The 55,989-nt window shown below is 71.9% G+C and carries 51 protein-coding genes (2 of these 51 running past the window's edge); 25 read left to right on the top strand and 26 right to left on the bottom strand.

Annotation, left to right across the window (positions count from 1 at the left end):
• Positions 1-1,522, top strand: partial view of a DNA helicase RecQ gene (recQ, locus tag A4R43_RS42350; RefSeq protein WP_113697231.1) — the 3' portion only. 308 nt of this gene lie to the left of the window's left edge; only the last 1,522 of its 1,830 coding nucleotides appear in the window; the start codon falls outside the window, past its left edge; it ends in the stop codon at positions 1,520-1,522.
• Positions 1,523-1,913: 391 nt separating this feature from the next.
• Here recQ and A4R43_RS42345 read toward each other — a convergent pair whose 3' ends face one another.
• The 4 genes from A4R43_RS42345 to A4R43_RS42330 form a co-directional block, all read right to left on the bottom strand.
• The gene (locus A4R43_RS42345; RefSeq protein WP_113697230.1) at positions 1,914-2,348 is read right to left on the bottom strand and encodes a VOC family protein; all 435 of its coding nucleotides are present in this window, start codon (positions 2,346-2,348) and stop codon (positions 1,914-1,916) included.
• Positions 2,349-2,365: 17 nt separating this feature from the next.
• Entirely contained in the window at positions 2,366-5,635 is a 3,270-nt protein-coding gene (locus A4R43_RS42340) for a GH92 family glycosyl hydrolase (RefSeq protein ID WP_113697229.1), read from the bottom strand.
• A 69-nt stretch (positions 5,636-5,704) separates the two neighbouring features.
• On the bottom strand, positions 5,705-6,391 hold the full coding sequence (locus A4R43_RS42335) for a fibronectin type III domain-containing protein (RefSeq protein WP_113697228.1): 687 nt from the start codon (positions 6,389-6,391) through the stop codon (positions 5,705-5,707).
• Positions 6,392-6,454: 63 nt separating this feature from the next.
• Positions 6,455-7,054: a hypothetical protein gene (locus A4R43_RS42330; RefSeq protein WP_113697227.1), complete on the bottom strand. Its 600-nt coding sequence runs from the start codon at positions 7,052-7,054 to the stop codon at positions 6,455-6,457.
• A gap of 121 nt (positions 7,055-7,175) precedes the next feature.
• Between A4R43_RS42330 and A4R43_RS42325 the strand changes: the two genes are divergently transcribed.
• From A4R43_RS42325 to A4R43_RS42315, 3 genes are read left to right on the top strand one after another with little or no spacing between them, the layout of a single operon-like run.
• Complete coding sequence (locus A4R43_RS42325; protein ID WP_113697226.1) at positions 7,176-7,739, top strand: GNAT family N-acetyltransferase; 564 nt, start codon at positions 7,176-7,178, stop codon at positions 7,737-7,739.
• The gene (locus A4R43_RS42320; RefSeq protein WP_113697225.1) at positions 7,727-9,430 is read left to right on the top strand and encodes an ABC transporter transmembrane domain-containing protein; all 1,704 of its coding nucleotides are present in this window, start codon (positions 7,727-7,729) and stop codon (positions 9,428-9,430) included. Before A4R43_RS42325 ends, A4R43_RS42320 begins: the two co-directional genes overlap by 13 nt.
• Positions 9,427-11,151: an ABC transporter ATP-binding protein gene (locus A4R43_RS42315; RefSeq protein WP_113697224.1), complete on the top strand. Its 1,725-nt coding sequence runs from the start codon at positions 9,427-9,429 to the stop codon at positions 11,149-11,151. The genes A4R43_RS42320 and A4R43_RS42315 overlap by 4 nt, the downstream gene beginning before the upstream one ends.
• Before the next feature lie 270 nt (positions 11,152-11,421).
• Here the strand turns inward: A4R43_RS42315 and A4R43_RS42310 are convergent, their stop codons facing one another.
• The 7 genes from A4R43_RS42310 to A4R43_RS42280 form a co-directional block, all read right to left on the bottom strand.
• The gene (locus A4R43_RS42310) at positions 11,422-12,591 is read right to left on the bottom strand and encodes an ATP-grasp domain-containing protein (RefSeq protein WP_113697223.1); all 1,170 of its coding nucleotides are present in this window, start codon (positions 12,589-12,591) and stop codon (positions 11,422-11,424) included.
• A complete protein-coding gene (locus A4R43_RS42305; RefSeq protein WP_113697222.1) occupies positions 12,588-13,628 on the bottom strand; it encodes a pyridoxal-phosphate dependent enzyme in 1,041 nt (346 codons plus the stop codon). Before A4R43_RS42305 ends, A4R43_RS42310 begins: the two co-directional genes overlap by 4 nt.
• Positions 13,625-14,620, bottom strand: a complete 996-nt coding sequence (locus tag A4R43_RS42300) for an ABC transporter substrate-binding protein (protein WP_113697221.1) — start codon at positions 14,618-14,620, stop codon at positions 13,625-13,627. The genes A4R43_RS42305 and A4R43_RS42300 overlap by 4 nt, the downstream gene beginning before the upstream one ends.
• Complete coding sequence (locus A4R43_RS42295) at positions 14,617-15,411, bottom strand: ABC transporter ATP-binding protein (protein WP_113697220.1); 795 nt, start codon at positions 15,409-15,411, stop codon at positions 14,617-14,619. The genes A4R43_RS42300 and A4R43_RS42295 overlap by 4 nt, the downstream gene beginning before the upstream one ends.
• Positions 15,411-16,514 (bottom strand): FecCD family ABC transporter permease, encoded by a 1,104-nt coding sequence (locus A4R43_RS42290; RefSeq protein WP_418190794.1) that lies wholly within the window; start codon positions 16,512-16,514, stop codon positions 15,411-15,413. The genes A4R43_RS42295 and A4R43_RS42290 overlap by 1 nt, the downstream gene beginning before the upstream one ends.
• The gene (locus tag A4R43_RS42285; RefSeq protein WP_113697219.1) at positions 16,504-17,241 is read right to left on the bottom strand and encodes a class I SAM-dependent methyltransferase; all 738 of its coding nucleotides are present in this window, start codon (positions 17,239-17,241) and stop codon (positions 16,504-16,506) included. The genes A4R43_RS42290 and A4R43_RS42285 overlap by 11 nt, the downstream gene beginning before the upstream one ends.
• A gap of 86 nt (positions 17,242-17,327) precedes the next feature.
• A complete protein-coding gene (locus tag A4R43_RS42280) occupies positions 17,328-18,545 on the bottom strand; it encodes a M14 family zinc carboxypeptidase (RefSeq protein ID WP_113697218.1) in 1,218 nt (405 codons plus the stop codon).
• 58 nt (positions 18,546-18,603) lie between these two features.
• Between A4R43_RS42280 and A4R43_RS42275 the strand changes: the two genes are divergently transcribed.
• Both A4R43_RS42275 and A4R43_RS42270 read left to right on the top strand, forming a co-directional pair.
• Positions 18,604-19,182: a TetR/AcrR family transcriptional regulator gene (locus A4R43_RS42275; RefSeq protein WP_162788794.1), complete on the top strand. Its 579-nt coding sequence runs from the start codon at positions 18,604-18,606 to the stop codon at positions 19,180-19,182.
• A 47-nt stretch (positions 19,183-19,229) separates the two neighbouring features.
• Positions 19,230-19,643 carry a helix-turn-helix domain-containing protein gene (locus A4R43_RS42270; protein ID WP_113697216.1) on the top strand — a complete coding sequence of 138 codons (414 nt, stop codon included), beginning with the start codon at positions 19,230-19,232 and terminating at the stop codon, positions 19,641-19,643.
• Here A4R43_RS42270 and A4R43_RS42265 read toward each other — a convergent pair.
• Genes A4R43_RS42265 through pdhA form a run of 3 tightly spaced genes read right to left on the bottom strand, consistent with a single transcriptional unit; the run spans position 19,640 to position 22,903 of the window.
• On the bottom strand, positions 19,640-20,830 hold the full coding sequence (locus A4R43_RS42265; protein ID WP_113697215.1) for a dihydrolipoamide acetyltransferase family protein: 1,191 nt from the start codon (positions 20,828-20,830) through the stop codon (positions 19,640-19,642). The two genes, A4R43_RS42270 and A4R43_RS42265, sit on opposite strands and share 4 nt — an antisense overlap.
• The gene (locus A4R43_RS42260) at positions 20,823-21,821 is read right to left on the bottom strand and encodes an alpha-ketoacid dehydrogenase subunit beta (RefSeq protein ID WP_113697214.1); all 999 of its coding nucleotides are present in this window, start codon (positions 21,819-21,821) and stop codon (positions 20,823-20,825) included. The genes A4R43_RS42265 and A4R43_RS42260 overlap by 8 nt, the downstream gene beginning before the upstream one ends.
• On the bottom strand, positions 21,818-22,903 hold the full coding sequence (gene pdhA, locus A4R43_RS42255; RefSeq protein WP_113697213.1) for a pyruvate dehydrogenase (acetyl-transferring) E1 component subunit alpha: 1,086 nt from the start codon (positions 22,901-22,903) through the stop codon (positions 21,818-21,820). Before pdhA ends, A4R43_RS42260 begins: the two co-directional genes overlap by 4 nt.
• A 93-nt stretch (positions 22,904-22,996) precedes the next feature.
• On the opposite strand from pdhA, the gene A4R43_RS42250 reads away from it, so the two are divergent.
• Genes A4R43_RS42250 through A4R43_RS42235 form a run of 4 tightly spaced genes read left to right on the top strand, consistent with a single transcriptional unit; the run spans position 22,997 to position 26,568 of the window.
• Positions 22,997-23,452, top strand: a complete 456-nt coding sequence (locus A4R43_RS42250; protein ID WP_113697212.1) for an Lrp/AsnC family transcriptional regulator — start codon at positions 22,997-22,999, stop codon at positions 23,450-23,452.
• A 21-nt stretch (positions 23,453-23,473) separates the two neighbouring features.
• Positions 23,474-24,640 (top strand): hypothetical protein, encoded by a 1,167-nt coding sequence (locus A4R43_RS42245; protein ID WP_113697211.1) that lies wholly within the window; start codon positions 23,474-23,476, stop codon positions 24,638-24,640.
• Positions 24,637-25,422: an SDR family oxidoreductase gene (locus A4R43_RS42240; RefSeq protein WP_113697210.1), complete on the top strand. Its 786-nt coding sequence runs from the start codon at positions 24,637-24,639 to the stop codon at positions 25,420-25,422. Before A4R43_RS42245 ends, A4R43_RS42240 begins: the two co-directional genes overlap by 4 nt.
• Before the next feature lie 12 nt (positions 25,423-25,434).
• A complete protein-coding gene (locus A4R43_RS42235) occupies positions 25,435-26,568 on the top strand; it encodes a sulfotransferase family protein (protein WP_113697209.1) in 1,134 nt (377 codons plus the stop codon).
• 2 nt (positions 26,569-26,570) lie between these two features.
• Here A4R43_RS42235 and A4R43_RS42230 read toward each other — a convergent pair whose 3' ends face one another.
• Together A4R43_RS42230 and folP are read right to left on the bottom strand one after the other, a co-directional pair.
• Positions 26,571-27,713 carry a DUF222 domain-containing protein gene (locus tag A4R43_RS42230; protein WP_113697208.1) on the bottom strand — a complete coding sequence of 381 codons (1,143 nt, stop codon included), beginning with the start codon at positions 27,711-27,713 and terminating at the stop codon, positions 26,571-26,573.
• Between the two features lie 94 nt (positions 27,714-27,807).
• Positions 27,808-28,620 carry a dihydropteroate synthase gene (gene folP / locus A4R43_RS42225; RefSeq protein ID WP_113698254.1) on the bottom strand — a complete coding sequence of 271 codons (813 nt, stop codon included), beginning with the start codon at positions 28,618-28,620 and terminating at the stop codon, positions 27,808-27,810.
• A gap of 130 nt (positions 28,621-28,750) precedes the next feature.
• On the opposite strand from folP, the gene A4R43_RS42220 reads away from it, so the two are divergent.
• The 4 genes from A4R43_RS42220 to A4R43_RS42205 all read left to right on the top strand — a co-directional run bounded on the left by A4R43_RS42220 (position 28,751) and on the right by A4R43_RS42205 (position 32,229).
• Positions 28,751-30,223: a WS/DGAT/MGAT family O-acyltransferase gene (locus tag A4R43_RS42220; RefSeq protein ID WP_113697207.1), complete on the top strand. Its 1,473-nt coding sequence runs from the start codon at positions 28,751-28,753 to the stop codon at positions 30,221-30,223.
• Entirely contained in the window at positions 30,220-31,110 is an 891-nt protein-coding gene (locus A4R43_RS42215) for an alpha/beta fold hydrolase (protein WP_113697206.1), read from the top strand. The genes A4R43_RS42220 and A4R43_RS42215 overlap by 4 nt, the downstream gene beginning before the upstream one ends.
• A 149-nt stretch (positions 31,111-31,259) precedes the next feature.
• The gene (locus A4R43_RS42210; protein WP_113697205.1) at positions 31,260-31,472 is read left to right on the top strand and encodes a CbtB domain-containing protein; all 213 of its coding nucleotides are present in this window, start codon (positions 31,260-31,262) and stop codon (positions 31,470-31,472) included.
• 10 nt (positions 31,473-31,482) lie between these two features.
• A complete protein-coding gene (locus A4R43_RS42205) occupies positions 31,483-32,229 on the top strand; it encodes a CbtA family protein (protein ID WP_113697204.1) in 747 nt (248 codons plus the stop codon).
• Here the strand turns inward: A4R43_RS42205 and A4R43_RS42200 are convergent.
• Positions 32,198-33,667: a cobyric acid synthase gene (locus A4R43_RS42200; protein ID WP_113697203.1), complete on the bottom strand. Its 1,470-nt coding sequence runs from the start codon at positions 33,665-33,667 to the stop codon at positions 32,198-32,200. The two genes, A4R43_RS42205 and A4R43_RS42200, sit on opposite strands and share 32 nt — an antisense overlap.
• Positions 33,664-34,596, bottom strand: a complete 933-nt coding sequence (locus A4R43_RS42195; RefSeq protein ID WP_113698253.1) for a cobalamin biosynthesis protein — start codon at positions 34,594-34,596, stop codon at positions 33,664-33,666. Before A4R43_RS42195 ends, A4R43_RS42200 begins: the two co-directional genes overlap by 4 nt.
• 47 nt (positions 34,597-34,643) lie before the next feature.
• Between A4R43_RS42195 and A4R43_RS42190 the strand changes: the two genes are divergently transcribed.
• From A4R43_RS42190 to A4R43_RS42180, 3 genes are read left to right on the top strand one after another with little or no spacing between them, the layout of a single operon-like run.
• Positions 34,644-35,288 (top strand): bifunctional adenosylcobinamide kinase/adenosylcobinamide-phosphate guanylyltransferase, encoded by a 645-nt coding sequence (locus A4R43_RS42190; protein ID WP_418190793.1) that lies wholly within the window; start codon positions 34,644-34,646, stop codon positions 35,286-35,288.
• Entirely contained in the window at positions 35,285-36,301 is a 1,017-nt protein-coding gene (gene cobT, locus A4R43_RS42185) for a nicotinate-nucleotide--dimethylbenzimidazole phosphoribosyltransferase (RefSeq protein ID WP_113697201.1), read from the top strand. Before A4R43_RS42190 ends, cobT begins: the two co-directional genes overlap by 4 nt.
• The gene (locus A4R43_RS42180) at positions 36,301-37,047 is read left to right on the top strand and encodes an adenosylcobinamide-GDP ribazoletransferase (RefSeq protein WP_236808649.1); all 747 of its coding nucleotides are present in this window, start codon (positions 36,301-36,303) and stop codon (positions 37,045-37,047) included. Before cobT ends, A4R43_RS42180 begins: the two co-directional genes overlap by 1 nt.
• Here the strand turns inward: A4R43_RS42180 and cobC are convergent.
• Genes cobC through A4R43_RS42160 form a run of 4 tightly spaced genes read right to left on the bottom strand, consistent with a single transcriptional unit; the run spans position 37,039 to position 41,936 of the window.
• The gene (gene cobC / locus A4R43_RS42175; RefSeq protein WP_113697200.1) at positions 37,039-38,046 is read right to left on the bottom strand and encodes an Rv2231c family pyridoxal phosphate-dependent protein CobC; all 1,008 of its coding nucleotides are present in this window, start codon (positions 38,044-38,046) and stop codon (positions 37,039-37,041) included. The two genes, A4R43_RS42180 and cobC, sit on opposite strands and share 9 nt — an antisense overlap.
• Positions 38,039-39,376, bottom strand: coding sequence for a cobyrinate a,c-diamide synthase (locus A4R43_RS42170; RefSeq protein ID WP_113697199.1), 1,338 nt, complete (start codon positions 39,374-39,376; stop codon positions 38,039-38,041). The genes cobC and A4R43_RS42170 overlap by 8 nt, the downstream gene beginning before the upstream one ends.
• On the bottom strand, positions 39,370-39,984 hold the full coding sequence (gene cobO, locus A4R43_RS42165) for a cob(I)yrinic acid a,c-diamide adenosyltransferase (protein ID WP_113697198.1): 615 nt from the start codon (positions 39,982-39,984) through the stop codon (positions 39,370-39,372). The genes A4R43_RS42170 and cobO overlap by 7 nt, the downstream gene beginning before the upstream one ends.
• Entirely contained in the window at positions 39,984-41,936 is a 1,953-nt protein-coding gene (locus A4R43_RS42160) for a putative cobaltochelatase (RefSeq protein WP_113697197.1), read from the bottom strand. The genes cobO and A4R43_RS42160 overlap by 1 nt, the downstream gene beginning before the upstream one ends.
• Positions 41,937-42,058: 122 nt before the next feature.
• Between A4R43_RS42160 and cbiE the strand changes: the two genes are divergently transcribed.
• Both cbiE and cobM read left to right on the top strand, forming a co-directional pair.
• Positions 42,059-43,228, top strand: a complete 1,170-nt coding sequence (gene cbiE / locus A4R43_RS42155) for a precorrin-6y C5,15-methyltransferase (decarboxylating) subunit CbiE (RefSeq protein WP_236808648.1) — start codon at positions 42,059-42,061, stop codon at positions 43,226-43,228.
• A complete protein-coding gene (cobM, locus tag A4R43_RS42150; protein ID WP_113697196.1) occupies positions 43,225-43,986 on the top strand; it encodes a precorrin-4 C(11)-methyltransferase in 762 nt (253 codons plus the stop codon). Before cbiE ends, cobM begins: the two co-directional genes overlap by 4 nt.
• Here cobM and A4R43_RS42145 read toward each other — a convergent pair.
• Positions 43,983-45,650: a protein-arginine deiminase family protein gene (locus A4R43_RS42145; RefSeq protein ID WP_113697195.1), complete on the bottom strand. Its 1,668-nt coding sequence runs from the start codon at positions 45,648-45,650 to the stop codon at positions 43,983-43,985. The genes cobM and A4R43_RS42145 overlap by 4 nt on opposite strands.
• Positions 45,651-45,730: 80 nt before the next feature.
• Between A4R43_RS42145 and A4R43_RS42140 the strand changes: the two genes are divergently transcribed.
• Positions 45,731-46,468, top strand: coding sequence for a cobalt-precorrin-6A reductase (locus A4R43_RS42140; RefSeq protein WP_236808646.1), 738 nt, complete (start codon positions 45,731-45,733; stop codon positions 46,466-46,468).
• Between the two features lie 55 nt (positions 46,469-46,523).
• On the top strand, positions 46,524-49,712 hold the full coding sequence (locus A4R43_RS42135; protein WP_113697194.1) for an arabinosyltransferase domain-containing protein: 3,189 nt from the start codon (positions 46,524-46,526) through the stop codon (positions 49,710-49,712).
• Positions 49,713-49,731: 19 nt separating this feature from the next.
• Here A4R43_RS42135 and A4R43_RS42130 read toward each other — a convergent pair whose 3' ends face one another.
• From A4R43_RS42130 to A4R43_RS42120, 3 genes are read right to left on the bottom strand one after another with little or no spacing between them, the layout of a single operon-like run.
• The gene (locus tag A4R43_RS42130; protein ID WP_113697193.1) at positions 49,732-51,225 is read right to left on the bottom strand and encodes a precorrin-2 C(20)-methyltransferase; all 1,494 of its coding nucleotides are present in this window, start codon (positions 51,223-51,225) and stop codon (positions 49,732-49,734) included.
• On the bottom strand, positions 51,222-51,845 hold the full coding sequence (locus A4R43_RS42125) for a precorrin-8X methylmutase (RefSeq protein WP_113697192.1): 624 nt from the start codon (positions 51,843-51,845) through the stop codon (positions 51,222-51,224). Before A4R43_RS42125 ends, A4R43_RS42130 begins: the two co-directional genes overlap by 4 nt.
• Positions 51,842-52,927: a precorrin-3B synthase gene (locus A4R43_RS42120; protein WP_236809380.1), complete on the bottom strand. Its 1,086-nt coding sequence runs from the start codon at positions 52,925-52,927 to the stop codon at positions 51,842-51,844. The genes A4R43_RS42125 and A4R43_RS42120 overlap by 4 nt, the downstream gene beginning before the upstream one ends.
• A gap of 156 nt (positions 52,928-53,083) precedes the next feature.
• On the opposite strand from A4R43_RS42120, the gene A4R43_RS42115 reads away from it, so the two are divergent.
• The 4 genes from A4R43_RS42115 to cobN form a co-directional block, all read left to right on the top strand.
• The gene (locus A4R43_RS42115; RefSeq protein ID WP_205215582.1) at positions 53,084-53,968 is read left to right on the top strand and encodes an ABC transporter ATP-binding protein; all 885 of its coding nucleotides are present in this window, start codon (positions 53,084-53,086) and stop codon (positions 53,966-53,968) included.
• Positions 53,965-54,819, top strand: coding sequence for an ABC transporter permease (locus A4R43_RS42110; RefSeq protein ID WP_113697189.1), 855 nt, complete (start codon positions 53,965-53,967; stop codon positions 54,817-54,819). Before A4R43_RS42115 ends, A4R43_RS42110 begins: the two co-directional genes overlap by 4 nt.
• Before the next feature lie 13 nt (positions 54,820-54,832).
• On the top strand, positions 54,833-55,072 hold the full coding sequence (locus tag A4R43_RS42105) for a helix-turn-helix transcriptional regulator (protein WP_113697188.1): 240 nt from the start codon (positions 54,833-54,835) through the stop codon (positions 55,070-55,072).
• A gap of 69 nt (positions 55,073-55,141) precedes the next feature.
• Positions 55,142-55,989, top strand: partial view of a cobaltochelatase subunit CobN gene (gene cobN, locus A4R43_RS42100; protein WP_113697187.1) — the 5' end (the start) only. Its footprint extends 2,737 nt past the window's final position; 848 of the gene's 3,585 nt are visible here — the first part of the coding sequence; it begins with the start codon at positions 55,142-55,144; the stop codon falls past the right edge of the window.

Genomic DNA, 55,989 nt, shown 5'->3' with positions numbered 1-55,989 from the left:
GCTGGTCGAGGCCGAGTTCGCCGCCGGTGAGCTGGACCTGCTCTACCTGGCCCCGGAGCGGCTGAAGGTCGAGTCCACCACCGCGCTGCTCAACCGCGGCAAGATCTCGCTGTTCGCCATCGACGAGGCGCACTGCGTGGCGCAGTGGGGCCACGACTTCCGCCCCGACTACCTCGCCCTTTCGCAGCTGCACGAGCGCTGGCCGGACGTGCCGCGCATCGCGCTGACCGCCACCGCCACCGAGGCCACCCACCGCGAGATCGCCACCCGGCTGAACCTCGGCGAGGCGCGGCACTTCGTGGCCAGCTTCGACCGGCCGAACATCCAGTACCGCATCGTGCCGAAGAACGAGCCGAAGCGCCAGCTGCTGGAGTTGCTGCGCACCGAGCACGCCGGCGACGCGGGCATCGTCTACTGCCTGTCCCGCAACTCGGTGGAGAAAACCGCGGAGTTCCTGTCCGCCAACGGTTTCCAGGCGGTGCCCTACCACGCCGGGCTGGACTCGCGCACCCGCGCCGAGCACCAGGCCCGCTTCCTGCGCGAGGACGGGCTGATCGTGGTCGCCACCATCGCCTTCGGCATGGGCATCGACAAGCCGGACGTGCGCTTCGTCGCCCATCTCGACCTGCCGAAGTCCGTGGAGGGCTACTACCAGGAGACCGGCCGCGCCGGGCGTGACGGCCTGCCGTCCACCGCGTGGCTGGCCTACGGGCTGCAGGACGTGGTGCAGCAGCGCAAGATGATCGACACCTCCGAGGGCGACGACGCGCACCGGCGTCGGCTCGGCTCGCATCTCGACGCGATGCTGGCCCTGTGCGAGACGGTCGAATGCCGTCGTGTGCAGCTGCTCGCCTACTTCGGCCAGAAGAGCGATCCCTGTGGCAACTGCGACACCTGCCTGACGCCGCCGGAGTCGTGGGACGGCACCATTCCCGCGCAGAAGCTGCTGTCCACCGTGTACCGGCTGCAGCACGAGCGGCGGCAGAAGTTCGGCGCCGGGCAGGTGATCGACATCCTGCTCGGGCGCAAGACGGCGAAGGTGATCCAGCACGACCACGACTCGCTGACCGTGTTCGGCATCGGCACCGAGCTGGCCGAGTCGGAATGGCGCGGCGTCGTGCGGCAGCTGCTGGCGCAGCGCCTGCTCGCGGTCGAAGGCGACTACGGCACGCTGGTGCTCACCGAGGAAAGCGGCGAGGTGCTGGGGCGGCGCCGCGAGGTACGGCTGCGGCGAGAGCCGGAACGCGTAGCGAAGGCCGCGAAGGCGGCCAAAGCGAAGCGTGAGCAGCCAGACCTCCCCGCCGAGGCGAAGCCGGTTTTCGAGCTGCTGCGCTCTTGGCGCGCGGCCACCGCGAAGGAACAGGGCGTGCCAGCCTACGTCATCTTCCACGATGCCACGCTGCGGGAGATCGCCACCATGGCCCCGTCTACTTTGGACCAGCTGGGCCAGGTGAACGGGGTCGGCGAGAACAAACTGGCCAAGTACGGGCAGCAAATCCTGGACGCCCTCAGCGACACCTGAGCCCCACCCGCCTCGCTCTATGCGCCGCACCGGTCAAACGCCGCCGGAAGCCCCCGCGACTACCGGCGGCGCACCCGACCACACCCTCCGGCGACGCGTCCGCCCGCGCCCTCCGGCGGGGTCCGGCCGGACGCACCCCCTCCACCAGCTCGGTGGAGGGCTAGCACCGTCCACGACCACGTTCCGGACACCACGCACCCGGCCACGCCACCGCCCGGGCCCGGCTGTCTGGGACAGCGCCCCCTTCCAGCGCCCCCCGCAGGCACCCCCCTCAGTCGAGGTAGCGGCCGATCCCAGCGTGGCCATCGCGAGGCAGCACCCCAGCCGAGACAGCCGCCAGTCCCGGCGCGGCCGCCGCAAAGCGGCGGCCGGGTCCAGCGTGACCCGGACCTCAGTCGAGGCAGAAGTCGTTGCCTTCGATGTCCTCCATCCAGATGCACGACTCGTTTTCCTCGTCGGCCTCCTGCAGCAGGACCGTCTTGGCCCCCAACGCGGTCAGGCGCGCGCATTCCGCCTTCAGCACGGCGAGCCGCTCTTCGCCCACCAGGCCGGTGCCGACCCGCACGTCCAGGTGCACCCGGTTCTTGACGACCTTCCCCTCCGGCACGCGCTGGAAGAACAGCCGCGGCCCCACCCCGGTGGGGTCCACACAAGCGAACCACGCACCCCGCTTCTCGGCGGGCAGCGAAGCGTTGTACTCGTCCCAGCTACCGAACCCCTCCGGCGGCGACGGCACCTCGTAACCCAGCACCTCACACCAGAAACGCGCGACACGCTCCGGTTCCGCACAGTCGAAAGTGATTTGAACCTGCCTGACAGACCCCATCCGCCCACCCTAACCGCTCAACGCAGCGTGACCGCGTAAACCTCCACCCGAGGGTCGTCCGGAAGGGACACCGAACGCACGGTCTTGGTCGCATCCAACGGCAAGGACTGCGCGAACAACCGCACCGGTGGCCCATCGACGCCCTGGCCCGCCTTGATCCGGTGCGGCATCTCGACCGCGACGGTCGTCCCGTCCGGGGCTGAGCCCGCCCAGTCGCCGACGGTCACCGGCAGCTCCGCCCCGGTGCCGTCCGTGTACTGCACACCGATCGCAACCGTCACCGGGCCGTTGTGGGAAGCGGAGACCAGCCGGAGCGTCTCGTGGGCCCCGGCTGGCAACAACAACCCCTGCCCCTGCGCCTCCACGAAATTGGCCGCCGTGCCCGACGGATCCGGTGCGGCATAACGGGTCCCAGCCCAGTCGACCGGACCCGCCGCGGGCAGCAGCGCGGCGTCGTAACTCCAACCCGAGCCGTCGAAGTTGCCTTCGCCGGGGGCCGCGACCGAGGCCGTGCCGTCGTGGTTGACCTCGCGCGAGAGATCAACCGCGCACTGCCCGTCCACCACGCTCGCGCACTGCGTACCCGGCCGCAGCTCCACCGTGGCCGTCCGCCTGACCGGCTCCACGCCACCCCCGCCGGAGACCTCGACCGCCACCGGGTACTCACCCTCCGGCGTCCCGGCCGGCACGGTCAGTGTGAGCGAAATCGTTTGCTGCGTGGGAATCCGCCCGGACCGCAACACGAACGGCGACGACGGGGACGCCGTCACCGCCCAGCCGTCCGGCGCCGTCGTCCGCACGGTCACCGGGAGCCCGCCGGGCGCCTGGCCCAGCACGTCCAGCGCCAGCACGGCCTGCTGCGGCCCGTCCGCCACCGGAGCGACCACTGTGGACTGTCGCAACGCGGCGGCGAGGTGCGTGCGCTGGTCCGGCCGCGCCTTGTTCACCGACGGCGGTTCCGCACCGGGTGCGGTCCCCCATGCCGACGGCTGGTCACCGACCACGTGCGCGAGATTCCCGCCGCGCGCGAGCGCGTCCCAGCCCAGCCAAGTCTTGTCCACCGGCGTGCCGTTGAGCAAAACGCTTTGCACGTAACGGTTCGTGTCGCTCACGCCGGGCGCGGTGACGGTCAGCGTGCCGCCCTGCCGGTCCACGTACTGTCCGATTTGGACCACCGCCGACTCGAACTGCGGACTGGACACGGCCAGGAAGTTCGCCCCGCTCATCGTCGGGTACAACCCCAGCGACGAGAACACGTACCACGCCGACATGGTGCCGAGGTCGTCGTTGCCGGTCATGCCGTCCGGTCCGGCGGTGAACAGCGTGTACGCCGCACGCACCACGGTCGCCGTTTTGGCCGGTGCCCCGGCCGAGGCGTAGACATACGGCGCCAGCAGGTCCGGCTCGTTGTTCGGGTTGTACGTCGGCTTGCCGTAGTAGTCGTACGGCTCGGTGATCCAGTCTTCGCGCGCCGTCCCGGCCGGGTCGGCCAGCAGCTGGTCGTAGGCGAAGAACTCGTCGAGCCGCTTCTCCGTCTCCTGCCTGCCGCCCATCAACGCGACCAGCCCGTTCGGATCCTGCGGCGCCAGCCACTGGTACTGGTACGCCCCGCCTTCGTGGAACTGATGCCCGGCGTCGACCGGGTTGTACGGGGAGACGAACGTGCCGCGCTCGGTGCGCGGCCGGAACTGCCGGATCGACGGGTCCCACAGGTTCCGGAACCACTGGCCGCGCTCGGCGAACATCGCCGCGTCCTCGCGATGTCCGAGCGCCTCGGCCATCAGCGCCAGCGAGGCGTCCGCCACCGCGTATTCCATGGTCGCCGACGCCGGGTGCTTGCAGTCGTTGTCACCACCCTGGTGCGCGCAGTCCACGCCCAGCTCCAAACCGGACGGTATGTACCCCCGATCGGCGTAGTACTGCTGCCCGGACCGCCCGTTGTAGGCCGATTCCGCGGGCGGCAGGCTGGTCGCGTTCTGCTTGAGCAACGCGTACGCCTCCGCCTCGTGCCCGGCCAGCAGCCCCTTCGACCAGGCCTCGACCAGGAACGGGGTGACCGGGTCGCCGGTCATGATGTTGGTTTCGCTGTTCGCCAGTGCCCAGCGCGGCAGCCAGCCGCCGTCACGCCCGGCCGCCACCACCGACAGCGCCACGTCACGGGCGACCTGCGGGCGCAGGAGTTCCAGCAACTGGTTCTGCGGCCGGTAGGTGTCCCACAGCGAGAAGTTCTGGTACGGGGTGTAACCGTCGGCGGTGTGCACCCGGCGGTCGAACCCGGCGTACCGGCCGTCCACGTCACCGCCCAGGTTCGGGTGCAGCAGCGAGTGGTAGAGCGAGGTGTAGAAGGCGGTTCGCCGCTCGGGTGAGCCGCCGCCGATCCGGATCGAGCCGAGCTGACCGGCCCAGGTGTCACGCAGCTTCGCCCGCGTCGCGTCGAAGTCGTACGACTCGCCGGTCTCGGCCGCCAGGTTCTTCCGCGCGCCGTCGAGCCCGGTGTAGGACAGGCCGACCTTGACCACCACGTCGCGGTCCTCGGTGGCGTCGAAGGTGAGCCACGCGCCGTTGCCGCCGGTGCCCGCCGCGTCCCTCGAGCCGGGGGTCTTGGTGGCTTCGCGCCAGGTGCCGAACGAGCTGAACGGCCGGTCGAAGCTGGCCGTGAAGTAGACGGTGTGGTCGTCGCGCCCGGCGCAGAAACCGCCGGCGCGGACCCGGCCCTCGACCGTGCGGTCGCCGACCACGTGCACCTCGGAGTCGTGCACGGACTGGTTGGCCTTGCCGGTGTTGAACAGCAGGTTCGCCGCGCCGGTGGCCGGGAAGGTGTGGCGCTGCCAGCCGGTGCGCTCGGTCGCGGTCAGCTCGGCGTTCACGTCGTAGGTGGACAACCCGACGCGGTAGTAACCGGGCGAGGCTTCCTCGTTGTCGTGGGAGTACTTCGAACGGTACTCGTCGGGGTTCACCGAGCCGATCGCGCCGGTGGTCGGCATGATCGGCAGCTCACCGGCCACCCCGCAGCCCACGCCGGACAGGTGGGTCTGGCTGAAGCCGTAGATCGAGTCCTGCTGGTAGTCGTACCCGCCCTGGCCGCCGGTGTCCGGGCTCAGCTGCACCATGCCGAACGGCGCGCTCGCACCGGGAAAGGTGTTGCCGAAGTTCTGCGTGCCGATGAACGGGTTGACCGACGCGACCGGATCAGCCTCCTGCGCGGCGGCGGTGCCGGTGCCGATGCCCAGCAGGGTGCCCGCGGCCAGTGCTCCGGCGATGGCGGCGGCCGCGGTCCGTCGGAACATGGGTGACCTCCCTGGCTGACATCGTTGTCAGGACGCTGTGGCGAACCTGCCACGCGTGCCGAACGGCTGTCAATCTTCCTGTCCGGTCCGGACATCGGCCACTGTGGACGGCGGTCCGCAGGTGAACGCGCGCACGCGGTAGGTCGCCGCCTTCTCTTCCGGGAGCGTGATCAGCCCGGCCGAGGTGACGTCCGGTTCGAACACGGCGGCCACGCGGTATTCGCCGGTGGTGCGTTGTTCGAGCAGGTAACCCGCCTCGTCGTTGGCGTGGTCGGTCCAGGTGAACTGGATGCCGTTGGCGTGCCGGACGGTGGCGCGGAAATCGGCCGGGGCGCCTTCGGCCGAGCGCACGGAATGCTGCTTCGACGGATCGCCCGGCGTGACCACCGGCGCCGCCCAGTCGTGGTTCGACGCCTGCGACGCTTCGTCGAATTCACCCGCCGGGAGCAGTACTTCGGCGGTTCCGGACACCGGCCCGGCATACGACCGCAGCCGGTAGTGGAAATGGGTATACGGCATGAGGTCCGGATGGGTGTACCGGGTCTGGCCGGGCGGCATGAACTGCAGCACGGTGTATTCGCCGCCCGCCTCGGTGGCGAATTCCAGGACCCGGCCCGCGGCTTCCGGTTCGGCGGCGGGCCAGTCGAGCACCACGTCGTCGGAACCGACCAGCGTCGCCCGCAGACCGGGCTCCGGCACCTCGCCGGCACAGCCCGCGAACAGCAGAACGGACAGCAGGAACAGGGGTTTGCGCATGGTGCCACTCCGAGCGGGACGGGCCGCCCCGGCGAACGGGCCGGGGCGGCAACACGATCAGGATCACTTGCGCCAGAACTTGATCCCGCTCCACACCACGGTCGCCGGACCGGATCCGCTGTTCGTGCGGTAGGCGCCGAACTTGTCGTAGAAGCTGCCGCCCGGACTGGACACGGTGTGCTTCAGCGACCCGTTGAGGTAGGTCTTGTGGCTGTTACCGGGCCGGTGCACGGTGTTGACCCGCACGGTGGTGCCGACGGTCGCGCCGGTGGCCACGGTGTCCCCGCCGTGCACGGCGTAGAGCCGGCCGCCGCGTTCCACCGCGAGCATGAAGAACGGCCCGCTCGGATCCTGGAAGGTCTGCTTCAGGCTGATCCGGGTGCCGCCGAGGCTGCTGATCCGGAAACTGCCCTCGAACTGGCGGGTGCCGCCGGTGTAGGTGGCGTAGCGGCGTTCGGCGCGCTGGTCGCCGCTCGCGGTGGAACAGGACAGCGTGAAGGTGAGATTGCTGATCTGCCCGCAGCCGCGTTCCTGCTCGTTGAACGACGGCGAATACGAGGTCCAGCCACCACCGTCGACCTGGGCTCCCGCCGCCGGGGCGAAGGTGGCGGCGAGCAGCGCGCAAGCCGCCGCGATCCCCGCCATGGCGCGTTTTCTCGACATCTGCGACTTCCCATCAGACAGGGCGGCGGTCTGGAGGACGTCTGGCGGCGGGCCTCAGCGTAACCGAGCAGCCGGATAATTCGGAAGCGTGACCGGGTCGTGATCGCTAGGTTCGGCAGACATGGGAGCTGAGGGGACCTATCTCGAGACCGACCGGCTGATCCTGCGCCGGGTCACCGAATCCGACGCCGAACTGCTCGTCGAGCTGGACTCCGACCCGGCGGTGATGCGGTACCTCACCGGCGGGGTGCCGACCTCGCGCGAGCGCGTGGCGACCCACGTCCTGCCGCGCATGCTCGAGCACGGGCGACGTGCTCCCGGTTACGGCTTCTTCATCGCGCACGAGAAGTCCTCCGGCGAGTTCCTCGGCTGGTTCCACCTGCGCCCGGCCCCCGACGGCCCGGCCGACGAGCCCGAGCTGGGGTACCGCCTGCGCCAGGCCGCCTGGGGCAAGGGATACGCCACCGAAGGCTCCCGCGCGCTGGTCGAGAAGGCGTTCACCGAACTGGACGCGAAGCGGGTCTTCGCGACCACCATGGCGGTCAACACCGGTTCGCGGCGGGTGATGGAGAAAACCGGCCTGCGGTACACGCGCACCTTCTTCGTGGACTGGGACGACCCGATCGAGGGCGCCGACCAGGGTGAGGTCGAATACTCACTGGACCGGTCCGAATGGCGGAAGTAGGGCCCGGCACGCCCGACAGCCGCGGCGCCGCGCGGTACCTCTGGTGGCTGGTGCGCAGCCAGCCGTGGCGGTCCGCGCGCGGCGCGCTCTACGGCAGCGTGTGGATGGTCAGCACGATGCTGCCGCCGTACCTCAGTTCCCGCGCGATCGACAGCGGCCTGCGCACCGGCGACTTCGCCGAGCTGGCGGGGTGGACCGGCGCGGTGCTGGCGGCCGCTTTGTTCAACGCGCTGCTCGGAATGCTGCGTCACCGCACGATGACCTTCGTCCGGGTGGACTCCGCGCTGCGCACGGTCCGGGTGGTGGTGCGGCACGTGACCCGGCTCGGGGCGACGCTGCCGCGCCGGGTGTCCGCCGGCGAGGTGGCGCACATCGGCGCGGCCGACATCACCACCATCTCCGAATGCCTGACGCTGGTCGGGCCCGGTGTGGGCGCGGTGTTCGCCTTCGCCGCGGTGACCTTGCTCCTGCTCGACGTCTCCGTGTTGCTCGCGCTGGTGGTGCTCCTCGGGGTGCCGGTGCTGGCGGTGGCCATCGCACCGCTGCTGAACCGCCTGCAGCGTCAGGAATCCGGGTACCGCGAGCGGCAGGGTGAGCTGACGTCGCAGATCGGTGACATCGTCGGCGGGCTGCGGGTGCTGCGCGGGATCGGCGGCAGCGAGCAGTTCTCGCGGCGGTTCCACAACTCGTCGCGGTTGCTGCGCGAAGACGGGTACCGCGTCGGCGCGGTGACCAGCTGGGTCAAGGCGCTCACGACCGGCATGCCGGTGGTGTTCCTGGCGGTGATCACCTGGCTCACCGCGCGGATGACCGCCGCCGGGGAGATCACCATCGGCGAGATGGTCGCCGTCTACGGTTACGTGGCGGCGCTGGTGATCCCGATGTTCTTCCTGATCCAGGGCGCCGACCAGCTGGCGAGGGGCCTGGTCGCGGCCCGCCGGGTGACCACGCTGCTGCGGATCGAGCCCGAGCAGTCCGGCGGCGACCGGCCGGGTCCGGACGGGCCCGCGAACCTCGCCGATCCGGAGTCCGGGCTGGTGGTCCCGCCCGGTGTGCTGCTGGCCGTGGTGTCGGCCGCGCCCGCCGAATCCGCCGAGTTGCTCGACCGGTTGGCCAGGTACACCGATTCGGCGGCCACCTGGGACGAGGTGCCGCTGACCGACATCCGCCTCGACGAGGTCAGGTCGCGCATTCTCTTGGCACGCAACGAGGAGCACCTGTTTGCCGGACCGGTGCGCGAAGCGGTGGCCACCCGGCCGGAGCACACCGACACGGCAATCACCGCCGCGGTCCGCGCGGCCGCCGCGGAGGACGTGATCGCCGGGCTGCCCGACGGCCTCGACGCGATGCTGGAGGCCCGCGGCGCGAACCTGTCCGGCGGGCAGCGGCAGCGGTTGCGGCTGGCCAGGGCGTTGCTGGCCGATCCGGAGGTACTGCTGCTGGTCGAACCGGCGTCCGCGGTGGACGCGCCGACCGAGGCGCTGATCGCCGCCCGGCTGCGCGAGTTCCGCGCCGGCCGGACCACCGTGGTGGCCACCACCTCACCGCTGCAGGCCGGGCAGGCCGACGTGGTCGCGTTCCTGGCCGGCGGTCGTGTGGTGGCGACCGGGACGCACGCCGGGCTGCTGGAAACCGAACCGCGGTACCGCGCGCTGGTGTACCGGGGTGCCGAAGAGGAGGTGGCGCGATGAGCCTGCCGGTGGCGGACGCGCCCGAAGTCCGGCGGGCGACCTGGCGGCTGATCCGCGCCGATCGCCGGGCGATGGCACTGGTGCTGCTGCTGAACGGGCTGGCGGCGCTGGCCGGGCTGGTCGCGCCGTGGCTGGTCGGGCGGATCGTCGACCAGGTCGGCGCCGGTACCGCCACGGTGTCCACTGTGGACACGCTGGCGCTGGCGATCGTCGGCTGCGCGGTGGCGCAGGTGCTGCTCACCCGGTTCGCGCGCAACGCCGGGCACCGGCTCGGCGAGCGCACGCTGGCACGGCTGCGCGAGGACTTCGTCGACGAGACGCTTTCGCTGCCCGCGCCGGTGGTCGAGCGGACCGGGACCGGTGACCTGATGGCCAGGGGCTCGGCGGACGTGGCCATCGTCGGTGTCACCCTGCGCGACGCGGCACCGACGCTGTTCATCTCATCGGTGCAGCTGACCTTCGTCTTCGCCGCACTCTTCGTGCTCGACCCGCTGTTCGGGGTGTGCGCGATGGTCGGGCTGCCGCTGGTCGCGGCGATCAGCCGGTGGTACCTGCGCCGCGCCAGGGACGCCTACCTGCACGAGGGGCAGACCCTCTCGGAAATGGCCGACAGCCTGGTCGAGACCGCGGAGGGCGCGCGCACGGTCGAGGCGTTCGGGCTCCAGTCGCGGCAGATCGCCGCGGCCGACGCCCGCGTGCGGCGCGCGTACACGGCACGGCGGCGGACGTTGTTCCTGCGCAGCGTGTTCTACCCGGTGGTGGACTTCGTCTACGCGCTGCCCGCCGCGGTGCTGCTGCTGGCCGGTGGTGTCTTCGTGGCGAACGACCTGGTCACGCTCGGCGCGGCGGTCTCGGCGGTGCTGTACGCGTGGCAGCTGACCGAGCCGATGGACTTCATCCTGGACTGGCTGGACCAGTTGCAGCGCAGCGGCGCGTCGTTCGCGCGGTTGAAGGGCGTGGCGAAGGCGGTGCCCGACCGGGCGCCGTCGGCCGAGGTGCCGGTGGACGACCGGCTCGTGGTCAGCGGGGTGCGGTACGCCTACGGCTCCGGTGAGGACGTGCTGCACGGGGTCGACCTGTCGGTGCGGCCGGGTGAACGGCTCGCGCTGGTCGGTCCGTCGGGGGCGGGAAAGTCCACTTTGGGCAGACTGCTGGCCGGGCTGGCGGCGCCGGGGGCCGGCTCGGTGACCGTGGGCGGGGTGCCGGTGGCGGAGCTGGCGCCGGAGGTGCTGCGGGAGCGGGTGGTGCTGGTGACGCAGGAGCACCACGTGTTCCTGGGCACCATCCGGGACAACCTGACCATCGCCGCGCCGGACGCCTCCGACTCGCGGCTGCTCGCCGCGCTCGACGTGGTGGACGCGGGCTGGGTGCGTGCGCTGCCGTCCGGTTTGGACACCCGGGACCTGCGGCTGGACGCGCCGCGGGCACAGCAGCTGGCGCTGGCGCGGGTGGTGCTGGCCGACCCGCACACCGTGGTGCTCGACGAGGCGACGGCCTTGCTGGACCCGCGGACCGCGCGGAACGTGGAACGCGCGGTCGCCGCCGTGCTCGAGGGGCGGACGGTGGTCGCCATCGCGCACCGGCTGCACACCGCGCACGACGCCGACCGGATCGCCGTGGTGGACGGCGGGCGCATCACCGAACTCGGCCCGCACGACGTTTTGGTGGCGGCGGGCGGCACCTACTCGGCGCTGTGGCACTCCTGGCACGGGGACCGCTGACGGGGATCGGTCCGGCTCGGCGAGGGCCGCGTGCGGCGTGCGGCGTGCGGCGTGCGGCGTGCGGCGTGCAATGAATGTGGCTTTCATTGCGCCAGACGCTATGAAAGCCACATTCATAGCGTTGCCGTGACCCGGGCGGGGGCCGCCGCCCGGCCGATGGAGGGGCGCTCGCCCTGACCGATGGACACGAATGTGGCTTTCGGGGCGGAATTCGCCCCGAAAGCCACATTCGTGTCCTCGGCGGGAGCGGCGGCGTCAGCTGACCGCAGGCTACGACATGATCGGGTGGATGGTCGCGGCGGCGGCGTGGGCTCGGTGTGCGGCCAGTTCCGCGGTGTCCCCCTGTACCAGGACGAGGCCGGTGCAAGCGCGCTGGTCCGCCAGTGTGGTGACGGTGTCGCCGACGGCGGCCGTCGGGTACCACTCCGGGTCGCCGGGGTGCGCGGCCAGGGCGTCCAGCCCGGACCAGCCCTCGAGCCGTCCCGGCCGCGCCGGGTAGATCAGGCTGAACGCCACGGCCGGGCCACCCGGGACCACGGCGTCCAGCAGCAACGGCCGCGTTCCCAACGCCAGCTGCACCATCGCTTCGTACACGTTCGTGCCCAGTGCGCGGCACAACGCCTCGCCGACCAGCGCGCCGCCGATGCGCGCGTTGATCTCGACCAGTTCCGGCCCCGCCCCGGTCAGCACGAACTCGACGTGCGCGAATCCCCGCGTGTGCCCGGCGACCGCCAGCACCTCCGAAACCCAGGATCGCAGCACATCGGTGTCCTTGCCCCCGAACGCGACCGGGAACGCCGCCGACTCCTCCCGGAACCGGAACTCGCGCGACAGCTGCCTGCTCGACACCCCCAGCAACCGCGTCTCCCCTTGCCACGTCAGCGTTTCCGCGCTGTAAACCGGCCCGGCGACGTACGGCTCCGCGATCAGCCGTCCCTTCAACGGCCCCGCCGACGACAGCACCGCCCGCAGCTCCGCGGCCGAGTGCACCAGCGAGACCTCCCGCGACGACGTGCCCGCCGAATCCTTGACCACCAGCGGAAACCCGATGAGCGAGGGCACCGCGTCCACGGCCGTCCCCCGGCTCAGCCCGCGTGCGTGCAGCAGCTGCCGCACGCGTGCCTTGTCCCGCAGCGTCCGGACGGCGTCCACCGACGGACCGGGCAGGCCGAACTCGGCGGCCAGCCGGGCCCCGGGAACCGCCCAGGTGTCGGTGGAGCTGATCAGCCCGGCCAGGTCCGGAAGCGCGGAAAGCACCTGGGCGCAAGCGTTTGCGTCGAAGGTGTCCACGTCGATGACCTCGAGTTCGCACCGGCTCAGCTCGTGCCGGTAGATCGACCGGTCGCCGGTGCACAGCACCAGCCGCTGCCCGGCCGCGGCCGCCGCGTCGGCGAGCCTGCCCAGCCCGAACGAAAGCGCCTCCAGCAGCACGATGGTCATCGGCCCACCCGGTACGCCCGCCGCGCCCAGTCCATTGTGGACCACGGCAGGGTCAGCGCGGCCAGCGAGCCGACCTCCACCGGGAAGAGCAGCTCCGGATCGAGCGCCTCCTGGTGCCGGGAAAACACCTTGTCGACATACCGGTGCCCGGTGTCGGCGCCGATCACCAGGAACATCCGCCCCGGTTCCGCCCGCGCCTCCCACCGCGCGGCCAGGTACGCGGCCCCGGTGGACAGCCCGGCGAACACCGCGTGCTCCCGCAGCAACCCGACGGCGCCGGCCATCGCGTACCGGAAATCCACCCAGTGCAACCGGTCGTACAGCGTGTGCCGCACGTTGCCGAACGGGATCGAGCTGCCGATCCCGGCGATGATCGCCTCCGGATCGGCCAGCCGCTCGCTGCCGAAGGTCACGCTGCCGAACGGCTGGATCCCGGTCAGCCGCACGTCCGGGTCACGCCGCCGCAGCGACCGCACCAGCCCGCCGGTGGACGCCCCGGTGCCGACCGCGCCGACCACGGTGAGCGGCCCCGCGGGCAGCGACCGCACCGCGATCTCGGCCAGTTCGGCGTACCCGGCGTAGTGCACCTCGTCGTGGTATTGCCGCATCCAGTGCATGTCCGGGTGCTCGGCCAGCAGCTCGCGCACCCGGCGCACGCGCCGCTCCTGGTCCAGTTGCAGGCTCGCCGACGGCGGCATCTGGTCCACCGTCGCGCCGAGCACCTCCAGCTGCGCGCGGATCGTCGCGTCCACCGTGGTCGACGCGACGATGTGGCAGCGCAGGCCGTAGCGGTGGCAGGCCATCGCCAGCGCGAGCGCGTAGATGCCGCTCGACGAGTCGATCAGCGTCTGGCCGGCCCGCACGATTCCGCTGTCCAGCAACGACCGGACCGCACCGAGCGCGGCATAGACCTTCATCGTCTCGAACCGGGCCAGCACCAGGTTCGGGCCCAGCCGGATCAGGCTCGGGTCCTTGATCGCGTCGGTGATGTGCTCGTGCACCCCGGCCAGCACCGGGGTCTCCGGGGTGTGCGTCATCGGCCGATCGACCGCAGGTAGCCCGCCAGGTTCTCGGCACCGGCGATGTTGCGCGGCCCGCTGACCAGCTCGCCGATCGACATCACGTGGAACCGGTTCTCGCGCACCGCCGGTGAGTTCTTCAGCCCCTCGAAGGACTTCACGAAGTCGATCTTCGCCTGGGCCGGCTGGTCGCCGTAGTCGACCACCACGATCACCTCCGGCTGCGCCTGGACCACCGGCTCCCAGCCGACCGAGCCCCAGCCGTCGGCCAGCTCACCGAAGACGTTGCGCCCGCCCGCCGCGGCGATGATGTCGGTGGGCGCGGCGTGCTTGCCCGCGGTGAACGGCTGGTCGGTGCCCGAGTCGTAGACGAAGACCCTGGGCGGTTCGGCACCGGCGGGCGCACCCTGGCGCACCGCGTCCAGCCTGCCGCGCAACTCCCCCACCAGTTCCGTCGCGCGTGCCTCGACGTGGAAGATCTTGCCCAGGTTCTCCAGGTCGGTGAACAGCGCTTCGAGCGGGGACACCGCCACCTTCGCGGTGCCGTAGTCCCAGCAGGTCTCGGTGTGCAGGTAGCTCCGGATGCCCAGCTGCTCCAGCAGTTTCGGGGTGATCCCGCGTTCCTCGCTGAACCCGGAGTTCCAGCCGGCGAACACCCAGTCGGCCTGCGCGTCCACCACGATCTCCCTGGTGATCCGCGCGGTGCCGAGCCGCGGCACCTTGGCGTAGTCCGCCTTGTACGCCGAGCCGTCGATCGACGGATCGGCCACCTTGTTCAGCACGTACCCGCGCATCCGGTCGGCCAGGCCGAGCGCGAACATCTTCTCCGTGCCGCTGATGTCGTACGACACCGCGCGCTGCGGCGTCGGGTAGGTGACCTGCTCACCGCAGTTGGTCACCGTCGCGGTGGCGGCCTGCTCACCCGCCGGGGCGGGCTCGACAGTGGCACCGCACGCCGTCACCAAGGGCAGCAAGGCCAGCAGCACCAGCAGGCGGGAACGCTTTTTCATCCGTGGTCCGTCCTTTCGGGGTCCAGGTCGTAGAGCAGCTGGGTGATCCCGGTGCGCGGGTGGGCCACCACGCTGGCGTGCACGCCGAACACGTCCAGCACCAGTTCGGGCGTGAGGATCTCGGCGGGCGGACCGCACGCGGCCAGCTCGCCGTCACGCAGCACCGCGATGCGCTGGCACACCGCGGCGGCGAGGTTCAGGTCGTGCAACGCGACCAGCACGGTCAGCCCGCACCCGGCCAGGAAGCTCAGCAGTTCCACCTGGTGGCGCACGTCGAGGTGGTTGGTCGGCTCGTCGAGAACGAGCACGCTCGGCTCCTGCACCAGCGCCCTGGCCATCAGCACCCGCTGGCGCTCGCCGCCGGACAGCGACAGCACGCTGCGCAACGCCAGGTGCGTGATGTCCATGCGCCGCAACGCGTCCCGGCACAGCTGGCGTTCGCGCGCGGTGAGCCGGGCGTTGCCGCGCTGGTGCGGAGACCGCCCGAGCGCCACCACCTCCTCCACGGTGAAGTCCAGCTCGGCGCGGCTGTCCTGGGTGAGCGCGGCGATCGAGCGCGCGCTCTCGGCCAGCGGCACACCGCTCAGGTCCTCGTCGTTGAGCAGCACGGCACCGCGGGTCGGGCGCAGCGCGCGGTAGACGCAGCGCAACGCGGTCGACTTGCCGCTGCCGTTGGGCCCGACCAGGCCGACCACTTCGCCCTCGCCCACGTCGAGGCACAGCTCGCGGACCAGCGCCTGCCCGGCGACCTCGACCGACACGTCCTGCAACGAAAGCCTTGCCTGTCCCATCAGCGATCTCCGAACAGGTAACCGCGGCGGCGCATCAACCCGATGAACACCGGCACCCCGATCAGCGCGGTGATCACGCCGAGCGGCAGTTCCTCCGGCGCGACCACCGTCCTGGCCAGCAGGTCCACCCAGACCAGGAAGATCGCGCCGGCCAGCGGCGCGATCGCGAGCACCCGGCGGTGGCTCGAGCCGACCACGATCCGGACCACGTGCGGCAGCACCAGCCCGACGAACGGGATCGCGCCGCTGACCGCCACCAGCAACCCGGTCGCGCCCGCGGTCAGCAGGAACAGCCCGCGCCGCAACGCCGCCGCGTCCACCCCGAGGCTCGCCGCGGTTTCGTCGCCGAGCGAAAGGATGTCGAGCGGCCTGCTCTTGCGCAGCAGCAGGACCACGGTCACCACCACCGCGGCCGCCGCGATCGGCAGCGACTGCCAGCTCGCCGCGCCGAGGCTGCCGAGCAGCCAGAACAACACCGTCTGCGCCGCCTGGCTGTTCGGCGCCAGGAACACGATCATGCTCATCACCGCCTGGAAGGCGTAGGCGAGCGCGACCCCGGTCAGCACGAGCCGCAGCGGGGTGAGCCCGAGCGCGCTGCGTGCGGCGAAGTAGACCAGCACGGTGGCGAGCAGCGCACCGAGGAATGCCGCCACCGACATGGCGAGCACACCGAGCGAGGCGAACAAGCCGAACACCACCACCGCGGTCGCCCCGACCGACGCCCCCGACGAAATGCCGAGCACGAACGGCTCAGCCAGTGCGTTGCGCACCAAGGCCTGAAGCGCGACACCGACCACGGCAAGTCCGGCGCCGACGACCACCGCGAGCAGCACCCGCGGCGTGCGCACCTCCCAGACGATCGAGTACCCGGTGACCTCGGTGTGGCCGATCTGGCCCCCGGTGAGCGCGGCACGCAGGTAACGCAGCACCTCGTCGAGCGGCACCACGGTCGGGCCGAGCGCGATGCCCGCGAGCACAGAAACCAGCAGCACCACCGAAAGCACCACGATGCCGCCGGTCAGCCCGCCTTTCGCGGGCGTGCCGGGGGCCGACGGTTCGGCGAGCAGGCGCCAGCGCGGCTCGCCGCGCACCTCAGTTCGCACGGCCACGCACGATCAGCCGTCGGGCGTGGTTGTCGTACGGCCTGCCGTCGAAGTCGCCGAAGCACTCGACCCCGGTGAACCCGGCCTGCTCGAACAGCGCCCGCAGTTCCGCCGCGCTGTACAGGAAACTGGTGATGGTGGCGTGGCGGGCGGTGTCACCGGCGACGAGTGTCCAATCGGTACGGAGACGTGTCCAGTCGTCGAGAATGGTGTCGCGCATGAAGACCGTGCCGTCCTCGGTGTCGATCGCCTGCGGGCGGCCGACCCAGCTCGCCAGCACTTCCTTGCCCAGCACGTCGACCAGCAGCGACCCGCCGCGGTCGAGGCTGGCGCGGGCGTTGCGCAGCACCCGCAGGTTGTCGGCGGGATCGTCGAAGTAGCCGAACGAGGTGTAGAGGTTGAGCACCACGTCGAAACCGCGTTCCTCGGTGAACTCCCGCATGTCGGCCCGCACCAGCCGGACCTCGACGCCCGCTTCGTCGCAGGCCTCGCGGGCACGCGCGAGCATGACCTCGCTCAGGTCCACCCCGGTGACCCGGTCACCGCGCTGGGCCAGCGGCACCAGGTGGATGGCCGGTCCGCAGCACAGGTCCAGCACCCTGGACCCGGCGGGAAAGGCGAGCAACGGCGATTTGGCGACCAGCTCGGCAGCTTCGGCGGCTCGGCGCTGGGAGAACATCACCCCGGCGAAACCGGCCCACAGGTCGTCATCGTCGTACCAGGCCATGCATCCCGCCCTTCCCTTCACCTGCCGTTCGAAGAGGAGGTCGTCGGCTCGGGGCGTTCAGTTCCCGCGCTACCCGGATGGAGCAGTCACACGGGCAGGCCGTCCCGCAGCCGGGTCACCGCGGTGACGATCGCGCCCGCCTGCACCCCGGCCAGCCGGTGCGGCGGCACGAGCGTGCCCGGCGCACGCTCGGCGACTTCGGCGCACCAGCGCTCGAAGACCGGCGTCAGCGTCGCGCGCGCGGCTTCGATCTCCGGTGACGCCGGTTCGTCGGCGAACAACCGCAGCAGCATCCCGGCGCACCGCAGGCGGATCACGCTCGGCCACACCTGCCCGCCGGAGAACCGGAACCAGCGCAGCGCGTCGGTGATCGCGCGTTCGAACGGGCTGCGCCCGCTCAACCGCAGCGGCCGCAGCAGCTCGGTGAAGAACTCCAGGTCCTGGCCGTGGGTGGCGTCCAGCCGGGCCGGGCCGTGGTCGATCCACAGCGGGAGTTCGCTGATCAGCACCGAACTGCCGTAGCGCGCGGAGTAGTCCATGGTGCTGCCGCCGGTGAGCAGCGGCCCGCCCATCGCCTCGGCGATCGCGCCGAACGACGGCATCTCGAACACGGCCGGCGCGAGCGCGCGGGCCCCCGGCGCGTCCGGTTCCCCGCTCTCCAGTGGAATCCCGGCCTCGTCCAGCAACGCGGTGAGCGCGGCGTAGTAGCCGGCGTCGCCACGACCGGCGACGTAGAAGAAGCCGCCGCCGAAGTCGGCGTTGTGCAGCGAGGCGATCAGCTGCGGGCGGGTGGCGTCGATCAACCGCATCAGCGCGCGGGTCTCCGGGATCGGCGCGCCGATGCGACGCCCGCGCCAGTGCACCGGGAAGGTCCACTCGACCTGCTCGTCGCTCGGCGGCCGGTAGAAGTTGCGGGCCACGTGGTCGCGGGTGAGCGGGCCGTCGAACCAGCCCTCGTTCAACCGCGTGCCGTCGGGATCGGCACACGGCACGAAGTGCCAGGTAGCGTCGAGTGCGTCGCGGAGTTCGGTGTCCTGGGCGAGCACGCGGATCAGCTGCCGGATGGTGAGCAGGCCGATCGGCTCGTTGGGGTGCGGGCTGCCGATCACCACCACCTGCCGCGCGCCGTCGCCGACCCGGACGTGGTGGATCGGGTCGCCCAGTTTCGAGCTGCCCAGCATCGACACCGAGACCGTGGCGGGGTGCTTCTCCGCGATTTCGGCGGTGAACCGGTGCATCCGGTCGACCGTCGGGAAGCCGGTGGCCTGTTCCATCGACGCGGTGATCCTGGCGACCTCGTCCACGACACACCCTCCGGTTTGATAATTTGATTACGGTAATAATGAGATTACCATCACTGGCGTGAAACGGACCGCGCTCAAGGCCCGCAATCGGGAAGCGCTGATCGACGCCTGCCTCACCGAAGTCGCCGCCCGCGGCTACCGCGACGCCCGCCTGGAGGACATCGCCGAACGGGCCGAGCTGACCACGGGCGCGATCTACTCGATCTTCGGCAGCAAGCGGAACCTGCTCGCCGCCTCGATGGACCAGCTCGCCACCGAACTGGCCGGTGAGCTGGACGAACTCGCCGACCCGGCGCTTTCGGTCACCGAAGTACTGCGTGGCGCGGCGCGGGTGTGGATGCGGATGGCCGCCGGGGACGGCGCACGCGACCGGTTCGCCTTCGAACTCGAAGCCACCGCCGCCGCGCTGCGTGAGCCGGAGCCCGCGCAGCCGATCCCCATCCAGCGCCTGCGCGAACTGCTGACCGGACGCCGCTTCCCCGGCGGCCGCACCACCGAGGAACAGGCGCGGCGGTTGAGCGTGGCCGCGCACGCCCTGCTCAGCGGACTCGCGCAACGCGCCCTGCTCGACCCGGCGGCGGTGTCCGGCTCCGAGGCCGAAGACGCCGCCGCCGCGCTGGCCCACCTGCTCTGCTAGTACCGGTTCTTACCCTCACTTGCGGAAGCATGGAGTAATTTGGGGACATGACACAGGAGTTGCTTTCGGTGGAGCAGGTGGCCGAGCGCTTGGGGCTGCACGTGCGGACCGTGCGCAACTACGTGCGGAACGGGCGGCTCAAGGCCGTCCGCATCGGCAAGCAGTACCGCATCGCCCGCGAGGACCTCCAGGAACTGACCGGCCAGCCGGCGGCGACCGGCCCGCGCCGGGTCGAGGTGTCCAGCATCGTGCAGGTCGACCCGGTGGACGCGGCCACCGCGAACCGGCTCAGCACGCTGCTGATGGCCGCGGTGAACGGCCCGCGTGAAGACCCCACGCCCCTGCGCGTGGACACCATGTACGACGAGGAACGCGGCTCGATGAAGGTGGTGGTGCTCGGCGGGGTCGCCGCGACCACCGAACTGTTGCGGCTGGTCGAAGCCATCACCAACGACGACTAGAGGTCCGCGAGCGCGGTGACCGGGGCCTCCACGCAGTCGGCCACGAAGCGGAGGAATCCGCCCGCGGTGCCGCCGTCGCACACCCGGTGGTCGAAGGCGAGCGTGAGCTGGCAGACCTTGCGGGCCACCAGCTCACCGCCGACCACCCACGGCCGGTCGATGATCCGGCCCATGCCGAGGATCGCCGCCTCCGGGTGGTTGATGATGGCGGCCGAACCGTCCACTCCGAACACTCCGTAGTTGTTCACGGTGAACGTGCCACCGGTCAGGTCGGCCGGGGTCAGTTCACCCGCCCGTGCGGCGGCGGTCTTCTCCCGCAACGCTTCCGACAGCGCGCGGGTGTTCATCTCCTGCGCGTCGCGGACCACCGGCACGACCAGGCCGCGGTCGGTCTGCGCGGCGAAGCCGAGGTGCACCTGGTCGAGCAGCACGATTTCGTCGCGTTCGACGCGCGAGTTCAGCTCGGGGAACTTCTTCAGCCCGGCCACGGTGAACCGCGCGAGCAGCGCCAGCAGGCCCACGCCGTCGAGCTGGTCGCGGGCGGCGAGCAGTCCGGTGGCATCGACGTCGACCCACACGGTCGCCTCGGGAATCTCCCGTCGCGACGTGGACAGCTTGTCGGCGACGGTTTTCCGGAGGCCCTTCAACGGGATGCGGCGGCCACCGGCGGACCGCCCGGCTATCTCACGCTCCACGTCACAGCGCCGGATCACGCCTTGCGGCCCGCTGCCGGGGACAGCGCGGAGATCGACCCCGTTCTCCTTGGCCAGCCGGCGCACGATCGGCGAAATGACCGCCACCGTGCGCGTAGAAGCGTTCGCCGGCCGCCGTGACCGGCGCCGCCGCTTGGTGGTCGCCGCCGACGTGCCGTAGCCGATCAGCACGTTGCCGCTTTCCCCGGTCTCGCCGGCAGGCTCCGGGACCACCACGCCCGGTTCGGTGAATCCCGGAGCCTGTTCGCCCACGCTGAGCAGCGGTGCCCCGACGGGCAGCGTTTCGCCCGCGGCGCCGTGCAGCGCGGTCACCTCCCCGGCGAAGGGAGAGGGCACTTCGACCGCCGCCTTGGCGGTTTCCACCTCGACCACCGGCTGGTCCACGGTGATCGTGTCGCCGACCGCGACCAGCCAGCGCACGATCTCCGCCTCGGTCAGCCCTTCGCCGAGGTCGGGGAGCTTGAACTCAGGCAACGCCAACCACTCCGTCCACCTGGTCGTCCCATTGCAGGCGCGCGATCGCGTCCAGCACGCGGTCGGTGTTCGGCAGGTGGTGCTCCTCCAGTTTCGGTGGCGGATAAGGAATGTCGTACCCGGTGACGCGCAGGATCGGCGCGTGCAGGTGGTGGAAGCAGCGCTCGGTGAGCCGCGCCGCGACCTCGGCGCCGTACCCGCAGAACCCGGACGCCTCGTGCACCACCACCGCGCGGCCGGTCTTGCGCACCGAGGCGGCGACCGTCTCGTCGTCGAACGGGGACAACGTCCGCAAATCGACCACCTCGACGTCCCAGCCTTCTTCCCTTGCCGCGTCGGCGGTTTCCAGCGCGACCGGCACCATCGGGCCGTAGGCGATCAGCGTGACGTCGGACCCGGCGCGGCGCACCACCGCGCGGTCCATCGGCACCCCGGCATCGAAGTCCACCTCGGACTTGCCCCAGTAGAGCCGCTTCGGCTCCAGGAAAATCACCGGATCCGGCGAGTCGATCGAAGCGCGCAGCAGATGGTACGCGTCCTCCGGCGTGCCCGGCGTGACCACGCGCAGCCCCGGCGTGTGCGTGTAGTACATCTCCGACGAGTCGCAGTGGTGCTCGACGCCGCCGATCCCGCCACCGTACGGAATCCGGACGACCACGGGCAGTTCGACCTTGCCGCGCGTGCGGTTGCGCAGCTTCGCCAGGTGGCTGGTGATCTGCTCGAACGCCGGGTAGGCGAAGGCGTCGAACTGCATCTCCACCACCGGGCGCAGCCCGTTCATCGCCATGCCGATCGCGGTGCCGACGATGCCCGACTCGGCCAGCGGCGTGTCGAACACCCGGCGCTCGCCGAACCGGGCGGTCAGCCCGTCGGTCACGCGGAACACGCCGCCGAGCGGGCCGACGTCCTCCCCGAAGACGAGCACCCGGTCGTCGGCTTCGAGCGCGTCGGCCAGGCCGCGGTTCAGCGCGCCCGCCATGGACAGGCTCATCGCAGTTCCTCCGCGAGCTGGGCCGCCTGCTCGCGCAGCGCGGGCGTCGGCTGGGCGTAGACGTGTTCGAACAACTCGGCCGGGTCCGGCTCCACATCGGCGTTCATGCCGTCGCGCACCTTCGCGGCGAACGCCTCGGCCTCGGCCAGCACGGCGTCGCGACGGGCGTCGTCGAGCAGGCCGCGCGAACGGAGGTAGGCCTCCAGCCGGTCGAGCGGGTCGCGGCTGAGCCAGTAGGCCACTTCGGCTGGGTCGCGGTAGCGGTTCGCGTCGTCGGCGTTGGTGTGCGCTTCGATGCGGTAGGTCCTGGCCTCGATCAACGTCGGCCCGCCGCCTTCGCGGGCGGCCTGGACCGCGTCGCGCACCGTCGCGTACACCGCGGCCGGGTCGTTGCCGTCGATCAGCTCGGACCGCACGCCGTAGCCGATTCCCTTGTGCGCCAGTGAAGGCGCCGCGTTCTGCTTGCTCATCGGCACGCTGATCGCGTAACCGTTGTTCTGCACCAGGAACACCACCGGCGCCTGCCACACCCCGGCGAAGTTCAGCGCCTCGTGGGTGTCGCCCTCACTGGTCGCGCCATCACCGAGCAGCACCAGCGCGACGCTGTCCTCACCCTGGTACCGCGCGGCGTGCGCGAGGCCCACCGCGTGCAGCGTGTTGGTCGCCAGCGGCGTGCACTGCGGGGCGACGCGGTACTCGTACGGGTCGTAACCGAGGTGCCAACCACCCTGGAGCAGCGTGAGCGTCTCGATCGGATCGACTCCGCGCGTGACCAGCGCGACCGAATCGCGGTAGGTGGGGAACAGCCAGTCGCGGTCTTCGAGCGCGAGCACGGCACCGACCTCGCAGGCCTCCTGACCCCGCGAGGACGGGTAGACCGCGAGCCTGCCCTGCTTGGTCAGCGCGGTCGCCTGCGCGTCGAACCGGCGGCCGAGCACCATCCGGCGGTGCAGGTCGAGCAGCACTTCGTCGCCGGGCATGGGCAGGGCGGGCGCCGCCACCGGCTCACCGGCGGCGGTGAGCAGGGCGAGCGGCTCCGCCGTCGGCAGCAGGCCGCGGCCGGTACTGGTGACCGTCGTCATGGCGCGAAATGCTGCGCTGTCGCCCGGCCAATATTCCAGAGGAAGGCCGATTCTGTGGACATTTGGCCGCCGAACGCCGTTAGGCTGTGCCACATGGCCGCACTGGACGAGACCGATCGCCGAATCGTCAAGGAGCTGCGCGCGGACGGCAGGCTGTCCATGCGCGCGCTCGCCGAACGCCTGCACATCTCGCGGGCGGCGGTCTACTCGCGCGTGGACCGCCTGCACCGCGACGGGGTGATCACCGGGTACAGCGCGGTGATCGACCCGGAACGCGCGGGCCTCGGCATCTCGGCGTACGTGTACCTCAAGATCAGCCAGCACTCGTGGCAGGCGGTGCGCAAGCGCGTCCTGGAGATCCCGGAGGTCTGGCACGGCGCGCTGGTCTCGGGTGAGCACGACATCGTGTTACTGGTGCGCGCGCCGGACGCGTCCAGCCTCCGCCAACTGGTGCTGCACCGGCTGCAAACCATGCCTGACGTGCTGTCCAGCCACACCGTGCTGATTCTGGACGAGCTGCACAGCCTGGAGAGCATTGACGTGAATTAGAACACGTTCTACCGTAACCGGGTGCTCACCCAGCCGTTCGCCGAAGCGATCGCCGAAGCCGAGAAGATCATCACCTCGGCCCCGCACATCCGGACCGACCAGGACCTGCTCGAGGGCTACGACTACCTCGCCGGCAGCATCCGCGCGTCACTGCAGATGGCGTGGGCCTACGAGCGGGACTTCCCGTACTTCGTCCAGTCCACCGGGCCGTACACGAAGATGGGCCTGGACAATCCCGACACCCTGTACTTCCACGCCTACCTGCGCGACAACGCGGAATACGTGGTCACCGGCCGCCGGGGCACCACCGCGGACCTGAGCTTCCAGGTGCTGGCCGGCGACTACACCCCGGTCGACGTGCCGGACAGCGTGACCGCCTTCGACGACCGGGCCATCCGCGTCGAGCCGGACGGCACCTTCGAAATCCGGTTCGGGCCGGAGAAGTCCAGCGATCCCCACTACTTCACGCTCGCCCCCGGCTCGGCGATGCTGGTCGCGCGCGAGGTCTACAGCGACTGGGCCACCGAGGAACGCGGCGTGCTGCGCATCCAGCGCGCGGACCGCGTCGGCGAAGTTCCGCCGCCCCCGTCGCGGGACAAGCTGGCCAAGCGCTACGGCGTCGCCGGGAAGCTGCTGCTCAACCGGCTGCACACGTTCCTGAAGTTCCCGGAGTGGTTCTACCTCCAGCTGCCGGTGAACACGATGACCGAGCCGCGGTCCACGCCGGGCGGGCTGACCACGCAGTTCTCCTCGGCCGGGCACTACGACCTGACCGACGACGAGGTGCTGGTGGTGACCGTGCCCGCCTCCGACGCGCCGTACCAGGGGATCCAGCTCGGCAGCCGGTGGTACGTCTCGCTCGACTACGCCAACCACCAGACCAGCCTGAACACGTCGCAGGCACGCGTCGATCCGGACGGCAAGATCCGGTTCGTGGTCAGCGAACGCGACCCGGGACTGGCGAACTGGCTGGAACGCACCGGGCACGCGCAGGGCTTCGTGCAGATCCGCTGGCAACGGCTGTCGCGTGAGCTGAAACCCGAGGACGGCCCGGAGGTGGAGGTCGTGCCGTTCGCCGAACTCCCCCGGCGGCTGCCTTACTACCAGCAGGCCAGGGTCACCCCGCGCGAATACGCGGGCCGGATCGCGGCCCGGCAGGCCGCCTTCGCCACCAGGATGCTCGGATGACGCTCGACGGCCTCAAGGACAAGGTGGTGGTGGTTTCGGGCATCGGCCCGGGACTGGGGCGCTCCATCGCGGTCCGCGCCGCGGCGGCCGGCGCGGACGTGGTGCTGGCCGCTCGCACCGAATCGCGGCTGGAGGAAGTGGCCAAGGAGGTCAGGGCGCTGGGGCGCCGGGCGCTCTGCGTCCCCACCGACATCGCCGACGAAGCCGCCGCCGAACGGCTCGCCACCCGGTCGGCCGAGGAGTTCGGCCGGGTGGACGCCTTGGTGCACAACGCTTTCGCCTTCCCGCCGATGGGTGACCTGCTCGACGCCGACCTGGCCGCGATCCGCACCGCGCTGGACACCACGGTGCTCGCGGCCCTGCGGCTGACCCGGTTGTTCACCCCGGCACTGGCCGAAGTGGACGGTGCGGTGGTGATGATCAACTCGGCGGTGATCCGGCATTCGCGGCGCACCTTCGGCGCGTACAAGATGTCGAAGACGGCGCTGCTGTCGCTGGCGCAGTCGCTGGCCACCGAACTCGGCCCGCGCGGCATCCGGGTGAACACGGTGGCGCCGGGTTACATCTGGGCCGACGCGCTGAAGTGGTACTTCGGCCACCTGGCCAAGGAACGCGGGATCACCCGCGAAGAGGTCTACGCCGAAACCGCGGCCACCACCGACCTGCGCCGGCTGCCCGAGCCGGGCGAGATCGCCGACGCCGTGGTGTTCCTGGCGTCGTCGATGGCCAGCGGGATCACCGGGCAGTGCCTCGACGTCAACTGCGGCGAATTCCACCACTGAAGGGGCGCGGGCATGGAACGGGATTCGGTCGGCACGGTCGAGGACCTGCACGCGTCGGCCACCAGGGTGACCGGCCTCGACGACTTCGGCGAGGACGACTACACCGAAGGCTTGGCCGTCCTGCTCGACGCGTACGCACGTGAAGCGGAACTGACGCCATTCGGGAAGAAGATCAAACGGGCGTTCCTGCGCAGCGCGCTGATGGCACGGCTGCTCAGCGAGGCGGGCTGGAAACAGCATCCCGGTTACGCCGACGTCCCGGTGGAGCGGCCGATCTTCGTCACGGGCCTGCCCCGGACTGGCACCACCGCCCTGCACCGCCTGCTCACCGCGGATCCGGCCCACCAGGGTCCCGAGCTGTGGCTCACCGAGGTGCCCCAGCCGCGGCCGCCTCGGGACACCTGGGAATCGAACCCGGTTTTCGCCCGCATCCAGGCCGGGTACGAGCAGCACCACCAGGAGCACCCCGAGTTCATGGGCCTGCACTACAGCTCGGCCGAGCAGGTCGAGGAGTGCTGGCAGCTGCTGCGGCAGTCGATGCGCTCGATCTCGTTCGAATGCCTGGCCCACGTACCGTCCTATTCGGACTGGTTGCGCGGGCAGGACTGGACAACGGCCTATCGCAGGCACCGCGACGTGCTCCGGCTCATCGGCCTGCACGACGCCGATCGGCGGTGGGTGCTGAAGAACCCGAGCCACCTGTTCGCGCTGGACGAGCTGCTGACGGTCTATCCGGACGCGCTGGTGATTCAGACCCACCGTTCCCCGCGCACCGCCATCGCCTCGGTGTGCAGCCTGAACGAGAACGCGGCGGCGGACTGGTCGACCGCCTTCAAGGGTGAGGTGGTCGGCCGGAGCCAGCTGGCGCTCTGGTCCCGCGGCCTCGCCGATTTCCGTGCTGCACGGGCGAAGTACGACGCCAGGCAGTTCTACGACGTGCGGTACGAGGACTTCGTCGGCGACCCGATCGGCACGGTCGAGGCGGTGTACCAACACTTCGGGCTCACCCTGACCGACGAGGCACGTGCCGCCATGACCACCCTGCACGCCGAAAGCCGCACGGGCCGCCGGGCGCCCGCCCACCGGTACCAGCTCTCGGACTTCGGCCTCACCGAAGCCGACGTGGAGGCCGCGTTCGAGGAATAACCTCACCTCCCCAACGGCTCGGGCCGACTGCGGTAGGTCTGCTTGGCGGGTGTGGTGATCGCCAACGTGCCGTCCGGCGTGACCTTGTGCTCCCAGCCGGGAACGTCTCGAAGCCGGTGATCCGCCCGGCACAACCCGACCAGCGTCGACGGCCCCGTCCGGCATCCTTTCTTCCAACCCCGGCCCCTGCTGTCGCAGTGGTCGAGGTCGGCGAACTGCGCGGGCCGCGTACACCCGGGATGACGGCATTCCCGATCACGCACCCGCACCAGCTCGGCCAGCCCGGCCTTGGGCCGGTACCGCCGCCGCCCCAGCTCCACCACTTGGCCGGTGCCGGGATCGGTGATGATCCGCTGGAACACTGTCTTCGGCCCGGCCGCGATGTCCCGCGCCAGCGACGCCGGAATGACCCCGTGCCCGGCCAGCTCGGCCGGGCGGTCACGCAAGCCTGCGTAGGTCAGCGCATCCAGATACAGGTAGACGTGTGCCTTCACTTCACCGCCGAACTGCTTGCCCACCAACATATCCATCGCCACATCCGCGCGGAGCTGATCCAGCGTGCGGGTCTCGTCGCCCGTTTTCAGCCGGCGGGCGAGGCGATCCACGCAGACATACGCCGCGGTGGCCCTGTCCACCGGTGCGTTGTCCAGTGACAGACCAGCCACCCCGGCCACGCCATGGCGGAGACGGAACCGGCGTGCTTCACATTGCCGTCTGGCACGTTCCTCGAAACCCTCGGGATCAGCACGCGCCACCGCCGCGTTTGTCGACCGGCGGGCCTGTGTCGGGTTCTTGCCCATCAATCTGCCCGCCATCACCCGATCGACCACCACTGCTTTCCCGGCGTCGAGCCAGGCGGCGGCATCGTTGACCGCCACCGCCGAAGCCAACGGCACGTGCCCTTCCTCCACCAGGCGCAACACCTGGGGAAACCGGTCGGCCAAGCCTTCGGCTCGCCCGACCAGCGCGTGTGCCTTGGATTTTGTCAGGCACAGCGCCAACGCCAGTTCCTCGGCCACTCCACGCCGGACCTTCGACGCACGGGTGAACGAGACCACCTGCCGTAGCAGCCGCCCCTCGAGGCGGGCCATCTCGGCAGCGGTGGATTTCAGCGCGAGGAGGATCTCCTCAATGTTTGTTTCCATACCTCCACGCTACCGAACACTTGTTCGACATCCGCTAAAACGGGCTCCACGAACGGGGGAACATTCCGGAGGCACGGAGAGTGACGATGGCGGGTCAGGCCAGTCCTCGGATCGCGCGTGAAGGTGGGCGGTTTCCCTTGATAGAGGCGACCATTTCCAGCACCTGCCGCGTTCGCCGCACCTCGTGGGCCCGGAAGACGCGTGCCCCGTCCGCTGCCGCCAGTGCGGTTGCCGCCAGGGTGCCGTCGACTCGTTCCTCCAGTTCCACGCCCAGGGTCTCCCCGACGAAGTCCTTGTTGGACAGTGCCATCAGCACCGGCCACCCGGTCGCCGCCAGCCGATCCGCGTAACGCAGCAAAGCCAGGCTGTGCCAGGTGTTCTTGCCGAAGTCGTGCGTCGGGTCGATCAGGATCCCGGCACGCGGCACCCCCAGCACCACCGCCGCCTCGGCGCGCAGGGTCGTTTCCTCGATCACCTCGGCGACCACGTCCGGGTACCGCACGCGGAACGGGCGTGTGCGCGGTACCGCGTTCCCAGTGTGCGAGCACACGTATCCGGTGCCGAACTCCGCCGCCACCTCGACCAGCCCCGGGTCGGCACCCGCCCAGGTGTCGTTCAGCAGGTCGGCGCCCTCCTCGCAGGCCGCCCGGCCGACCTCCGCGCGCCAGGTGTCGACACTGATCACCAGGTCCGGGTGCCGCTCGCGGACCGCCGCCACCAGCGGTACCACCCGGCGGATCTCCTCCGCCACGGTCACTTCCTCACCGGGCCCGGCCTTCACCCCGCCGATGTCCACCAGGTCCGCGCCCTCGGCCACCGCGCGGTCGACGGCGGCCAGTGCCTTCTCGTCGGTGAAGGTGGCGCCACGGTCGTAGAACGAGTCGGGTGTGCGGTTGACGATCGCCATCACCAGCGCGCGGTCGGAGACGATCCGGCGGCCGCGGAAGCACAGTCCGGCGGGCTCGCGAGTTCCCTCGTCGGCAGTCACGCGGGATACGATTCCAGACAGTGCCGAGGCAGCTACCGAGGAGGCCCGGATGCGTCAGCTGAGCGCGCTCGACGTCCAGTTCCTGAACGCCGAATCCGCCACCACCACCGGGCACGTCGGTGGCCTGTCCGTGCTCGATCCGTCCACCGCGCCCGGCGGCCTGCTCACCGTCGAGGACATCCGCGCCCTGATCGCCAAGCGCCTGCACCTGGCGGGCCCGCTGCACTGGCGGCTGCTGGAGGTGCCGCTGAACCTGGACCACCCGTACTGGGTCGAAGACGCCGACTTCGACCTCGAGTACCACGTCCGCGAGATCGCGCTGCCCGCCCCGGGCAACGAGCAGCAGCTCGCCGAGCAGGTGGCCAGGATCGCCGCCCGCCCGCTGGACCGGCGGCGCCCGCTCTGGGAGGCCTACCTCATCCAGGGCCTCGAACACGGCCGCGTGGCGCTCTACACCAAGGTCCACCACGCGGCCATCGATGGCGTGTCCGGCGCCGAACTGCTCGGCGTCCTGATGGACCTCACCCCCGAGCCGAGGCACGTCGACCCGCCCGGCAGCAGGCAGGTCGAAGGCCCGCCGCCGAGGCTATCCCTGCTGGCCACCGCGGCCCGCAGGCTCGCACTGCAACCGGTGAAGATCGCGCTCTCCGTGCCGAAAATGCTGCCGCACCTGGACGAACTCCCCGGTGTGGCGAGGATTCCGGGCGCCGCCACCCTGGCGAAGGCCACCGGCAAGCTGGCCAGGGCGGCCAGGCTCGGCCCCGGCCGCCACGAAGCCGAGCGGCCGCGGCTGGTCCCGCCGCACACCCCGTTCAACGGGCCGATTACCCAGCACCGCCGGTTCGCCTACGGCTCGCTCCCGCTCGACGAGGTCAAGCGGATCAAGAACGCCTTCGGGTACACGGTGAACGACGTGGTGATGGCGTTGTGCGCGTCGGCCCTGCACCGCTGGCTGGCCGAGCACCAGGCGATCCCGGCCACCCCGCTGGTCACGCTGGTGCCGCTGTCCGTGCGCACCCCGGAGCAGGCAGGCTCGGCGGGCAACCAGATCTCGGTGCTGGTGGCGCCGCTGCCGGTGCACATCGCCGACCCGCGTGCCCGCCTGGACGAGGTGGTGTCCGCGATGGCCGTGGCCAAGCAGCGCTACCGGCCGCTGCCCGCGTCGTGGCTGGTGGACTTCAGCGCCATGCTGCCCGCCGCGCTCGGCGCGCTGTCCGCGCGGGCGCTGATGAAGTTCGCCGGGGCCACGTCGCCGCTGGTGAACCTCGTCGTGTCGAACGTGCCGGGCGTGCAGATGCCGCTCTACACTGCGGGCGCGAAGCTGCTCGGGCACTACCCGGTCTCCGCCATCACCGACGCGAGTGGCGGGCTCAACATCACCGTCATGAGCTACGACGGCAAGCTGGACTTCGGCATCGTGGTCTGCCGGGAGCTGGTGCCGGACGTCTGGAACCTGATCGACCACCTGCGCGACGGGCTGGACGAGCTGGGCAAGCTGGCCGACGAGAAGGGAGCCGGATGAACGAGCACACGGTCGCGGTGAACGGGATCGAGCTCTGCTACGAGGTCTTCGGCGAGCCGGACGCGCGGCCGCTGCTGCTGATCATGGGTCTCGGCGGGCCGATGACCTGGTGGGACGAGGAGTTCTGCGAGCAGCTTGCCGGGCGCGGCTTCCGCGTGATCCGGTACGACAACCGCGACACCGGCCGGTCGACCTCGATGCACGGGCGTGTCGGCCTGCTGCCCGCGCTGGTGCTGCGGCGGTCCCCGTACCGGCTGACCGATCTCGCCGACGACGCCGCGGCGCTGCTGTCGGCGCTGGAGATCCCGGCGGCCCACGTGGCCGGGGTGTCGATGGGCGGCATGATCGCGCAGGAACTGGCCATCCGGCACCCGTCGCGGGTGCTCTCGCTCACCTCGATCATGTCCACCACCGGCAGCAAGCTGGTCGGCCTGCCCAGCCCGCGCGCAATGAAGGCGCTGCTGCAACCGGCCGCGAAGGACCGCGAGTCCTACATCGAGCAGATGATCCGGACCTTCCGCGTGATCGGCTCGCCCGGTTACCCCGCCGAGGAAGCCCGGCTGCGGGCGCGGGCGGCGACCACCTACGACCGCGGCACGAATCCGGCGGGCACGCTGCGGCACCTCGGCGCGATCATGGCGGCGCCGGACCGCACCGCCGGACTGCGCAAGCTCCGCATCCCGGCACTGGTGGTGCACGGCGCGGCGGATCCGCTGGTGAACCCGTCGGGCGGCCGGGCCACCGCGCGCGCCATTCCCGGCGCGGAGCTGGACATCGTGCCGGGAATGGGCCACGACACCCCGCCGGAGCTGTGGCCGCGGTTGGTCAACGGCATCGTGCGCACCGCCGATCGCGCCGAAACCGATCGCCGGATTGACACGGCTTGAGCGGCCTCCTTACGCTCGGTCGGCCATGCGACGGTGGCCGGAAGCCGGTGAAAATCCGCACGGTCGCGCCACTGTAACCGCCAACGGGAGTCAGACCCGCCGCCGTCGCGAACACCGACCGGGCCGCGAAAGCCCAAGGAGGTTCCCCCGTGACGCAAGCAGCGGTTCCCCTGCCCTCGACGCCCGAACTCCGCATCCCGATCCGCGAAATCCTGCCGTGGGCCGTTTTTGTCGGAGTGCTGGCGCTGGTGGTGCTCTACTTCGTCAGCACCGAACAGGGCGCGCTCGCCCTGTTCTCCAACGGTTACGTGCACGAGTTCGTGCACGACGGCCGTCACCTGCTCGCCTTCCCCTGCCACTGAGCGCGGCGAAATGATGAGGACCTTGCTGGTCCGCGGCTTGCTCGCGGGCCTGGCCGCCGGTGTGCTTGCGGCCGTTTTTGCCTTCTTCGCCGGTGAACCGCCGATCGACGCCGCCATCGGCATCGAGGAATCGGGCACTGCCGCGCACGCGCATTCGCCAGCGGAAGCCGGTGGGCACGCGCACGGCGAAGAGGAGGAACTGGTCAGCCGGGACGTGCAGAGCACGCTCGGGTTGCTGGTCGGCGTCGGCGCGTATGCCGTCGCCGGCGGCGGGCTCTTTGCGCTCGCCTTCGCGTTCTGCTACGGCCGCCTGGGTTCGTTGCGGCCGCGTGTGTTGTCCGCGCTGCTCGCGGTGACCGCGTTCATCGTGGTGGTCGGCGTGCCGTTCCTGAAGTACCCGGCGAACCCGCCCGCGGTCGGGCAGGGCGAAACGATCGGTGACCGGACCGCGTTGTACTTCGGTTTTGTCGCGCTGTCACTGGCTTTTGCGATCAGCGCGGCGATGCTCGGGCGCCGGGTCGGCGGGTGGAACGGCGGGCTCGCCGGCGCGGGTGCCTACCTGGTGCTGGTTTCGGTGACGGCGGCGCTGATGCCGTCGATCGACGAAGTGCCCGACGGTTTCCCGGGTTCGACGCTGTGGACGTTCCGGATCGCCTCGCTCGGCACGCAGCTGGTGCTGTGGGTCGCGCTCGGCCTGATCTTCGGCGCACTGGCCGAACGGGTGCTCACGGACCGGCGGGCGCGCCTCGCTCGATGAGTTCCAGCAGGCGGCGCGTGTCGAGGTGCTCCTCGACCGCGTCCGCCAGCCGGTCGAGCATTTCCTCCCGCAGCAACGGAAAGCTCTTCGCGCCGGCGGCGGGCGCCCAGGTGGTGCCCGCCTGCTCGGCGGCGGCCGACAGCCAGGCGCGGCGGAAGCCGTCGTTGTCGAAGGCGCCGTGCCAGGTGGTGCCCCAGACCGAACCGTGCCGCCAGCCGTCGAGGAACGGCTCGGCTGAGCCTTCCAGCACGACCTTGCCGTGGTGGATTTCGTAGGCCTGGACCGGGTGCCCGCGCCATTCACCACGCGGCCGCGCGAGCACCTTCTCCGCGTCGAACGTCACCGACGTCGGCAGCAGGCCCAGGCCGTCGACCGCACCGGCGCCCGATTCCACGTCGTCGGTGATGCGGCGCGCGAGCATCTGGTGCCCGCCGCAGATGCCGAGCACCGGACGGCCGTCGGCGGCACGCGCGCGGACCACGTCGGCCAGGCCGCGTTCGGTCAGCCAGCGCAGGTCGTCCACAGTGGCCCGGCTGCCGGGCAGCACCACCACGTCCGCGCCCGCGACCACGTCCGGATCGGCGGTGACGGTGACCTCCACGCCCGGTTCCGCGGCGAGCGCGTCCACGTCGGTCGCGTTGGAGGCACGCGGAAAGCGCACCACGGCCACGCGCAGCGGACGGCGGCCGGACACGCGCGTGCGGTCACGACGCCAGCCCGCGTCGGCCAGCGCGTCCTCCGAGTCGATCCACACGCCGTCCAGCCACGGCAGCACCCCGTAGAACGGGCGGCCGGTCCGTTCCTCCAGCATGTCCAGGCCCGGCTTGAGCAACGCCGGGTCGCCGCGGAACTTGTTGATCACCCAGCCCGCGATCAGCTCCTGGTCCTCGGGGTCGAGCAGCGCCAGCGTGCCGTACATGGCCGCGAACACCCCGCCGCGGTCGATGTCGCCGACCACCAGCACCGGCAGCCTGGCTTCCCGCGCGAGCCCCATGTTGACGTAGTCGCCCGCGCGGAGATTGATCTCCGCCGGGCTGCCCGCGCCCTCGCAGACGACCACGTCGAACCGCGTCCGCAGCTCGCGCAGCGCCTCGAAGGCGAGTTGCGCGAGACCCGTGCGGCCGGTGGCGAACTCCCCCGCTTCGAGCGTGCCGAACGGCTTGCCCAGCGCGATCACGTGGCTGCGGCGGTCGCTGCCGGGCTTGAGCAGCACCGGGTTCATCGCGGCCTCCGGCTCGACGCGGCACGCCCGCGCCTGCAGCCACTGCGCGCGGCCGATCTCCGCGCCGTCCGCGCAGACCATCGAGTTGTTGGACATGTTCTGCGCCTTGAACGGCGCCACCCGCACGCCGCGGCGCGCCAGCCAGCGCCCGAGCGCGGCGGCGACCAGGCTCTTGCCCGCGTCCGAAGTGGTCCCGGCGACCAGCAGCCCGCTCATCGGCCGACCACCGCCGCCGCGACCGCCGCCAGCGCGCCCACCGCCAGCGACAACCGGACCGCCCGGCGCAGGTCGGCCGGGCGCGGTGGGTCGCCGTCGCCGAGGTGACCGCGTTCGGACACCGCGCCGCCATAACGGTTCACACCGCCGAGCCGGACCCCGAGCGCACCGGCGAACGCGGCCTCCACCTGACCCGCGTTCGGGCTCGGGTGCACTCCGGCGTCACGCCGCCACACCCGGAGCACACGCCGGGCGTCACGGCCCGCGCAGGCCGCGGTGAACAACGCGGCGGCCCGCGACGGGACCAGGTTCGCGAGGTCGTCGGCCCGGGCGGACGCCCAGCCGAAGCGCTCGTACCGCGGTGACCGGTGGCCGACCATCGCGTCCAGCGTGTTCAGCGCGCGGTAGCCGAGCAGGCCCGGGATCCCGGCGAGCGCACCCCAGAACAGCGGCGCCACCACGGCGTCGGAGGTGTTCTCGGCAATGGACTCGGTGGCCGCGCGGGTGAGTTCGGCCAGGTCGAGCGAGGCGGCGTCACGGCCGCACAGGTGGGACAGCCGCGCGCGGGCGCCGTCCAGGTCACCGGCTTCGACCAGTTCCGCCATCGCGGTGCCTTCGGCCGCCAGGCCACGTCCGCCGAGCACGACCCAGGTCGCGGTCGCCGTGGCGAGGAAGCGCAGCGGAGCCGAGGCGGCACGCTCGGCGACCACCCCGAGCCCGGCCGCCGCCGTGGTGCACACCAGCAGGTGCACCACGCCACGCGGGCGCGAATCCGCCCAGATCCGCCGTTCCACCGCCGTGGCCAGGTTGCCGAACCAGGCCACCGGATGGGCCCGGCGCGGGTCCCCGAACAGGCGATCGGCGGCGTATCCGGCGAGCAGGCCGGCGGCCCTGGCCCGATCTCGGTCCGCGCGCGATCCATGATCCACCGGATGCAGCACTGTGCGACCCTAGCCGGTGGGCCAGAATGCCGGGCATGAGTACGCACCTGCGGCGCGTGGCCCGGTTCGCGGCCGCCCGCCTGGACGCCGGCGCGAAGGCGCTGCGCCGGTACGCCCGCGGCAAGGACGGCACAGGCGGCAAGGTCCTGGTGCTCGGCGGGGTCCGGTCGGGCAAATCGCGGCACGCCGAACTGCTGCTGGCGCGGCACCCCCACGTGGTCTACCTGGCCACCGGCCTGCCGCCCGGCGACGACGACCCGGAGTGGGCCGCGCGGGTGGCCGCGCACCGGGCACGCAGACCGGCGGGCTGGCGCACGGTGGAGACCGCGGATCTGGCCGGTGCGCTGCGCGAGGCGACCGCGCCGGTGCTGATCGACTGCTTCGGCACCTGGCTGTCGCGGGTGCTGGGTGAGGTCGGCGCGTGGGAGCAGGCCGACGGCTGGCAGCAGCGGCTCGACGACCACCTGCTGGACTTCATCGACGCGTGGCGGACCACGCCGGTGCCGGTGGTCGCGGTGAGCAACGAGGTCGGCAGCGGTGTGGTGCCCGGCACGTTCTCCGGGCGGGTGTTCCGTGATGTGCTGGGCGCGCTGAACAGCGAGGTGGCCGCGCACTCGGACCGGGTGGTGCTGGTGGTCGCCGGACGGGCATTCGAACTTCCCGGGAAGGACGGCCGATGAAGATCACGCCACCCTCGGCGGCGGCACGCGAGGAAGCGCTGGTCCGGCTGGACGGACTGGTGAAGCCGCTGGGCTCGCTGGGTCGCCTGGAGGAACTGGCGGCGTGGCTGAGCGCCGCGCACGACGCGGTGCCCCCGCGTGAACTCGACGACGTGCGGGTCGCGGTGTTCGCCGGGGACCACGGCATCACGGCTTCGGCGGTTTCGGCGTATCCGCGGGAGATCACCGCCGCGATGGTGCGGGTCTTCCTGGCCGGGACGAGCGGGGTGACCGTGCTCGCGCGGCAGGTCGGCGCGACGGTGAAGGTGTTCGACCTGGCCGTGGACGCCGACGGCCTGCCGGACGAGGTGACCGCGTACAAGATCCGCCGCGGGTCCGGCTCGATCGACCGCGAGGACGCGCTGGCGCCCGGCGAGGCGAGCCGCGCGTTCGACGCGGGCCGGCGGATCGCCGACGCGGAAATCGACGACGGTGCCAACCTGCTGATCCCCGGTGACATGGGGATCGGGAACACCACCGTGGCGGCCGCGCTGGTGGCGGCGCGGCTGGGCCTGCCAGCCGAAGAGGTCGTCGGCACCGGCACCGGCGTCGACGAGGAAGGACGCGCCCGCAAGGTCGCCGCGGTCACGGCTGCTTTGGCCCGCACCGGGGACCGCGCGGACGACCCGTTCGAACGGCTCACCGCACTCGGCAGCGCCTGCGCCGCCGCGACGGCGGGCTTCCTGGTCCAGGGCGCCGTGCGCGGGGTGCCGGTGGTGCTCGACGGGGTGTTCTCCGGGGCGGCCGCGCTGGTCGCGCAGGACGTCGCGCCGGGAGCGGTGGCGTGGTGGCTCGCCGGGCACCGGTCCACCGAGCCGTCGCAGGCGCACGCGCTCAAGGCGCTCGGCCTGGAGCCGATCCTGGACCTCGGGCTGCGCCTCGGTGAGGGCAGCGGCGCGGTGCAGGCGGTGCCGGTGCTGCGGGCGGCGCGGGCGGTGCTCGCGGAGATGAGTTCGCTGGCCGACCTGACCTGATGCGGGACGCGATCCGCATGGCCGTCGGCACGCTGACGGTGGTTCCGGTGCGCGCGCCCCGGGTGATCGACGGGCGGGTGGCGCGGGGCGCGATGCTGCTGGCGCCGCTGGCGGTGTTGCCGCTCGCGGTGGCCGGGGCACTGGTCACGCTGCTTCCGCTGCCCGCTTTGCCGGTGGCCGCGCTCGCGCTGGGCGTGGTCGCGCTGGGATGTCGCGGGCTGCACCTGGACGGCCTGTCCGACACCGCCGACGGGCTCGCCGCTTCCTATGACCGCGAGCGCGCGCTGACCATCATGCGCAAGGGCGACTCCGGGCCCAGCGGGGTGGCGACGCTGCTCCTGGTGCTGATCGTCCAATGTGGAGCGCTGGCGGGGGCGGTCGGTGCCGGGCACGGGGTGGTTGCCGTGGTGGTGGCGGTGCTGGCGGGCCGGATGCTGCTTGCCGTGTGCTGCGCGCGTGGCGTGCCGTCGGCACGGCCGGAAGGGCTGGGCGCGACGGTGGCCGGTTCGGTGCCGGTGGTCGGCGCCGCCGGTTCGGTGGTGGTGTGCGCGGCGTTGGCGTCGTGGGGCGGCACGTTCGCGGGCTTGCCGTGGTGGCAGGGACTTCTCGCGGTCGGTGCGGCGCTGGTCGCGGGCGGACTGCTGCTGTGGCGCTGCGTGCGACGACTGGGCGGCATCACCGGGGACGTGCTCGGTGCCTGCGTGGAAACCGGCGTCACCGCGGCGCTGCTGGTTGTGTCAGGTTAGCTCGTTGAGCGTAGTGAGAAACTCGGTCATGACCGGGCGTGACCGCACCGCGATGCGCAGCCAGTCCGGGCCGAGGCCGGGGAAGGTGTCGGCGCGGCGTACGGCGTAGCCCCGCTCGCGCAGCCGTTCACGCAGGCGGGCACCGTCGTGGAATTCGGCGAGGACAAACGGCGCGCGCGGTTCGCCATATACGGACACGCCCAGGTCCCGCAGGCCGGCGAGCAGGAATTCGCGGTCCGCCTCGGCGGCGACGGCGAGTTCGTCGGCCTCCTTCACCGCCTCCGGACGGCAGCAAGCGACCACGGCCACCGCCGCGAGCGCCGACACCGACCACGGCGGCTGCACCGCGCGCAACCGGTCGATCAGCGCGGACGGCCCCAGCACATACCCGGCACGCAGGCCCGCGATGCCCCAAGTCTTGGTCAGGCTCCGGATCACCAGCAACCCCGGAACGACCTCGCCAGCCAGGGATTCCGGCTCACCCGGCACCGCGTCGAGGAACGCCTCGTCCACCACGACCACCCGCCCGGGACGGCACAGCGACCGCAACCGCGAGGCCGGGTGCAGCACCGACGTCGGATTGGTCGGATTGCCGACCACCACCAGATCGGCGTCCTCCGGCACGGACCCGAGCACAAAGCCTTCCTCCGGCCGGAGAATCACCCGCGAAACCGGCACGTCCGCCGCCAGCAACGCGGCTTCCGGCTCGGTGAACTGCGGGTGCACCACACACGCCCGCCGCGCGCCCAGGCCACGCGCGATCAGCGTGAACGCCTCGGCGGCCCCCGCGGTCACCAGCACCTCGCCGGTGGACCGGCTGTGCCGCGCGGCCACCGCTTCGGTCGCCTCGGTCGTGTCGGGGTACGCCGCCAGCCGCGGCAGCTCGGCGGTGAGTTCGGCGAGCAGCCAGCCCGGCGGTTCGGCCAGGCGGACGTTGACCGCGAGATCGACCAGACCCGGCCCGACCTCCCGATCCCCGTGGTGCCAGAGGTCAACCACGGCGCACCGCGCGGGCGAAGGCGGTGGCCCGGTCCGGATGCCCGGCCCAGTGGACGTGCAGGTAGGACGCGTTCAACGTGGGCGACGCGTAACCGTGGTCGGCGTCGTCCCAGCGCCAAGCGGCGGCGAACGGGCCGTCCGGCACCACCTCGGTCCGGTGGAACTCGTGCCCGGTCACCTGCTCTCCGCGCGTGGCGAGCAGGTTGTCCGCGGCGGCCGTCGCGGTCCGGTAACCGAGCGCGCCACGGGCAGTCATCCTGGCCGTCGCCGGGAGCACGCCGGTCATCGGCAGGCCGTCCAGCTCGCGGCACAGGTACAGCAGCCCGGCGCATTCGGCCACCACCGGCAGCCCGCCCGCCACCGCCCCGGCGACCTCCGCGCGCAGGGCCTCGTTCGCGGACAAGGCTTCGGCGTGCACTTCGGGAAAACCACCGCCGAAGTACAGCCCGGCGCAGCCGTCCGGCAGGCGGGTGTCGTTGATCGGGTCGACGTCCACCAGGTCCACCCCGAGCGCGGCCAGCAGCTCGCCGGTTTCGGCGTACCGGAAGGAAAAGGCCGCACCACCGGCCGCCGCGACCACCGCGCGCGGGCCGGGCACGGGCTCCGGCGGTGACCAGGGTTCCGCCGCCACGCCAGGGGCTTCCCGCGCCGCCCGCACCACGGCTTCCAGGTCCACACCGGACTCGATCCACGACGCGAGGCGGTCCACCATGACCGCGCCTTCACGGGCGCGTTCGGCCATCGGCACCAGTCCGAGGTGACGGCTCGGCGAGTGCACGTCGTCGGACCGCCGCAGCGCGCCCAGCACCGGCACGCCGGTTTTCCCGATCGCCTCACGGATCTCGCGCTCGTGCCGGTCGGACCCCAGCTTGTTGAGGATGACCCCGGCCAGCCGCACCCGCGGGTCGAAGTGCGCGAAACCGTAAACGGTCGCGGCCACGCTGCGGCTCGCCGCGCTCGCGTCGACCACCAGCACCACCGGCGCGCCGACCAGCCGCGCGACGTGCGCGGTCGAGGCGAAGCCCTCGGTGCCCAGCGCGCCGTCGAACAAGCCCATCACGCCTTCGATCACCGCGATTTCGGCGCCGGAAGCACCGTGCAGCAACAAGGGCGCGACCAGGTCCTCGCCCTGGAGGTACGGATCGAGGTTGCGGCCGGGGCGCCCGGTGGCCAGCGCGTGGTAGCTGGGATCGATGTAGTCCGGGCCGACCTTGTGCCCGGACACCGCGAACCCGCGCCGCCGCAGGGCCGCCATCAGGCCGGAGGCCACCGTGGTTTTGCCGTGCCCGGAGGCGGGCGCCGCGACGACCACCCGCGGCAGGCTCACCATTCGATTCCCCGCTGGCCCTTCTGCCCCGCGTCCATCGGGTGCTTCACCTTGGTCATCTCGACCACCAGGTCCGCGGCCTCGACCAGCTCGGGCGGCGCGTTGCGGCCGGTGATCACCACGTGCTGGCGGCCGGGCCGGTCACGCAGCACCTCGACCACCTCGCCGACGTCGATCCAGCCCCAGTGCAGCGGGTAGTTGAACTCGTCGAGCACGTAGAAGTCGTGCTGCGCGGCGGAAATCCGGCGTGCGATCTCGGCCCAGCCCTCACGCGCGTTGGCGGCGTGGTCCTCCTCGGTGCCCGCCTTGCGCGCCCAGCTCCAGCCCTCGCCCATCTTGTGCCATTCGACCGGCCCGCCCTGGCCGGTGTTCGCGTGCACCTCGCCGAGCGCCCGCAGCGCGGCTTCCTCGCCGACCTTCCACTTCGCCGACTTGACGAACTGGAACACGCCGATCGACCAGCCCTGGTTCCACGCACGCAGCGCCATGCCGAAGGCCGCGGTGGACTTGCCCTTCATCGTGCCGGTGTGCACGATGAGCAGCGGCCGGTTGCGGCGCTGCCGGGTGGTCAGCCCGTCGTCGGGCACAAAGTCCGGTTTTCCCTTGGGCATCAGGCGGCCCGTCCCGTCCGGGCGCGGACCGCGCCGGCCAGCGCGTCCGCGGCGACCTCACCGAGCGGCACGTGCTCGGCGCCGAGCCGGTTGGCCAGTTCCCCGGCCAGTCCGAGGCGCATGCGCCCGCTTTCGCAGTCCATCACCACCGAGGCGATGCCCTGCCGCGCGATCAGGTCGGCGGCGGCGTGCGCGCGGGCCACCGCGTCCTGGCCGCTGGTCGCGCGGCCGTCGGTGACCACCACCAGCAGCGGGCGGCGGCGCGGGTCGCGAATGGACTCCACGCGCAGGGCCTCGGCCGCGCGCAGCAGCCCTTCGGCCAGCGGCGTGCGGCCGCCGGTGGGCAGCGATTCGAGCCGGGACGCGGCGGCGTCCACGCTGATCGTCGGGGGTAGCGCGAGTTCGGCGGCCGATGCGCGGAAGGTGACCAGGCCGACCTTGTCCCGCCGCTGGTAGGCGTCCAGCAGCAGCGACAGCACGGCGGCCTTGACCTCGCCCATCCGCGACCGCGCGCCCATCGAGCCGGACGCGTCCACGCAGAACAACACCAGGTTGCCTTCGCGGCCTTCCCGGAGCGCGAACCGCAGGTCACGCGTCCGCAGCACGAGCCCGGCGCCGGACCGTCCCCGCGCACGCTGGTGCGGGGCCGCTGCCAGCACGGTGGCCGGGAGGTGCGGGCGGCCTTCGCGCACGCTGGGCGGTTTGACGCCGATGGTGCGGCCGCTGTCGGTGAGCGCCCGCGAACGGCGGCCGTGCGCGCCTTCGCCGGTACCGTCCACGGTGAACAGACGGGCACGGAACGGCTGCCCGGCGCCGACCGTCTGCTGTGGACCTTGCGGGCTCGATTGCGGTTGCTGGTTCTCCGACGGCGCCTCGGAAGACTCGGCAGGTTCAGGCGGTGCGCCGGAGCCGGGACCGTCGTCGTCCGGGCCGTCGGTGGGCGGCTCGGCGTCCCGCAGCGCCTGGTCCAGCTGCTCTTCGTCGATACCGGGTGCGTCGAACGGGTTGCGGCGGCGCCGGTGCGGCAGCGCCAGCCGCGCCGCCACCCGAATGTCCTCCGTGGTCACTTCGGTACGACCGGACCAGGCGGCGTGCGCGGCGGCCGTGCGCGCGGTGACGATGTCCGCCCGCATGCCGTCCACGTCGAAGGAGGCGCAGACCTCGGCGATCTGCAGCAACGCGGCGTCGTCGAGAGTGACCGCGGGCAGGTTCCGGCGTGCTTCGGCGATCCGCGCGGCCAGCGCGGCCTCGGCTTCGTCGTAACGCGCGGCGAAACCGTCGGGATCGGCTTCGTAGGCCAGCCGGCGTCGCACCACCTCGACGCGCTCGGACGGCTCGCGGCTCGTGCGCACCTCGACGGTCAGCCCGAACCGGTCCAGCAGTTGCGGCCGGAGCTCGCCTTCCTCCGGGTTCATCGTGCCGATCAGCACGAACCGCGAGGCATGGGAGACCGAAACGCCTTCGCGCTCGACCGTCGCGCGGCCCATCGCGGCGGCGTCCAGCAGCGCGTCCACGAGGTGGTCGTGCAGCAGGTTGACCTCGTCGACGTAGAGCAGGCCGCGGTGCGCCGCGGCGAGCAGGCCGGGCTGGTAGCCGGTGACGCCTTCGCTCAGCGCGCGTTCCAGGTCGAGCGAGCCGATCACCCGGTCCTCGGCGGCACCGACGGGCAGTTCGACCAGCCGCGCCGGGCGTCGCTCGGCGGGCGCGCCGGAGTCGTGCGGGCCGTCGGGGCAGGCGGGATCGGGGGCGGCGGGGTCGCAGGAGAACCGGCAGCCGGTGACCACGTCCACCGGCGGCAGCAAGCCGGCCAGCGCCCGCACCATGGTCGACTTGGCGGTACCCTTCTCGCCGCGGACCAGCACGCCGCCGATGGCCGGGGACACCGCGGAAAGCACCAGGGCCAGTCGCAGGTCGGCCAGGCCGACCACCGCGGTGAACGGGAACGCCCGCATGCACAACTCCCCACGCCCGCCGGAAAAACAGCCGCCGCCGATCATCGCACAGCGGATCGCCGCCGAAGACGTGAGAAGTCCAACCCCGCGCGCCGGGCGCGACAGGTTTACGGTCAACCACCGTGCGGATCACGGTGGTGGGAGTGGGAGCCGACGGCTGGGCCGGGCTCTCCGGTGCGGCGCGGTCGGCGGTGGAGGCCGCCGAGGTGCTCATCGGCGGCGCGCGCCAGCTGGACCTGGTGCCGGGCAGCCGTGCGGTCAAGGTGACCTGGCCCAGTCCGCTGCTGCCTCGGCTCGACGCGTTGTTCGCCGAGCACCGCGGCCGCCGGATCTGCGTGCTGGCCAGCGGTGATCCCCTGCTGTCGGGCATCGGCACCACGCTGTCGCGCCGGTTCGACGACGTCGAGATACTGCCCGCGCTGTCGTCACCGACGCTGGCCAGGGCGCGGCTGAAGTGGTCCGCTGAGAGCACCGAGGTGATCAGCGTGGTCGGCCGCTCGCCCTGCCGGGTGAATCGGGCGCTGGCGCCGGGCGCGCGGCTGCTCGTGCTCAGCGAGGACGCCACCACGCCCGCCGTGCTGGCCGCGCAACTCACCGACGCCGGGTACGGGCCGAGCCGGTTCACCGTGCTGGAGGAACTCGGCGGACCAGCCGAACGGCAGGTCACCGGGGTCGCGGAGAGCTGGGACCACCCGCCGGGCGCGGCGCTGAACCTGGTCGCCATCGAATGCGAGACCAAGGGTGAGCCGCTGCCGCGCACCGGACTGCCCGACCACGCCTTCGAGCACGACGGCCAGCTCACCAAGCGTGACGTCCGCGCCATCACGCTCGCCCGGCTCGGTCCATTGCCGGGAATGTTGCTGTGGGACGTCGGTGCCGGGTCGGGCAGCGTCGCGATCGAATGGTCCCGCGCCCACCCGGACAACCGCGCGATCGCCATCGAACGCGACCCGGACCGCGCCGCCCGCATCACCCGCAACGCGCAGCGCCTCGGCGTGCCGGAACTGCGCGTGGTCGTGGGAGAGGCACCCGACGCGCTCGACGGGCTCCCCGCGCCCGACGCGGTTTTTGTCGGCGGTGGAGTCACGTCCGGCGTGCTGGACGCCTGCCTGCACGCGCCGAAGGTGGTCGCCAACGGCGTCACCCTGGAGACCGAAGCCGTGCTCGCCGCCGCGTACGCCCGGCACGGCGGTGACCTGCTGCGGCTGGCCGTCGAGCACGCGGCGCCGCTCGGCGGGTTCACCGGCTGGACCCCCGCCCGCACCGTGACCCAGTGGAGCTTCACCCGATGACCGTGCACTTCATCGGCGCCGGACCGGGCGCCGCCGACCTGATCACCGTGCGCGGGCGCGATCTGCTCGCCGCCTGCGCGGTGTGCCTGTACCCGGGCAGCCTCACCCCGCCGGACCTGCTCGCGCACTGCCCGCCCGGCGCGCGGGTGGTCGACACCGCGAACCTGAGCCTCGACGAGATCGTCGGCGAGCTGACCGCCGCGCACGCCGCCGGGCACGACGTCGCGCGGCTGACCTCGGGTGATCCTTCGCTGTACAGCACGGTCGCCGAGCAGATGCGGCGGCTCGACGCCACGGGCGTGCCGTACGACGTCGTGTCCGGCGTACCCGCCTTCGCCGCCGCCGCGGCCGTGCTGAACCGCGAGCTGACCGTGCCCGAGGTCGGGCAGAGCCTGGTGATCACCCGGGTGCAGGCGCGGTCCACCTCGATGCCGCCGGGTGAGGACCTGGCCACCTTCGCCGCCAGCGGCACCACGCTCGCGGTGCACCTGGCCATCACCAAGATCGACCGGGTGGCCGCCGAGCTGATCCCGCACTACGGCGAGGACTGCCCGGCGGCGGTGGTCGCGCACGCGTCGCAGCCCGGCGAGAAGATCCTGCGCGGCACGCTCGCGTCGCTGCCCGCGCAGGTGCGGGAGGCGGGCATCGGGCGGGCCGCGGTGATCTTCGTCGGGCGGACGCTGGCGGCGGAGAAGTTCCCGGACAGCTTCCTGTACTCCGCCGCCCGCGACCGCTCGCGGCAACCGGACTCGCTCTAGCCGGTCAGCGAACGCGTATCCCGCCAGGCGTTTGTTGTGCAGTGCACTTCACCGCCGCCGACGTGGGCCCAGAACACGTCCTCCACCCACGACACCCGGATGCCGCGCAGGGCGCGTTCGGTGGCCTCCTTGAACAGGTCGCGCCCGCCGACCACCGGGCCGTGCGGATCCGGCGCGGCGTAGCGGCCCGCGGTCACCGACAGCCCGTTCGTCACCGCCGGGGCCAGCGCCGCCATGCCCGGCGCCCGCGGTGACTCGTGGAACAGCACCGGCACACGCACCAGCTCGTCGGCTCGCAACCCGGTCTCCCGCAGCATGATCGCCACCTGCGCGTCGATGTGCCGGGCCGCGGTTTCGTTCTGCGCCAGGAAATCCGGGTCGCCGAGCAGTTCCTCCACGGTCGGCTGGTAACTGTGGTTCGTGCCCGCGAACAACCGCGCGCCCGTGCCGTTCGCCTGGTGCAGCAGGCTCTCCGCCAGCCGGGGATCGGCCACCATCAGCGTCCAGCCGCGGGCGTTGTCCGCCTTCACCACGTGCAGCGTCTCGTCGACGTGCCCGACCATCAGCCACGACGTGTCCAGTACCACCGGCGGCTGCTGCCCCTGCGCTTCGAGCAGGCGCAGGAACGCCGGATCCGGCTTGCGGTCCCCGGTGGCCGCGGTGCCGTAGTAGATCCGGCCCTTCGGAAACGGACCGTACGGCGGCAGCGCCTCGAAGTTGCCGGTCGCGTTGCGCTGGTCGGCCCAGGCGTCCGGCAGCGGTGCCCCGGCGAACTCGGTGAACTCCTGCACCACCGCCACGTCCGGCCCGCGCAGGTCGCGGAAGAGCAGCCGCCCGCCCGGGCGCAGCGTCGGCACACCGGCGTCCCACTGGTTCGCCGACCGGATCGCCACCCGCATCGTCCGGCCCCCGGCGCTCGCCACCGCCGGTTCGAACAGGTCCTGCATCCACACGTCCTTCCACCACAGGTCGCTGCCCGCGATGAACCGCGTCTCGACGCCCGCGGTGGCCCGGGTGAGCGTGCCGCTGAACCGGTCCCACTCCCCGGGGTGGCCCGGGGGCAGCCCCTCGGCGGGCCAGCCGGGCCCGTTCCCCGGTTTCGCGGCGAACACCGTGGTGGCGGGCAGGAGGTCGTGCTGGAACAACAGCGGCGCCACCCGCAGCCGCTTGACCACCGCCCGCCCGGCCGAGTGCACGGTGAGGCGCACCCGGCCGTCCCACTTCGCGGGGTCGCGGACGACGTCGCGGCCCTCCACCGCGACGTCCACCCCCGTCCGCATCTCCCGCGCGGAGAGCACCTCCCCCGGCCGCAGCACGCGGTACTCCCCGCCCCGCCGGACGAACACCCGCAGGTGTTCGGCCCGGTCGACCTCGACCCGCGCGGCTTCGCTCCCCCGCAGCCGCAGCTTGGTCAGGTCGTCTTCGTCGCGCCTGCCGTTGACCACCTCGTCGGCGGCGTCGTGGCAGGCCGCGAGCCGCCGGTCGACGGCCAGCCCCGGCTGGTCCACGTCACCCGGCTCGAGCACGCACCGCCTGGAGTCGTCGTCCAGGTTCGGCAGGAACACGCTCTCGCCGGTCAGCCTCGGCGTGGCGGCGGCCACCCCCGGCACGACCACTGACGCGCCCACCACCAGCATGGTGAGCACGAGCCCCCGGATCCCCACTGATCAGCCCCTTCCCTCGTTGCTTCCGAACGGTAGGAAGATCGGCCGCGGGCGGCATCGGTCGTTGGGAGGAGATCCAGGTGGAGAAGGTCCTCATCCTCGGCGGCACCGCGGAGGCACGCGCACTGGCCGCCGCGCTGAGTGAGCGCGGGGTGCCGGTGGTGTCGTCGCTGGCCGGGCGGGTCGCGCGCCCGCGCCTGCCCGTGGGTGAGGTGCGGGTCGGCGGCTTCGGCGGTCCGGACGGCCTCGCCGCCTGGCTGGCCGAGCAGCGCGTCGGCACGGTGGTGGACGCCACCCATCCGTTCGCGGAACGCATCTCGGCCTCGGCGGTCGCCGCGACCCGCACCGCCGGCGTGCCGCTGCTGCGGCTCGAGCGCCCCGGCTGGCAGGCGTCGCCCGGGGACGACTGGCACTGGACCGCGTCGCTGCCGGAAGCCGCCGGACTGCTGCCCGAGCTCGGCCGTCGCGTATTCCTGACCAGCGGGCGGCAGGGTCTGCCCGCGTTCGCCCACCTCGACGACCTGTGGTTCCTGATCCGCTGCGTCGACCCGCCCGAACCCCCGCTGCCCAGGCGGCACGAGCTGCTGCTCAGCCGCGGCCCGTACCAGGTGGAGGCCGAAATCGGGCTGCTGCGCACGCACCGGATCGAGGTGCTCGTCACCAAGGACAGCGGCGGTTCGATGACCGCCGCCAAACTGACCGCGGCCAGGGAACTCGGCCTGCCGGTGGTGCTCGTCCGGCGCCCGGCACCCGCGGGCGCCCCCGAAACCGTCACCTCCGTCGATGCCGTATTGGCCCGCTTACCGCGCGTGGACTAGTGGAATCCGGTATCCCCGCGCAAGGCCCATCCGGGCGGGCGCTAGCGTTGTCGCGATGCCGACCGCGACTCATAGCCGTTCGGCCGAGCCTGACCAGGCGACAGATCCGGAGCGCACCAGCCCGGAAAGCAGCCGCATTCGAGTGTGGCGCCTGCTCGCCATCACCCTCGGCCTGTTGTCCGCCGCCTGTGCGCTGGCGGTCCCGTTCATGCCCGTGGTCCAGGACACCGCGCGCATCGCGTGGCCGGCCAACGGCGACACCAGCCAGGTCAACGCGCCGCTGACGGCGTACTGGGCGCAGGACCTGAGCGCGAACTTCCCGTGCGAAACCGTGCGCTCGCTCGACCAGCGCACCGACGGCGCCGCGATGCTGTTCTCCACCGTGCCCGAGGCCAGGGTCGCCGAGGGCACCGGCATGCAGCTGCAGGTGGACAACGGCCTGCTGATCGTGTCGAACCGGGCGCAGCAGCTGGCCCGCCAGCCGCTGCCGCCGGAGAACTGCGACATCGGCATCTCCTCGACCGTGCACGCGACCACCATCACGGTGGCCGGTCAGGTGCTCTTCCACGACTCGAACGACGTCCGCCCGCGCCTGGTCGGCATCTACACCGACATCACCGCCGAGCAGGACCCGATCACCGGGCTGGACGTCTCGGTCACCCCCGACACCCGGTACCAGTCCTCGCCGACCGGCTGGAAGACCGGCGTCAGCGTGCTGTGCGTGCTGTCGCTGATCGGCTGCCTGATCGCGGTCAACCGGCTGGACTCGCGGGTGGCCAGGCGGGCGCCGAAGTGGGCCCCGGTCGGCTGGTGGCGGCTGACCGGCCGCGACGTCACCGTGATGGCCGCGCTCGGGGTGTGGGTCTTCATCGGACCGGTGACCTCGGACGACGGCTACATCCTGACCATGTCCCGGGTCACCGAGGACGCCGGCTTCCTGGCGAACTACCACCGGTGGTTCGGCGTGGCGGAGGCCCCGTTCGGCTGGTTCTACCACGTCTACGAGCTGATGGCGCACGTCAGCGTGGTGCCGCCGTGGATCCGCCTGCCCTCGTTCCTGCTCGGCGTGATCAGCTGGCTGCTGATCAGCCGCGAGGTGATGCCCCGCCTGGGCACCCAGGTGCGCACCAGCCGCGCGGCCGGCTGGGCCGCCGCCGCGGTGTTCCTGGTCTGGTGGATGCCGTTCAACAACGGGGTCCGGCCGGAGCCGGTCGCCGCGGTCGGCTCGCTGCTGGCGATCTGCGCGGTGGAACGCGCGCTGGTCACCCGGCGGCTGCTGCCGCTGTGCCTCGGCCTGATCGCCGCCGCGCTGACCCTGGCCGCCACGCCGACCGGGCTGATCGCGGTGGCCCCGTTCCTGGTGGCCGGGCGCCCGCTGTTCCACCTGCTCAAGCAGCGTGCCCGCGGTGGTGGCTGGCCGGTGGTGCTGGCGCCGATCTTCGCGGCCGGGCTGATGGTGCTGGTGGTGGTCTTCGCCGACCAGACCTTCGCCACCGTGCAGGAGGCCACCCGGATCCGCAGCAAGGTCGGCCCCAGCCTGTCGTGGTTCGAGGAGCTGTCCCGCTACGAGCTGCTGTTCAGCCCGACCGCCGACGGCTCGGCGTCGCGCCGCTTCCCGGTGCTGCTGCTCCTGCTGTGCACCGGCGCCTGCCTGGTCGTGCTGCTGCGACGCGGGCGCATCCCGGGCGCCGCGCTCGGCCCGTCGCGCCGCCTGATCGGCACGGTCGCCCTGTTCTTCCTGATGATGGCGCTGACCCCGACCAAGTGGACGCACCACTTCGGCGCGTTCGCCGCGGTCGGCGCGGCGATGGCGGCGCTGACCGCGCTGGCCACCAGCTCCACCGTGCTGCGCTCGAAACGCAACCGGGCCGGGTTCCTGGCCGGGTTGCTGGTGGTCGCGGCGCTGGCGATGACCGGGCCCAACGCGTACTGGTTCGTCTCGAACATGGGTGTGCCGTGGGCCGCGCAGGCGCCGACCATCCAGGGTGTGAGCCTGTCCACCATCCTGCTGGTCGCCGCGGCGATCTCGGCGGTGGTGGCGTTCATGGAGAACGTGCGCGCGCAGCGGCCGGACCGGATGTTCGGGCTGCAGAAGGAGAAGGAACGCGGCCGGGCGCTGAAGCTGGGCTCGCTGTCGCTGGTGGTGGTGTGCGGCCTGATGGCCACCGCCGAGTTCGCCTCGATGGCCTGGGCCATCCAGACCCAGCGCACCAGCTACAGCCTGGGCGCGGCGAACTTCGGGCACCTGTTCGGGCGCAGTTGCAACCTGTCCGACCACGTGATGGTGGAACGCGAGCCGGTCTCCAGCGTGCTGTCCGCGCTGCCGCCGGACAAGCAGGCCACCGCCCCGATCGAGCAGCCGGAGCCCACCGACGAGAACGCGCTGCCGCTGCCCGAGCTGGAGAACGGCCCGGTGCAGTCCGGTTTCCACCGCGAGCCGATCGACACCAACGACCCGCTCGACGAGCCGCCGCACGGGTTCAAGACCGACACCGTGCCGATGTGGAGCAGCTACCGGACCAAGGAGAGCCCGACCGGGCGGCTGCGCAGCGACTGGTACGACCTGTCCGAGCGGCCGGCCGGTGGGCAGATCGTGATCGCCACCATGTCGCCGCCGACCAAGGCCACCACGGTGGACCTGGAGTTCGGCGCGGAGACCGACGAGGGCATGAAGACCGTGCGGAGCCTGCCGGTGCTGGTGCCCGGTGGTGGCAACTTCCGCTGGAACGACGTGCGCATCGGCCTGGACTTCCTGCCGCCCGAGGTGTCCTCGGTGCGCGTGGTGGCCGCCGACAACGACCTGACCGAGGACGGCTGGGTCGCGGTCACCGCACCTCGTGTGCCGACGTTCACCACGCTGACCGAGCGCGTCGGTGACGCCCCGGTGTACCTGGACTGGCCGGCGTCGTTCGTCTACCCGTGCATGAACCCGATGAAGGTGCGCGACGGCATCGCCGAGCTGCCTTCGTACCGCGTCACCGCCGGTGACCTGGCGTTCGAGGCGGACTGGGCGGGCAGCCGGACCGGCGGGCCGAACGGCTTCCTGGAGGAGGTCGCCGACCAGCCGGAGGTGCCGAGCTTCCTGATGGGCCAGCCGGGGGCGCCGTGGGGCGTGCTCAAGCAACTGGAGCCGTTCACCGAGGGCGCGCCGCCGATGGTGATCCGCGGCCAGGAGGTGCACTCGGGCTGGTGGTCGCCGGGCCCGGGCCCGGCCCAGCCAGACGGCCGCCAGCCGACGCGGTAGCGGGTGTCCCCGCGGGCCCTCAGTAGGTCCGCGGGGTCCAGACCGCACCCGACTCGCTCACCCGCGTCCGCGACGAGCCGACGATCACCAGGCATCGCATGTCCACTTCGGACGGATTCAGAGTGCCCAGGGTGACCACGCGCACCGACTCCCCGGCACCACCCACGTCACGCGCGACCACGACCGGGGTGTCCGCCGAACGGTGGCGCAGCAGCACCTCGACCGCCGCAGCCAGCTGGGTGACCCGGCTCCGCGAAGCCGGGTTGTAGATCGCCAGCACCAGGTCGGCCGCGCCCACCGCGTCCAGGCGGCATTCGATGACCTCCCACGGCTTCAGCCGATCCGAAAGCGACAGCACGCAGTAGTCGTGGCCGAGAGGTGCGCCCACCCGGGCGGCGGCGGCCTGGGCGGCGGTCACACCCGGTAGTACGCGCACGGAAACCGAGGCGAACCGCGGATCGTCGGCCTGCTCCAGTACAGCCGAAGCCATCGCGAAAACGCCCGGATCCCCTGAAGACACCACCGCGACGGAAGCACCCGAAAGGGCCAGCTCCAGCGCGTCCACCGCGCGCTCGGCCTCCACCCGGTTCCCCGAACTGTGCCGCTGCTGCCCGGCCCGCTGCGGCACGCGCGCCAGGTACGGCCCATACCCCACGAGATGGTCGGCCGCTCCCAGCGCGGCCGCGGCCTCCGGCGTCAGCCAGTCCGGCCCGGCGGGACCGAGTCCGACCACGACGACCTCGCCCCCGGACGGCGGCTCGACCGCCTCCTCCTCCGGTGCACCCACCCGCGAGGCGTAAGCCGGGCTCGGCAGCAGGGCCAGCGAGAAGTACGGCACCGACTCCGGGTCCACGTCGGCCAGCCGCTCGATGCGCTGCGAACCCCAGGTCGCGCGCTCGACGTACCACGCGTCGTCCAGCTTGCCCGCCTCGGCGAGCGCGTCCCGCACGGTGGTGAAGGTGCGGCCGAGCTTGAGCACCGCCGCCGCGTCCGCCTCGGCCAGCTTCATCGCCAGCTGCGGACCGGGCAGCGTGCCCGGCAGCACGGTCAGCACCTCCTCCTTCTGCACCAGCGGCAGTCCGAGCTGGGCCGCCGCGCCGCTGACCGACGTCACACCCGGGATCACGTGGGCTTCGTACCGGTCGGCGAGCCGCTCGTGCATGTACATGTAGGAGCCGTAGAAGAACGGGTCGCCCTCGCACAACACCACCACGGAACGCCCGGCGTCGAGGTGCTCGGCGAGCCGTTTCGCGCTCAGCTCGTAGAACTCGGCGATGGCGCCGTCGTAACCGCCGGGGTGGTCGGTGGTCTCGGTGGTCACCGGGTAGACCAGCGCCTCCTCCAGCTGACCTTCGCGCAGGTACGGCTCGGCGACCGAACGCGCGATGCTGCGCCCGTGCCGCGCGCTGTGGTACGCGATCACGTCGGCCGCCTCGATCACCCGCGCGGCCTTGATGGTCACCAGTTCCGGGTCGCCGGGACCGAGCCCGACGCCGTAGAGCACCCCGCTCATTCGACCTCGCTCGCGATCGCGTTCACCGCGGCCACGGCCAGCGCGCTGCCACCCCGCCGCCCGCGCACCACCAGGTACGGCGCCGGTGCCCGCTCGGCGAGCGCCTCCTTCGACTCGACCGCGCCGACAAAGCCGACCGGCACGCCGATGATCGCGGCCGGTGCGCCGACGCCCTCGTCGAGCAGTTCCAGCAGCCGGAACAACGCGGTCGGCGCGTTCCCGATGGCCACCACCGAACCGGGCAGCTTGTCGCGCCACAGTTCCAGCGCGGCGGCCGACCGGGTGGTGCCCATGCGCTCGGCCAGCCCCGGCACGGCCGGGTCGGACAGCGTGCACAGCACCTCGTTCGCCGCGGGCAGGCGCTTGCGGGTGATCCCGCTGGCGATCATGTTCGCGTCGCACAGCACCGGGGCGCCCGCTTCGAGCGCGGCCCGGCCCGACTCCACCACGTCGAGCGTGTACCCGAGGTCGTCGACCAGGTCGACCATGCCGCAGGCGTGGATCATCCGCACCGCCACCGGGGCCAGGTCGCCGGGCAGGATGGCCAGCTCGGCCTCCGCCCGGATGGTGGCGAAGGAGTGGCGGTAGATCTCCGCCCCGTCCCGGATGTAGTCGATCACACGCGTCCTTCCCGCCACTCGTCCACCGACGAGAACCGTTGCCCGTCCACGAAACAGCCCCCGTCATCGGCGGCGACCACGTCGACATGATCGCCCCGGGGTCTACCACAGCGCCGGTCGCACCCCGAGAAATGTGCGCGGAGACTCACCGGCAGCGCGGCGGCCACGCGGCTTGCTTCGGCCCGCACGTCGGCGTGGGACTTGGCGCAGCCCGGCGAGCCGATGCACGCGCTCAGCGCCACGCCCGGGGTGGACGGATCGACGAAGAACCCCGCGTCCGCGAGCGAAGGGTGCGCCGCGGGCAGCACGATCGACCGCCACGGCGTGACCACCACCGACGGTGCCAGCGCGGCCAGTGCTCGCGCCTGCGTGCCCGACAGGCAGCCGAACCACGGCGCGACCACCCGGCCACCGACCGGTGGCGGCCCGGACCGCGGCACCTCCCCCGGTGCTTCGACCGTCCCCAGTGGACGGACGGCGGCGAGCACCTGTGCACGGGCCGCCGCCGACTCCCGCAACCGCCAGGCGTCCCCGCGCGAGGCCACGAACGCCCGCGCGGCGGTGACCAGCGCGTCCACCGCGCGGTCACGGGGAACCCGGACCCCGGTGTCTTCCCCGTCGATCAGGAAGGCGCCGTCGCACCAGGTGACGTCCGCGCGCTCACCGGCGACGTCACCGCGTCCGCTGTCGATCGCGAACAGGAAGCGCCCCGGCAGCGCGGCGAGTTCCGGCACCGCGCAGACCGCCTCGTCCAGCGCGGCGACCAGGTCGTCCACTTCGGGCACCGGGGACGCGAGGTAGTTGCGCACCCGTTCGTGGCTGGGCCGCGGCAGCAGCCCGGCGGCGGCAAGCCGCCGCGCCAGCCGCGGGTCGTCCCGCTCCAGGCCACGCAGTTGCAGGTTCCCGCGTGAAGTCAGGTGGAGTTCGCCGTCGCCGAGGTCCGCCGCGCAGGCGGCGAGTTCACGCAGCTGGGCGGCGGTGACGCGGCCGCCGGGCAGCCGCACCCTGGCCAGCGCCCCGTCGGCGGCGTCGTGCGTGGCGAACACGCCGGGGCAGGCGTCGGCACGCTGGCGGATTTCCACGATCGTCACCTTAAGGGATGTAGTACATGTACTATCATCCGCACGAGACATTAGATGGGGTGGTGAAGGTCTATGACGAGGGTGGGTGAACCGATCACCCGGGGGCCGGGTTCCGGCCCGGCCGGGAGACCGGTGCTGGAGGTTCGTGACCTGCGGATGCGCTACGGCGCCAACGACGTGCTCAAGGGGGTGGACTTCACCGCGGACCGGGGCGAGGTGGTGGCGCTGCTGGGCCCGAACGGCGCGGGCAAGACAACCACGATCGAGATCCTGGAAGGCTTCCGCATGCGCTCGGGCGGCGAGGTGTCCGTACTGGGCACCGACCCGGCGCACGGCGGCGAAGCGTGGCGGGCGCGGCTCGGCGTGGTCCTCCAGTCGTGGCGCGATCACGGGCGCTTCCGCGTGCGCGACCTGCTCGCGCACCTCGGCCGCTACTACGCGCCGTTCGGCACCGAGGCGATCAACCGTCCGTGGGACACCGACGAGCTGATCGAAACGGTCGGACTCGCCGAGCACGCGAACAAGCGGATCGGGCGGCTCTCCGGCGGGCAGCGGCGGCGCCTCGACGTGGCCATCGGCATCGTCGGCAAGCCGGAGCTGCTGTTCCTCGACGAGCCGACGGCCGGCTTCGACCCGGAGGCGCGGCGCGAGTTCCACGACCTGGTGCACCGGCTGGCCGACGACGACGAGACCACCATCCTGCTCACCACGCACGACCTGGACGAGGCGGAGAAGCTGGCCGACCGCATCCTGATCCTGGCCGACGGCCGGATCATCGCCGACGGCTCGGCCGACGAGCTGTCCCGCCGGATCAGCGGCGAAGCGGAGATCCGCTGGACCCGCGACGGGCAGCGGTTCGTGCACCTGACCACCGAGTCCACCAAGTTCGTGCACGAGCTGTTCAAACAGCACGGCGACGCCATCGGCGAACTGGAAGTGCGCCGCGCGTCGCTGGAGGACACCTACATGACGCTGGTGCGCCAGGCCGAGACCGGCCAGGCCACCGCCGCGGTCCGCGAATTCATCGGGGAGGCATCGTGAATCCCGTGACCAACGCCGTCCGGGCCGGGCTGGCCAGGGGGCGCATCGAACTCCGCAACACGCTGACCACCGGTGAGGACCTGGCTGGCACGGTCATCCCGATGCTGATCCTGCTGGTCGTGATGATCTTCATGCGGGGCGCCACGGTGCCCGGCACGGACTTCTCCCTCGGCAGCGCCGCGGTGCCGGGCGTGCTCGGCATGCAGGTGGTCTTCGGCGGCATGATCGGCGTGGCCGGGCAGCTGATGGTGGACCGCGAGGACGGCACGCTGCTGCGCGCGAAGGCCACCCCGCACGGCATGATCGGTTACCTGATCGGCAAGATCACCATGCTCTCGGCCACCGTGGTGGTCAGCCTGCTGATGATCCTGGTGCCCGCGTTGTTCCTGTTCGACGGGCTGTTCGACGGCGGCTTCGGCGCCTGGGCGGGCTTCGTCGCGGTGCTGGTGCTGGGCATGGTCGCCACCATGCCGCTGGGCGCGGCGATCGGCTCGCTGACCGCCAACCCGCGCAACATGGGCCTGGTCATGCTGCCGTTCATGGGGCTCGCGGCGATCTCGGGCATCTTCTACCCGATCACCTCGCTGCCGGAGTGGGTGCAGTGGATCGCGCAGGTGTTCCCGATGTACTGGCTCGGCCTCGGCATGCGCTCGGCGGTGCTGCCGGACGCGCTGGTCGCCGCCGAGATCGGCGAATCGTGGCGGCACCTGGAGACCGTCGGCGTGCTCGGGGTGTGGGCGGTGGCCGGGCTCGTGCTGGCCCCGATCCTGTTGCGTAGGATGGCCCGCCGTGAGTCGGGCTCGGCCGTGGCGGCCCGGCGCGAACGGGCCATGCAGCGGGTGGGGACGTGACGGGGAGCAGGCGATGAGCGAGGCGATCTACAACCGGATCGCCGTGCTCCGCGCCGAACGGGGCATTTCGCGGCGCCAGCTGTCCGAGGCGCTCGGCGTGCACTACCAGACCATCGGTTACCTGGAGCGCGGCGAGTACAGCCCGAGCCTCTACCTGGCGCTGAAGATCGCGGAGTACTTCGAGGTGGCGGTCGAGGTGATCTTCTCGACCACCCCCTTCCCGCGCATCGGCGACTCGGAGCGCACGGCCTAGATCACCTTGACGCGGTCGTCTCCGTGCCCGGAGAGTGAGAGCCGACCCACACCACGGAGGCGCCGCGTCATGATCCTGCTTCTGTCCACTTCGGACACAGACCTGCTCAGCGCCCGCGCGGCCGGAGCCGAGTACCGGCTGGCGAACCCGGCCCGGCTCGACCTGGCCGAGCTGCCCGCACTGCTGGACGGGGTGCCGGTGGTCGTGGTGCGCATCCTCGGCAACGAGCGGACCTGGCCCGACGGGCTGGCCCAGGTCCGCGCCAGCGGCGCGCACGTGGTGGTGCTCGGCGGTGAGCAGGCGCCGGACGCGGAGCTGATGCGGCTGTCCACCGTGCCCGCCGGGATCGCCGCCGAAGCGCACGCCTACCTCGCGCAGGGCGGCCCGGCGAACCTCGAGCAGCTGCACCACTTCCTGTCCGACACGCTGCTGCTCACCGGCCACGGCTTCGAACCGCCGGTGGAGCAGCCCGCGTGGGGGGTGCTGGAGCGCGAGCGGCGCAACGACGACGGCCCGGTGGTCGCGATCCTGTACTACCGCGCGCACCAGCTCAGCGGGAACACCGCGTTCGTGCACGCGCTGGCCGACGCGGTCGAGGACGCGGGCGGCCGCGCCCTGCCGATCTACTGCGCCACGCTGCGCTCCCGCGAGCCGGAGATGATGGCGGAGCTGGCCAAGGCCGACGCGCTGCTGGTCACCGTGCTGGCCGCGGGCGGCACCAAGCCGGCCGAGGCGGGCGCCGGCGGGGACGACGAAGCCTGGGACGTGGCCGAGTTCGCCGCGCTGGACATCCCGATCCTGCAGGCGCTCTGCCTGACCAACGACCAGCGGACGTGGTCGGACAACGACGAGGGCCTCTCGCCGATCGACGCGGCGTCGCAGGTCGCGGTACCGGAGTTCGACGGCAGGCTGATCAC

Source organism: Amycolatopsis albispora (assembly GCF_003312875.1).
GTDB lineage: Bacteria > Actinomycetota > Actinomycetes > Mycobacteriales > Pseudonocardiaceae > Amycolatopsis > Amycolatopsis albispora.
The sequence above is the reverse complement of the archived record's forward strand: the minus strand, read 5'-3'. Positions and strand labels throughout refer to the sequence as shown.

Bases quoted from the DNA above. Each gene is read 5' to 3' on its own strand.
- A4R43_RS42345 (WP_113697230.1), bottom strand. From the start codon at position 2,348: ATGGGGTCTGTCAGGCAGGTTCAAATCACTTTCGACTGTGCGGAACCG.
- A4R43_RS42340 (WP_113697229.1), bottom strand. From the start codon at position 5,635: ATGTTCCGACGGACCGCGGCCGCCGCCATCGCCGGAGCACTGGCCGCG.
- A4R43_RS42335 (WP_113697228.1), bottom strand. From the start codon at position 6,391: ATGCGCAAACCCCTGTTCCTGCTGTCCGTTCTGCTGTTCGCGGGCTGT.
- A4R43_RS42330 (WP_113697227.1), bottom strand. From the start codon at position 7,054: ATGTCGAGAAAACGCGCCATGGCGGGGATCGCGGCGGCTTGCGCGCTG.
- A4R43_RS42325 (WP_113697226.1), top strand. From the start codon at position 7,176: ATGGGAGCTGAGGGGACCTATCTCGAGACCGACCGGCTGATCCTGCGC.
- A4R43_RS42320 (WP_113697225.1), top strand. From the start codon at position 7,727: ATGGCGGAAGTAGGGCCCGGCACGCCCGACAGCCGCGGCGCCGCGCGG.
- A4R43_RS42315 (WP_113697224.1), top strand. From the start codon at position 9,427: ATGAGCCTGCCGGTGGCGGACGCGCCCGAAGTCCGGCGGGCGACCTGG.
- A4R43_RS42310 (WP_113697223.1), bottom strand. From the start codon at position 12,591: ATGACCATCGTGCTGCTGGAGGCGCTTTCGTTCGGGCTGGGCAGGCTC.
- A4R43_RS42305 (WP_113697222.1), bottom strand. From the start codon at position 13,628: ATGACGCACACCCCGGAGACCCCGGTGCTGGCCGGGGTGCACGAGCAC.
- A4R43_RS42300 (WP_113697221.1), bottom strand. From the start codon at position 14,620: ATGAAAAAGCGTTCCCGCCTGCTGGTGCTGCTGGCCTTGCTGCCCTTG.
- A4R43_RS42295 (WP_113697220.1), bottom strand. From the start codon at position 15,411: ATGGGACAGGCAAGGCTTTCGTTGCAGGACGTGTCGGTCGAGGTCGCC.
- A4R43_RS42285 (WP_113697219.1), bottom strand. From the start codon at position 17,241: ATGGCCTGGTACGACGATGACGACCTGTGGGCCGGTTTCGCCGGGGTG.
- A4R43_RS42270 (WP_113697216.1), top strand. From the start codon at position 19,230: ATGACACAGGAGTTGCTTTCGGTGGAGCAGGTGGCCGAGCGCTTGGGG.
- A4R43_RS42260 (WP_113697214.1), bottom strand. From the start codon at position 21,821: ATGAGCCTGTCCATGGCGGGCGCGCTGAACCGCGGCCTGGCCGACGCG.
- pdhA (WP_113697213.1), bottom strand. From the start codon at position 22,903: ATGACGACGGTCACCAGTACCGGCCGCGGCCTGCTGCCGACGGCGGAG.
- A4R43_RS42250 (WP_113697212.1), top strand. From the start codon at position 22,997: ATGGCCGCACTGGACGAGACCGATCGCCGAATCGTCAAGGAGCTGCGC.
- A4R43_RS42240 (WP_113697210.1), top strand. From the start codon at position 24,637: ATGACGCTCGACGGCCTCAAGGACAAGGTGGTGGTGGTTTCGGGCATC.
- A4R43_RS42235 (WP_113697209.1), top strand. From the start codon at position 25,435: ATGGAACGGGATTCGGTCGGCACGGTCGAGGACCTGCACGCGTCGGCC.
- A4R43_RS42230 (WP_113697208.1), bottom strand. From the start codon at position 27,713: ATGGAAACAAACATTGAGGAGATCCTCCTCGCGCTGAAATCCACCGCT.
- folP (WP_113698254.1), bottom strand. From the start codon at position 28,620: ATGGCGATCGTCAACCGCACACCCGACTCGTTCTACGACCGTGGCGCC.
- A4R43_RS42220 (WP_113697207.1), top strand. From the start codon at position 28,751: ATGCGTCAGCTGAGCGCGCTCGACGTCCAGTTCCTGAACGCCGAATCC.
- A4R43_RS42215 (WP_113697206.1), top strand. From the start codon at position 30,220: ATGAACGAGCACACGGTCGCGGTGAACGGGATCGAGCTCTGCTACGAG.
- A4R43_RS42205 (WP_113697204.1), top strand. From the start codon at position 31,483: ATGATGAGGACCTTGCTGGTCCGCGGCTTGCTCGCGGGCCTGGCCGCC.
- A4R43_RS42200 (WP_113697203.1), bottom strand. From the start codon at position 33,667: ATGAGCGGGCTGCTGGTCGCCGGGACCACTTCGGACGCGGGCAAGAGC.
- A4R43_RS42190 (WP_418190793.1), top strand. From the start codon at position 34,644: ATGAGTACGCACCTGCGGCGCGTGGCCCGGTTCGCGGCCGCCCGCCTG.
- cobT (WP_113697201.1), top strand. From the start codon at position 35,285: ATGAAGATCACGCCACCCTCGGCGGCGGCACGCGAGGAAGCGCTGGTC.
- A4R43_RS42180 (WP_236808649.1), top strand. From the start codon at position 36,301: ATGCGGGACGCGATCCGCATGGCCGTCGGCACGCTGACGGTGGTTCCG.
- A4R43_RS42170 (WP_113697199.1), bottom strand. From the start codon at position 39,376: ATGGTGAGCCTGCCGCGGGTGGTCGTCGCGGCGCCCGCCTCCGGGCAC.
- cobO (WP_113697198.1), bottom strand. From the start codon at position 39,984: ATGCCCAAGGGAAAACCGGACTTTGTGCCCGACGACGGGCTGACCACC.
- A4R43_RS42160 (WP_113697197.1), bottom strand. From the start codon at position 41,936: ATGCGGGCGTTCCCGTTCACCGCGGTGGTCGGCCTGGCCGACCTGCGA.
- cobM (WP_113697196.1), top strand. From the start codon at position 43,225: ATGACCGTGCACTTCATCGGCGCCGGACCGGGCGCCGCCGACCTGATC.
- A4R43_RS42135 (WP_113697194.1), top strand. From the start codon at position 46,524: ATGCCGACCGCGACTCATAGCCGTTCGGCCGAGCCTGACCAGGCGACA.
- A4R43_RS42130 (WP_113697193.1), bottom strand. From the start codon at position 51,225: ATGAGCGGGGTGCTCTACGGCGTCGGGCTCGGTCCCGGCGACCCGGAA.
- A4R43_RS42115 (WP_205215582.1), top strand. From the start codon at position 53,084: ATGCGCTACGGCGCCAACGACGTGCTCAAGGGGGTGGACTTCACCGCG.
- A4R43_RS42105 (WP_113697188.1), top strand. From the start codon at position 54,833: ATGAGCGAGGCGATCTACAACCGGATCGCCGTGCTCCGCGCCGAACGG.